Annotated in this window: 34 protein-coding genes (1 of these 34 cut by a window edge); 21 read left to right on the forward strand and 13 right to left on the reverse strand. The window is 71.4% G+C overall.

From position 1 onward, the window contains the following. The 3 genes in view from ABZ444_RS32545 to ABZ444_RS32555 are tightly spaced (at most 12 nt apart) and all read left to right on the forward strand, a layout consistent with a single transcriptional unit that may run on beyond the window. Nucleotides 1-702, forward strand: the 3' portion of a protein-coding gene (locus ABZ444_RS32545; RefSeq protein WP_358005192.1) for an ABC transporter permease. It extends 261 nt beyond the left edge of the window; only the last 702 of its 963 coding nucleotides appear in the window; its start codon lies off the left edge, out of view; the stop codon is at nt 700-702. Beyond that, nucleotides 699-1,604 carry an ABC transporter permease gene (locus ABZ444_RS32550; protein WP_357983670.1) on the forward strand — a complete coding sequence of 302 codons (906 nt, stop codon included), beginning with the start codon at nt 699-701 and terminating at the stop codon, nt 1,602-1,604. The genes ABZ444_RS32545 and ABZ444_RS32550 overlap by 4 nt, the downstream gene beginning before the upstream one ends. Before the next feature lie 12 nt (nt 1,605-1,616). Continuing rightward, nucleotides 1,617-3,608 carry an ABC transporter ATP-binding protein gene (locus ABZ444_RS32555; RefSeq protein ID WP_358005195.1) on the forward strand — a complete coding sequence of 664 codons (1,992 nt, stop codon included), beginning with the start codon at nt 1,617-1,619 and terminating at the stop codon, nt 3,606-3,608. 25 nt (nt 3,609-3,633) lie between these two features. Here the strand turns inward: ABZ444_RS32555 and ABZ444_RS32560 are convergent, their stop codons facing one another. Then, nucleotides 3,634-4,590: a LysR family transcriptional regulator gene (locus tag ABZ444_RS32560; RefSeq protein ID WP_358005198.1), complete on the reverse strand. Its 957-nt coding sequence runs from the start codon at nt 4,588-4,590 to the stop codon at nt 3,634-3,636. 153 nt (nt 4,591-4,743) lie between these two features. Here ABZ444_RS32560 and ABZ444_RS32565 point away from each other — a divergent pair, with 153 nt between their 5' ends. From ABZ444_RS32565 to ABZ444_RS32615, 11 genes are all read left to right on the forward strand, one after another. Further along, entirely contained in the window at nt 4,744-7,257 is a 2,514-nt protein-coding gene (locus tag ABZ444_RS32565; RefSeq protein ID WP_358005201.1) for a collagenase, read from the forward strand. Nucleotides 7,258-7,334: 77 nt separating this feature from the next. Next, on the forward strand, nt 7,335-8,972 hold the full coding sequence (locus tag ABZ444_RS32570; RefSeq protein ID WP_358005204.1) for an ABC transporter substrate-binding protein: 1,638 nt from the start codon (nt 7,335-7,337) through the stop codon (nt 8,970-8,972). Nucleotides 8,973-9,006: 34 nt separating this feature from the next. Beyond that, nucleotides 9,007-9,924 (forward strand): ABC transporter permease, encoded by a 918-nt coding sequence (locus ABZ444_RS32575; RefSeq protein WP_358005207.1) that lies wholly within the window; start codon nt 9,007-9,009, stop codon nt 9,922-9,924. Beyond that, nucleotides 9,921-10,886, forward strand: coding sequence for an ABC transporter permease (locus ABZ444_RS32580; RefSeq protein ID WP_358005210.1), 966 nt, complete (start codon nt 9,921-9,923; stop codon nt 10,884-10,886). Before ABZ444_RS32575 ends, ABZ444_RS32580 begins: the two co-directional genes overlap by 4 nt. Then, nucleotides 10,883-11,851, forward strand: a complete 969-nt coding sequence (locus ABZ444_RS32585) for an ABC transporter ATP-binding protein (protein WP_358005214.1) — start codon at nt 10,883-10,885, stop codon at nt 11,849-11,851. The genes ABZ444_RS32580 and ABZ444_RS32585 overlap by 4 nt, the downstream gene beginning before the upstream one ends. Next, nucleotides 11,851-12,774: an ABC transporter ATP-binding protein gene (locus tag ABZ444_RS32590; protein ID WP_358005217.1), complete on the forward strand. Its 924-nt coding sequence runs from the start codon at nt 11,851-11,853 to the stop codon at nt 12,772-12,774. Before ABZ444_RS32585 ends, ABZ444_RS32590 begins: the two co-directional genes overlap by 1 nt. A gap of 134 nt (nt 12,775-12,908) precedes the next feature. Continuing rightward, nucleotides 12,909-13,433 (forward strand): RNA polymerase sigma factor, encoded by a 525-nt coding sequence (locus ABZ444_RS32595; RefSeq protein ID WP_358005220.1) that lies wholly within the window; start codon nt 12,909-12,911, stop codon nt 13,431-13,433. Further along, nucleotides 13,430-14,233: a zf-HC2 domain-containing protein gene (locus ABZ444_RS32600; protein ID WP_358005223.1), complete on the forward strand. Its 804-nt coding sequence runs from the start codon at nt 13,430-13,432 to the stop codon at nt 14,231-14,233. The genes ABZ444_RS32595 and ABZ444_RS32600 overlap by 4 nt, the downstream gene beginning before the upstream one ends. Beyond that, nucleotides 14,230-15,069 (forward strand): ATP-binding cassette domain-containing protein, encoded by an 840-nt coding sequence (locus tag ABZ444_RS32605; RefSeq protein WP_358005226.1) that lies wholly within the window; start codon nt 14,230-14,232, stop codon nt 15,067-15,069. Before ABZ444_RS32600 ends, ABZ444_RS32605 begins: the two co-directional genes overlap by 4 nt. Continuing rightward, the gene (locus tag ABZ444_RS32610) at nt 15,066-15,899 is read left to right on the forward strand and encodes a hypothetical protein (protein WP_358005229.1); all 834 of its coding nucleotides are present in this window, start codon (nt 15,066-15,068) and stop codon (nt 15,897-15,899) included. Before ABZ444_RS32605 ends, ABZ444_RS32610 begins: the two co-directional genes overlap by 4 nt. A gap of 32 nt (nt 15,900-15,931) precedes the next feature. Next, entirely contained in the window at nt 15,932-16,603 is a 672-nt protein-coding gene (locus tag ABZ444_RS32615) for a hypothetical protein (RefSeq protein ID WP_358005232.1), read from the forward strand. Here ABZ444_RS32615 and ABZ444_RS32620 read toward each other — a convergent pair. Then, nucleotides 16,576-17,484, reverse strand: coding sequence for a cation transporter (locus ABZ444_RS32620; RefSeq protein WP_358005235.1), 909 nt, complete (start codon nt 17,482-17,484; stop codon nt 16,576-16,578). The genes ABZ444_RS32615 and ABZ444_RS32620 overlap by 28 nt on opposite strands. Nucleotides 17,485-17,509: 25 nt before the next feature. Continuing rightward, entirely contained in the window at nt 17,510-18,007 is a 498-nt protein-coding gene (locus ABZ444_RS32625) for a hypothetical protein (RefSeq protein WP_358005238.1), read from the reverse strand. Nucleotides 18,008-18,193: 186 nt separating this feature from the next. On the opposite strand from ABZ444_RS32625, the gene ABZ444_RS32630 reads away from it, so the two are divergent. From ABZ444_RS32630 to ABZ444_RS32640, 3 genes are all read left to right on the forward strand, one after another. Beyond that, nucleotides 18,194-19,483: an MFS transporter gene (locus tag ABZ444_RS32630; RefSeq protein WP_358005241.1), complete on the forward strand. Its 1,290-nt coding sequence runs from the start codon at nt 18,194-18,196 to the stop codon at nt 19,481-19,483. Nucleotides 19,484-19,635: 152 nt separating this feature from the next. Next, nucleotides 19,636-20,802 carry a ThiF family adenylyltransferase gene (locus ABZ444_RS32635; RefSeq protein ID WP_358005244.1) on the forward strand — a complete coding sequence of 389 codons (1,167 nt, stop codon included), beginning with the start codon at nt 19,636-19,638 and terminating at the stop codon, nt 20,800-20,802. Further along, nucleotides 20,803-21,789, forward strand: a complete 987-nt coding sequence (locus ABZ444_RS32640; protein WP_358005247.1) for a S66 peptidase family protein — start codon at nt 20,803-20,805, stop codon at nt 21,787-21,789. Nucleotides 21,790-21,816: 27 nt separating this feature from the next. On the opposite strand, the gene glpD is transcribed toward ABZ444_RS32640, so the two are convergent. Then, complete coding sequence (gene glpD, locus ABZ444_RS32645) at nt 21,817-23,499, reverse strand: glycerol-3-phosphate dehydrogenase (protein WP_358005250.1); 1,683 nt, start codon at nt 23,497-23,499, stop codon at nt 21,817-21,819. 110 nt (nt 23,500-23,609) lie between these two features. Here glpD and ABZ444_RS32650 point away from each other — a divergent pair, with 110 nt between their 5' ends. Continuing rightward, a complete protein-coding gene (locus ABZ444_RS32650) occupies nt 23,610-24,416 on the forward strand; it encodes an MIP/aquaporin family protein (protein WP_358005253.1) in 807 nt (268 codons plus the stop codon). 21 nt (nt 24,417-24,437) lie between these two features. Next, the gene (glpK, locus tag ABZ444_RS32655; RefSeq protein ID WP_358005256.1) at nt 24,438-25,949 is read left to right on the forward strand and encodes a glycerol kinase GlpK; all 1,512 of its coding nucleotides are present in this window, start codon (nt 24,438-24,440) and stop codon (nt 25,947-25,949) included. Between the two features lie 101 nt (nt 25,950-26,050). On the opposite strand, the gene ABZ444_RS32660 is transcribed toward glpK, so the two are convergent. Both ABZ444_RS32660 and ABZ444_RS32665 read right to left on the reverse strand, forming a co-directional pair. Then, nucleotides 26,051-26,707 carry a hypothetical protein gene (locus tag ABZ444_RS32660; RefSeq protein WP_358005259.1) on the reverse strand — a complete coding sequence of 219 codons (657 nt, stop codon included), beginning with the start codon at nt 26,705-26,707 and terminating at the stop codon, nt 26,051-26,053. 20 nt (nt 26,708-26,727) lie between these two features. Next, the gene (locus ABZ444_RS32665; RefSeq protein ID WP_358005262.1) at nt 26,728-27,288 is read right to left on the reverse strand and encodes an RNA polymerase sigma factor; all 561 of its coding nucleotides are present in this window, start codon (nt 27,286-27,288) and stop codon (nt 26,728-26,730) included. A gap of 130 nt (nt 27,289-27,418) precedes the next feature. Between ABZ444_RS32665 and ABZ444_RS32670 the strand changes: the two genes are divergently transcribed. After that, nucleotides 27,419-27,994: a hypothetical protein gene (locus tag ABZ444_RS32670; protein ID WP_358005265.1), complete on the forward strand. Its 576-nt coding sequence runs from the start codon at nt 27,419-27,421 to the stop codon at nt 27,992-27,994. Between the two features lie 12 nt (nt 27,995-28,006). Here ABZ444_RS32670 and ABZ444_RS32675 read toward each other — a convergent pair whose 3' ends face one another. Together ABZ444_RS32675 and ABZ444_RS32680 are read right to left on the reverse strand one after the other, a co-directional pair. Beyond that, on the reverse strand, nt 28,007-28,675 hold the full coding sequence (locus ABZ444_RS32675) for a DUF6198 family protein (protein ID WP_358005268.1): 669 nt from the start codon (nt 28,673-28,675) through the stop codon (nt 28,007-28,009). A 75-nt stretch (nt 28,676-28,750) separates the two neighbouring features. Continuing rightward, nucleotides 28,751-30,511: an adenine deaminase C-terminal domain-containing protein gene (locus ABZ444_RS32680; RefSeq protein WP_358005271.1), complete on the reverse strand. Its 1,761-nt coding sequence runs from the start codon at nt 30,509-30,511 to the stop codon at nt 28,751-28,753. A gap of 228 nt (nt 30,512-30,739) precedes the next feature. Between ABZ444_RS32680 and ABZ444_RS32685 the strand changes: the two genes are divergently transcribed. After that, nucleotides 30,740-31,651, forward strand: a complete 912-nt coding sequence (locus tag ABZ444_RS32685) for a LysR substrate-binding domain-containing protein (RefSeq protein WP_358005274.1) — start codon at nt 30,740-30,742, stop codon at nt 31,649-31,651. A gap of 42 nt (nt 31,652-31,693) precedes the next feature. Here ABZ444_RS32685 and ABZ444_RS32690 read toward each other — a convergent pair whose 3' ends face one another. The 5 genes from ABZ444_RS32690 to ABZ444_RS32710 all read right to left on the reverse strand — a co-directional run bounded on the left by ABZ444_RS32690 (nt 31,694) and on the right by ABZ444_RS32710 (nt 40,336). Then, nucleotides 31,694-37,420 carry a hypothetical protein gene (locus tag ABZ444_RS32690; protein ID WP_358005277.1) on the reverse strand — a complete coding sequence of 1,909 codons (5,727 nt, stop codon included), beginning with the start codon at nt 37,418-37,420 and terminating at the stop codon, nt 31,694-31,696. A gap of 6 nt (nt 37,421-37,426) precedes the next feature. Then, nucleotides 37,427-37,729, reverse strand: coding sequence for a hypothetical protein (locus ABZ444_RS32695; RefSeq protein ID WP_358005280.1), 303 nt, complete (start codon nt 37,727-37,729; stop codon nt 37,427-37,429). After that, a complete protein-coding gene (locus ABZ444_RS32700) occupies nt 37,726-38,109 on the reverse strand; it encodes a YbaB/EbfC family nucleoid-associated protein (RefSeq protein ID WP_358005283.1) in 384 nt (127 codons plus the stop codon). Before ABZ444_RS32700 ends, ABZ444_RS32695 begins: the two co-directional genes overlap by 4 nt. 412 nt (nt 38,110-38,521) lie before the next feature. Then, nucleotides 38,522-38,776 (reverse strand): MerR family transcriptional regulator, encoded by a 255-nt coding sequence (locus ABZ444_RS32705; protein WP_358005295.1) that lies wholly within the window; start codon nt 38,774-38,776, stop codon nt 38,522-38,524. 1,239 nt (nt 38,777-40,015) lie between these two features. After that, nucleotides 40,016-40,336, reverse strand: a complete 321-nt coding sequence (locus tag ABZ444_RS32710; RefSeq protein WP_358005286.1) for an STAS domain-containing protein — start codon at nt 40,334-40,336, stop codon at nt 40,016-40,018. Between the last annotated feature and the right edge of the window lie 1,178 nt (nt 40,337-41,514).

Below are 41,514 nucleotides of genomic sequence, written 5' to 3' on the forward strand. Positions count from 1 at the left end.
GCCGAGGCCATCGGCCAGCGGCTGCCCAAGACCATGGTGTTGTCGTTGTTCTCGACGATGCTGGCCGTCGTCGTCGCCATCCCGCTCGGCGTCGTCCAGGCGATGCGGCGCAACCGGTGGCCCGACTACACGATCACCACCCTGTCGCTGCTGGCCTACGCCACGCCGATCTTCTTCATGGGTCTCATGATGATCATTCTCTTCTCGCAGGTCTGGCCGATCCTGCCGCCGGAGGCCTCGCAGGGGTTCACCCTGGGCGAGGTGCTGGCCGACCCGGCCGGGCTCGTGCTGCCCACCGTCACGCTCGCCATCGTGACCGTCGCCGTCTACTCGCGGTACGTGCGCTCCTCGATGGTCGACAACCTCAACGAGAACTACGTGCGCACCGCCCGTAGCAAGGGCCTGTCGGAGGCGCGCGTCGTCGCCCGGCACACGCTGCGCAACGGCCTGTTCCCGGTCATCACCCTGCTCGGGATGTACCTGCCCGCGCTGTTCAGCGGCGCCCTGGTCGTCGAGGCCCTGTTCAACTACCCCGGCATGGGCCAGCTCTTCTGGCAGGCGGCGCTGAAGCGGGACTTCCCGATCCTGTTCGGCGTCACCCTGATCATCGCGATCGCGACCGTGCTCGGCGCCCTGCTCGCCGACCTGCTGTACGCCGCCGTGGATCCGCGCGTACGGCTCAGGACGGCGGCCCGCTCATGACCGCGCCCGCCGAGGCGACCGGCACGCCGGTCCCCGCCGACGAGGCGCCCGTACGCGGCCAGTGGCGCCAGGCGCTGACCGTCTTCGCCGAGAACCGCCTCGCCCTGCTGGGCCTGGTCATCTTCATCGTGCTGGGCGGCCTGTGCTTCCTCGGCCCGCTGTTCTACCGGACCGACCAGGTGCACACCGACCTCGCCTCGGTCTACCTGGCCCCCGGCACCCCGGGCCACCCGCTGGGCACCGACGGCGTCGGCTACGACCAGCTCGGCCGCCTGCTGCTCGGCGGGCAGACGTCCATCGTGGTCGGGCTGGCCGCCGGCGTGCTGGCCACGGTCGTGGGCACGATCTGGGGCGCCATCGCCGGCTTCACCAGCGGCTGGGTGGACGCGGCCATGATGCGGGTGGTCGACGCGATGATGTCGATCCCCTCGCTGTTCCTGTTCATGCTGATGGCGACCATCGTCACGCCGACCGTGCCGATGCTCATCCTGATCATCGGTGCCTTCGCCTGGCTGGGCCCGGCCCGGCTGGTCCGCGGCGAGGCGCTGACCCTGCGCTCGCGCGAGTACGTCCAGGCCATGCGGTCGATGGGCGGCACCGGCGGCCGGGCCGTACGGCGGCACATCATCCCCAACGCCATCGGCACCGTGATCGTCAACGCCACCTTCCAGGTCGCCGACGCCATCCTGTACGTCGCCTACCTGTCCTTCCTCGGCCTCGGCGTGCCGCCACCCGCGGCGAACTGGGGCGGGATGCTCTCCGACGGCCTCGCCAACACCTACAGCGGCTACTGGTGGCTGCTGTACCCGCCCGGGATCGCCATCATCCTCATCGTCCTCGCCTTCAACTTCATCGGCGACGGGCTGAGGGACGTCTTCGAGGTCCGCCTCCGGCGGCGCTAGGAGGAACGGAACATGAGCCCTTTGCTGCGCCTGCGCGACGTCAGCACCGACATCCCGCTGCGTCAGGGCGTCGTGCACGCCCTCGACCACGTCAACCTGGAGGTGCGGCAGGGCGAGACGCTCGGCATCGTCGGCGAGTCGGGCAGCGGCAAGACCATGACCGCCCTGTCGGTCATGGGCCTGCTGCCGTCCGGCGGCCGCGTCGTCGGCGGCGAGATCCTGTTCGAGGGCCGCGACCTGCTGTCCCTGCCGCCCGCCGAGATGCGCAGGATCCGCGGCGTCGAGATGGGCATGGTGTTCCAGGACCCGCTCACCTCGCTCAACCCCACCATGCGCATCGGCGCCCAGGTCGCCGAGCCGCTCCGGGTCCACCAGGGCGTCGGCAAGGCCGAGGCGCGCGAGCGGGCCGTGGAGATCCTGCGCCGGGTCGGCATGCCGCGTCCCGACAAGATCGCCGACGCCTACCCCCACCAGCTCTCCGGCGGCATGCGCCAGCGTGTGGTCATCGCCATGGCCCTGGTCTGCTCGCCCCGGCTGCTCATCGCCGACGAGCCGACCACCGCCCTCGACGTCACCACCCAGCGCCAGATCCTGGAACTCATCGACGACCTGCGCGAGGAGTTCCAGATGGCGGTCATCCTGGTCACCCACGACCTGGGCGTGATCGCCAGCCGCGCCGACCGGGTCGCCGTCATGTACGCCGGCCGCGTGGTGGAGGCCACGACCACCGCCGAGCTGTTCCGGCAGCCGCGCCACCGCTACACCGAGGCCCTCATGGAGTCGCTGCCCGGCGCGGCCGAGCACGACAACGGCGCGCTCTACAGCATCCCCGGCCTGCCGCCGGACCTGTCCCGGCCGATGACCGGCTGCCGGTTCGCGCCCCGCTGCCGCTTCGCGACCGAGGAGTGCCGGACCACCGACGTGACCCTGTCGGACGGCGAGCACCAGCACGCCTGCCTGCACCCGGTGCTCCAGCCGCGGGTGCGCGCCGAGGCCGCCGCGCCGCGGCCCGACCGGGCCGGGCCGCAGGCCGAGGCCGCGCCGATCCTGTCCGTCCGCGACCTGGTCAAGAACTACGACGGCACGGGCTCGATGGGCCGCAAGGCGCCGCAGGTCAGCGCGGTCGCGGGGGTCGGCTTCGACGTGCGCCCCGGCGAGACGTTCGGGCTCGTGGGCGAGTCGGGCTGCGGCAAGTCGACCGTGGGCCGGCTGATCGTCGGCCTGGAGGAGCCCACCTCCGGGCAGATCGTGGTGGACGGCGCCGACATCGCCACGCTCGACCGGCGCGCCCGCCGCGCCATGCACCGGCGGGTCCAGCTCATGTTCCAGGACAGCTACGCGGCGATGAACCCGCGCATGCGCATCGACTCCATCCTGGCCGAACCCCTGGAGATCCAGCAGGCCGGCGACCGGGCCGGCCGCCGCTCCCGCATCGGCACCCTGCTGGACCAGGTGGGCCTGCCGCGACGGGTGCTCGACCGCTACCCGCACGAGTTCTCCGGCGGCCAGCTCCAGCGCATCGGGCTGGCCAGGTCGCTGGCCCTGGAGCCGCGGCTGATCGTGTGCGACGAGCCGGTGAGCGCGCTCGACGTCTCCATCCAGGCCCAGGTGCTCAACCTCATGCGCGACCTCCAGCGCGAGCTGGGCCTGTCGTACGTGTTCATCAGCCACGACCTGTCCGTCGTGGACTACATGTCGGACCGGATCGGCGTCATGTACCTGGGCAAGCTCGTCGAGGTCGGGCCCGCTCGCGACGTCGTCAGAGCCGCCCGGCACCCGTACACGCAGGCGCTGATCGAGGCCGTGCCGTCCGCCGAGCCGGGCGTGGCGCCGCGCACGAGCGTCGCCATCAAGGGCGAGCTGCCCAGCGCGCAGAACCCGCCCTCGGGATGCCGGTTCAGGACGCGCTGCCCGCTCGCCCAGGAGATCTGCGAGACCGAGCCGCCGCTGGCGGGCGGCGAGCACCAGGTGGCCTGCCACTTCCCGCTGCGCACGGCGGAGTGAGGCCCAGGCTCGCAGGTCGCGGCCGTCAGCGGAGGGGATGGGCGCCCGGGTGCTCGTCCCACCACTGGCGGAAGGTGGGGTTGTCGTCGATGTGGTCCTCGAAGGCGGCGGCGAGCCCGCGGTAGATGGCCGCCGCCGCGTCCGCGCCGATCAGGTCCCTGCGCCAGGCCATGACCAGGTGCCCGACCTGCGGCTCGCCCACCAGCGGCCGGACGGCGGTGCCCTCGGGCACCGGCCAGGTCGGGTCCACCAGGCGCACGCCCAGCCCGGCGGCGACCAGCGGACGGCCGGCGCCGCTCGGGGCGTCGTAGCGCACGTCCGGCTCGAAGCCGGCGGCCCGGCAGGAGGCGCGCAGGGCGGCGAGCGAGCCGTCGTCGGCGCCGGGCGGGCTGATCCAGCGCTCGTTCCTGAGGTCGGACAGGTGCACCTCGGCCTGCTCGGCCAGCGGGTGCCCGGCGGCCATGGCCACGAAGATGGGATACCTGGGCACCAGCGTGCGGGTGACGACCGGCGGCGTGAGGGTGACGTCGAACCCCTCGATCATGCCCATGAGCGCGGCGTCGAGCTGGCCGTGGGTGAGCGCGTCGGCGAGCTGCACGCTGGACGGCTCGATGCGCAGGGAGATCGACCGGCCGGGTAACGCCTCGCCGACCCGGTCCACCACGCTGGCCACGCACGCCAGGTGGCTGCACCCGAGCCGCAGCCCGGTGACGGCCGGGTTCGCATCGTGCAGGTCGCCGAAGAGCGAGTCGATCTCCGACAGGACGATCCGGGCGCGGGCGACGACCTGACGTCCGAGCTGGGTGGGTTCGACGCCGTTGCGGCTGCGGGTGAACAGCTCACCGCCCACCATCTCCTCGATCCTGCGGAGCTGGGTGGTGATCGCCGGTTGGGACAGCCCGAGGCGCGCGGCCGCTTTGGTGACGCTGCCGGCCTCGGCGATCGTACAGACCATTCGGAGATGCCGGAGATCCAGGTCCATAGCTCAGGATTATGTGACATGTGATGGCTCTTGGCGACGTATTGGGAACGCCCATAGGCAACACTTATGCGGCGTCGTATGACCACGCCCTCCGGACGGACCGCACACTCGTACCCGACCTCGCATCCATGCGGATACCCCCCGGAGGTTCTTGTGCGCAAGGTCCTGCACGGCTGGCGGCTGATCGTTCCCCTGGCCGCGTTAGCCCTACTCCCACCGTTCGCCGCGACACCGGCGAGCGCGGCGGCCGAACCGCCCCCGGCCGCCCGCCTCGCGGTCCCGGCCGACGACACCCCGCACGTCGCCAAGTCCCGGCTCGACACCCGTGACCGGGCGCCCCAGCCCGCGGCCAAGGACGCCCTGCGCCGCGACTACGACGAACCCGCCACCCGGCCGGAGCACGCCAGACCGTCGGCGCGCAAGGGCGTCGCCGCGGCCGCCGCGTGCAACGTCTCCGACTTCACCAGCCGCACCGGCAGCGCCCTGGTCCAGCAGATCAAGGCCAGCGCCACCGACTGCGTCAACACCCTGTTCAACCTGACCGGCACGGACGCCTACAACGCCTTCCGCGAGGCGCAGATGACGACCGTCGCCTACGCCCTGCGCGACAACTCGGCGAACTACCCGGGCGACAACAGCACCGCCACGGCCCAGCTCGTCCTCTACCTGCGGGCCGGCTACTACGTCCACTGGTACAACTCCGGCGACGTCGGCTCGTACGGCCAGGCGCTCACCACCGCGATCCGGTCCGGCCTGGACGCCTTCTTCGGCAGCTCCCGGTCCTCGACCGTCAGCGACGCCAACGGCGAGGTGCTGGGCGAGGCCGTCACCCTCATCGACAGCGCCGAGCAGAACGACCGCTACCTGTACGTGGTCAAGCGCCTGCTCGACGGCTACAACAGCTCCTACGACGCGTCGTGGTGGATGCTCAACGCGGTCAACAACGTCTACACCGTGCTGTTCCGCGGCCACCAGGTGCCCGCGTTCGTCAGCGCCGTGCAGGCCGACCGCAGCGTCCTCGACTCCCTGAACTCCTTCGCCACGAACCACCTGAACCTGCTCGGCACCGACCGCGGCTACCTCGCCTCCAACGCCGGGCGCGAGCTGGGCCGCTTCCTGCAGCACACGGCGTTGCAGGCCACCGTCCGGCCGCTGGCCAAGAACCTGCTCGGCCGCAGCTCCATGACCGGTGCCACCGCGCCGCTGTGGGTGGGCGTGGCCGAGATGACCGACTCCTACGACAAGGCCAACTGCTCCTACTACGGCACCTGCGACCTGGCGGCCCGCCTGGCGGCCAGCGTGCTGCCGATCACCCACACCTGCAGCGCCAGCATCAGGATCCGGGCCCAGGAGGTCACCGCCGGCCAGCTCGCCGCCACCTGCGCCAGCCTGGCCAACCAGGACGCCTTCTTCCACAACCTGGTCAAGGACAACGGCCCGGTCGCCGGCGACAACAACACCACGCTGGAGGTGGTGGTCTTCGACTCCAGCACCGACTACCAGACCTACGCCGGCGCGATGTTCGGCATCGACACCAACAACGGGGGCATGTACCTGGAGGGCAACCCCGCCGCCGCGGGCAACCAGCCCAGGTTCATCGCCTACGAGGCCGAGTGGCTGCGCCCCGACTTCCAGATCTGGAACCTCAACCACGAGTACACCCACTACCTCGACGGCCGGTTCGACATGTACGGCGACTTCACCGCCGGGGTGAGCACGCCGACCATCTGGTGGATCGAGGGCTTCGCCGAGTACGTCTCCTACTCCTACCGCAAGGTCGTCTACGACGCGGCGATCACCGAGGCGGGCAACCGCACGTACGCGCTGAGCACGCTGTGGAACACCACCTACGACCATGACACCACCCGCATCTACCGGTGGGGCTACCTGGCCGTCCGCTACATGTTCGAGAAGCACCCGGCCGACGTCGCGACGCTGCTCGGCTCGTACCGGACCGGCGCGTGGAGCACCGCCAGGTCGTTCCTGACCAGCACGATCGGCAGCCGCTACGACTCCGACTGGTACACCTGGCTCGCCGCCTGCGCGGCCGGGGCGTGCTCCGGGGGCGGCACCGGCAACCAGGCGCCCACCGCCAACTTCACCTCCACGGCCAGCGGGCTGACGGCCGCCTTCACCGACACCTCCACCGACTCCGACGGCACCATCGCCGCCCGCCGCTGGGACTTCGGCGACGGCGCCACCTCCACCGCGGCCAACCCGTCGCACGCCTACGCGGCGCAGGGCACGTACACCGTCACGCTGACCGTCACCGACAACGGCGGTGCCACCGCGACGGCGTCGAAGCAGGTCACGGTGTCGACCGGCGGCGGCTCGACGCCGGAGTGCACCGCCTCCGACACCCGCAAGCTCGACAAGAACTGCAAGCGCAGCAACCTGTCGGCCACCCAGGGCAACTACGCCTACCTCTACATCTACCTGCCCGCGGGCACGGCCAGGCTGACCATCACCGCCTCCGGCGGCACCGGGAACGCCGACCTCTACTACAACGCCGCCACCTGGGCCACCACCTCGGCCTACACCCAGCGCTCCACCGCGTCGGGCAACGCCGAGACCCTGGTGATCAACAACCCGCCCGCCGGCTACAACTACATCAGCCTCCACGCCGCGCAGACCTTCTCGGGCGCGAGCGTCAAGACCGAGTACTAGACCGTCCGGGCGCCGGGGCCGGCGAACCCTCTCCCGCCGGTCCCGGTCCGGGCCCTCTCACCTCACTGGAGTGATCCGTGACTCTCCGTAACGTGCTGACCGCGGGGCTCCTGCTCGGCGTGGCGGCCTGCGGCGGCGGCAAGGCCGCCACCCCGGCGACGGCGGCCGGGGGCGGGACCCTGACGATCCTGTCCAACCAGGACTTCTCCCACCTGGACCCGGCCCGCAACTGGACGATGCCCCAGATGGACTTCGGCATCCGGCTGCTCTACCGCACCCTCACCACCTTCAAGGCGGGCAGCCACGAGATCGTCCCGGATCTGGCCACCGACCTGGGGACCGCCTCCGAAGGCGGCAAGGTGTGGACCTTCACCCTCAAGGACGGCGTGAAGTACGAGGACGGCACCCCCGTCACCGCGAAGGACATCAAGTACAACGTGGAGCGTTCCTTCGCCCCCGAGCTGCCCGGCGGCCCCAACTACGCCCAGCTCTACCTGGCCGGCGCCGACGGCTACAAGGGCCCGCTGAAGGGCAGGCACCTGGACTCGATCGAGACCCCCGACGACCGGACCATCGTCTTCCGCCTCAAGCGGCCGGTCGCCGAGTTCTCCTCCACGGTGACGCTGCCGACGTTCGCGCCGGTGCCGGCCGCGAAGGAGACCGGCGCGCAGTACGACAACCGGCCCTTCTCCTCCGGGCCGTACAAGATCGAGCGCTACGACCGGGGCAAGGAGATGGTCCTGGTGCGCAACCCGCACTGGTCGGCGGCCACCGACCCGGTGCGCAAGGCCGCGCCCGACCGCATCGTGGTCAAGCAGGGCCTGCGGCAGGGCGTGATCGACGACCGGCTCATCGAGAGCAGGGGCGAGGACGCCACCTCGATCGCCTACACCGACGTCAGCGCCGCCAGCCTGGCCAAGATCCTGCCCCGGCCGGACGTGAAGTCCCGGCTGGTCAACGCCATGTCGGGATGCACCGACATGATCGGCTTCAACACCTCCAAGCCGCCCTTCGACGACCTGAAGGCCCGGCAGGCGGTGCACTTCGCCCTGGACAAGCAGGCACTCCAGACCGCCGCCGGCGGCCCGGCCATGACCTCGATCGCCACCTCCTACCTGCCGCCGGCCCTGTCGGGCGGCACGCCGCAGGACGTGTTCCACCTCCCGCCGGCCGGGGACGTCGAGAAGGCCAAGGCCCTGCTGGGCGGCAGGACGCTGAACGTCCGGATGACGATCTCGACCGGCGACAAGGCGCTCGGCGAGGCCGTGCAGGCGTCGCTGAAGCGGGCGGGCGTCGAGGTCGTGCTCACGCCCGTCGATCCCTCGGTCTACTACGACACCGTCGGCGACACCGCCAAGACGCCCGACCTGTTCACCTACGGCTGGTGCCCCGACTACCCGTCCGGGGCGACGTTCCTGCCGCTGCTGTTCGACGGGCGCACGATCGTCGAGAAGGGCAACTCCGGCAACGTCTGGCAGTTCCGCGACGAGGCGGTGCAGAAGCGCATCGACGAGATCCAGGCCATGAGCGATCCGAAGGCCGCCGAAGCCGCCTGGGTCGACCTCGACCGGCAGGTCATGCAGTCCTCGCCGGCGGTGCCGTACGCGTGGGACCGCAAGCCGATCCTGGTCGGCAAGGACGTCTCCGGCGCGGTGGGCCATCCCGTCTGGTCCGGGCAGCTCGACTTCGCCGTCCTGGGGGTGCGGCAGAAGTGAGGAACGGCTACCCCGGATACCGGCGGAGCCGGACATGACGGCGACGGTCGTCACGGCGAGCCCGCCCGCCCGGCTGGTCAGGAAGCGCCTGCTGGGCGGTGCCGCCGCCCGGTTCGCGCTGGTCGTGGTGACGGTCCTGGTGCTGGTCGCGCTCGCCGCGCCGCTGCTCACCAAGGTGAACGGCTGGCCGCCGGACGCCTTCGACCCTTCCGCGATCGACCAGGAGCTGGCGGGCGTGCCCAAGGGGATGCTGGGCGGCGTCAGCGGCGAGCACTGGCTCGGCGTCGAGCCCGTCAACGGCCGCGACGTGTTCAGCCGCATCGTGTACGGCGCCCGCGTCTCGCTGATGGTCTCCACCCTGGCGACGCTGGTGTCGGTGCTGCTCGGCACCGTGTTCGGGCTGCTGGCCGGCTACCTCGGCGGCTGGGCGGACGCGTTGATCAGCCGGACCATGGACCTGCTCATGTCGTTCCCGAGCCTGATCTTCATGATCGCCCTCATCTCGGTCATGCCCGACGGCGACCGGATGGTCCTGCTCGTGTGTGTGATGGGCGGGTTCGGCTGGCCGTACATCGGGCGGATCGTGCGCGGGCAGGCGATCTCCGTCAAGCACCGCGAGTACGTGGACGCCGCCCGGGTCGGCGGCGCGCTGAACGGCGTCATCGTCTTCCGCGAGATCATGCCCAACATCACCGCGCCGATCCTCGTGTACGCGACGCTCGCGGTGCCCGCCAACATCGGCACCGAGGCGGCGCTGTCGTTCCTCGGGGTCGGGGTGCGCCCGCCGACCGCCTCCTGGGGGCAGATGATCCAGGAGGCGATGCTCTGGTACGAGGTCGACCCGATGTACCTGCTCGTCCCCGGCACCTGCCTGTTCCTGACGGTGCTCGCCTTCACCCTCCTCGGCGACGCCCTGCGCGACGCCATCGACCCCAAGGGGGCGGCACAGTGACGTCGTACCTGGCCAGAAGGGCCCTCGCGGTCGCCGGCGTGCTGCTGGTGATCTGCGCGGTGACCTTCGTGATCTTCTACGTGCTGCCGTCCGACCCGGCGGTCCAGGCGTGCGGCAAGACCTGCACGCCCGAGCGGGTCGCCGAGGTGCGCGCGCAGATGGGGCTGGACCGGCCGTTGTGGGAGCAGTTCGGCGGCTACGTCGCGGGCATCGTCGCCGGACGCCCCGGCTGCCACGTGCCCTGCCTCGGGTTCTCCTACCAGAACGCCCTGCCGGTCTGGGACCTGCTGATCGACCGGCTCGGCGCCAGCGCGTCCCTGGCGGTCGGCGCGGCCCTGCTGTGGCTGGCCGTGGGCGTCACGGTCGGGGTGGTGTCGGCGCTGCGCCGGGGGAGCGCCCTGGACCGGACGCTGATGATCGCCACGCTGACCAGCGCGTCCCTGCCGGTCTACTTCGTGGCGATGGTGCTGCTCCTGCTGGTGGTACGGGTGACCGGGCTGCTGCCCTACCCGGCGTACGTGCCGCTCACGGACGACCCCGCCGCCTGGGCCGGCAACCTGATCCTGCCCTGGGTCACGCTGGCCGCCCTCTACGCCGCCATGTACGCCCGGCTCACCCGGGCACAGATGATCGAGACGATGGCCGAGCCGTACATCAGGACGGCCCGCGCCAAGGGCCTGCACGAGCGGACGGTCGTCGCCAAGCACGGCATGCGCGCGGCCATGACCCCGGTCGTCACCGTCTTCGGCATGGACCTGGGCGGCCTGCTGGCCGGCGCGATGATCACCGAGACCGTGTACGGCCTGCCCGGCGTCGGTCGGCTCGCCTACGACGGCATCGTCAAGTCCGACCAGCCGGTGATCCTCGGCACGACGCTGCTCGCGGCCTTCTTCATCGTGCTGGCCAACCTGCTCGTGGACCTGGTCTACGCGGTCATCGACCCCAGGGTGAGGTATTCGTGATCCTTTCCGTGCGCGACCTGTCCGTGAGCTTCGGCGACGTCCGGATCGTGGACGGCGTGTCGTTCGGCGTCGAGCGGGGGCGGACCCTGGGCGTCGTCGGCGAGTCCGGGTCCGGCAAGTCCGTGACCGCGCTGTCGCTGCTGGGGCTGCACCGCCGGGCGACCGTCGCGGGGTCGATCGAGCTCGACGGGGAGGAGCTCGTCGGAGCCCCGGCCGAACGCCTGCGCCGGCTGCGCGGCAGCGCGGTGTCGATGATCTTCCAGGATCCGCTGTCGTCGCTGCATCCCTTCTTCACCGTGGGGGAGCAGATCGCCGAGGCGTACCGGCTGCACCGCCGGGCCGGCCGGCGGGCGGCCCGCGAGCGGGCGGTTGACATGCTGGCCGAGGTGGGCATCCCGGAGCCGCGGCGGCGCGCCGGGGAGCATCCGCACCGTTTCTCGGGCGGCATGCAGCAGCGGGTGATGATCGCGATGGCGCTGGCCTGCGAGCCGGGCGTGCTGATCGCCGACGAGCCGACGACGGCGCTCGACGTGACCGTCCAGGCGCAGATCCTCGACCTGATCGCGCGCATCCAGCGCGAGCGGGGGCTCGCGGTCGTCCTGATCACCCATGACCTGGGCGTGGTGGCGCGCATGGCCGACGACGTCCTGGTCATGTACGGCGGCCGGACCGTGGAGCACGCCCCGGCCAGGGAGATCTTCAAACGGCCGCTGCACCCGTACACGCGGGCCCTGCTGGACTCGGTGCCGGGCGCGGCGCCGCCGGACGTGCCGGCGGGTGCGGCCGCGGGCCGGGCGCGGCTGCGGGCGATCGCGGGGGCGCCGCCCTCGCTGCTCGCGCCGCCGCCGGGCTGCCGGTTCCACCCGCGCTGCCCGGCCGCCGTGGACGTCTGCGCGACCACGCGCCCGCCGCTCGCCGGCGACCCCCACCGGGTCGCGTGCCACCTGGAAGGAGCCGACCACTGATGCTCTCCGTGCGCGACCTGCGGATGACCTTCTCCGGACGCCGCGGGCAACGGGTCCGGGCGGTGGACGGCGTGAGCTTCGACGTGCCGGAAGGCCAGGCGCTCGGCCTGGTCGGCGAGTCGGGCTGCGGCAAGTCCACCACCGGGCGCATGATCGTGCGGCTGCTGGAGCCCACCGGCGGGACCGTCACCTTCGACGGCCACGACATCACCCACCTGGGCCCCCGGGCCCTGCTGCCGATGCGCGGCCGGCTCCAGATGATCTTCCAGGACCCGTTCGCGTCGCTCAACCCGCGCCACACCGTGCGGCAGATCGTCGCCGGGCCGCGCCGGACGGTCGACCGGGACGGCGTCGTCGAGCTGCTCCGGCTCGTCGGCCTGGACGCCGAGCACGCCGACCGCTATCCCCACGAGTTCTCCGGCGGCCAGGCGCAGCGGATCGGCATCGCCCGCGCGCTCGCCTCCCGGCCCCGTCTGGTCGTCTGCGACGAGCCGGTCTCGGCGCTGGACGTGTCCATCCAGGCCCAGATCGTCAACCTGCTCGCCGACCTGCGGGCCGACCTCGGGCTCGGCTACCTGTTCATCGCGCACGACCTGTCGGTGGTGCGGCACATGTGCGAGACGGTCGCCGTCATGTACCTGGGCCGGATCGTGGAGACCGGCTCGTCGGACACCGTCTACTCCGATCCCGCCCATCCCTACACGCGCACGCTCCTGTCGGCCGTGCCGGTGCCCGATCCGGAGGTGGAGGCCACCCGGGAGCGCATCGTCCTGCACGGCGACCCGCCCAGCCCGCTCGCGCCCCCGCCCGGCTGCACCTTCCATCCCCGCTGCCCGAAGGCGCAGCCGTTGTGCCGGACCGAGCCGCCCGTGCTCACGACGGTGAGGGGACGGCAGGTGAGCTGCCACTTCCCCGAGGAGTGAGCAGGCCCGCGTAGGGGCCCTGTGCAGGCGGCGACGGCCGGAGCGGTCGTCGCCGCCAGTACTTTTCCTCTCATCGTGAACCGCCGGAGCCGAGGGATGCGACAGAGAGGCATGACACCGATGAACGGGCTCCCGTGAGCGAGCACGAGACGTGGCAGGACGCCCGGCTGCTGGAGGCCGTGGCCGACGGCGACCGGCGTGCGCTGGAAGTCCTCTATGCCCGGCACGCGCCCTGGCTGCTCCTCCGGCTCACCCGCCGCTGCGCCGACCCGGCCGTGGTGGACGAGGCGGTCCAGGACACCTTCGTCGCGGTCTGGCGTACCGCGCGCAAATGGAACGGGCGGGGCGAGGTCGCGGCCTGGATCTGGGGGATCGGCGTGCGCCGCCTGCTCGACCAGCTGCGCCGCCGCCCCGCGGCGCTGCCCGCCCACCAGCAGGTCATGGTCTCCGCCGAGGAGCAGGTGCTGCTCGGCATCGAGTACGGCGAGCTCGGCCGGGCGCTCAACCAGCTCTCCCCGGAGCTGCGCGCCGTGGTCCAGGCGACCGTGCTGGACGGCCTGACCACCCGCGAGGCCGGACGCCTGCTCGGCATCCCGGCCGGCACGGTCAAGACCCGGATGATGCGCGCCCGCGCGCTGCTGAGGGAGGAACTGGCGTGAGCGCCTGGCACATGGACGACGGCATGGCCGCGGCGTACGCGGCGGGCGAGCTGCCCGCGACGCCCGCCGCCTCCGTCGAGGCCCACCTGCTGGCCTGCGAGCAGTGCCGGCTCCTGCTGGCCTCGCGGGTGCCGCGGGCCCGCCTGGACCGGGTCTGGGACGACATCGCCGACTCCGTCGACGCGCCCGCGCCCCGCCCGGTCGAACGGCTGCTGCGGGCCGCCGGGGTACGCGAGCACACCGCCCGCCTGCTGGGCGCCACGACCTCGCTGCGGCTGCCGTGGCTGGCCGCGAGCGCCGTGGCGCTGTTCTTCGCCGCGCTGGCCTCGGGGGAGACGACCCGGTGGGGGCTGCTGACGTTCCTCACGCTGGCGCCGGTCGTGCCGGTGGCCGGGGTCGCCGTGGCCTTCGGGCGGGACGGCGATCCGGCGCACGAGATCGGGCTGGCCGCGCCGTACTCGACGTTCCGGCTGATGCTGATGCGGGCCGCCGCCGTGGTGGCGTCGTCGTCGGCGCTGGCGCTGGCGGCCGGGCTGACCCTGCCGGGCGGCGGCTGGGCGACGGCCGCGTGGCTGCTGCCCTCGCTCGCCCTGACCTCGCTGACCCTGGCGCTGTCCAGCCGGTACGACCCGCGCCGCTGCGCCGTCGCGGTGACCGTGCCCTGGGTGGCCGCGGTCGTCGCCACGAACGTGCGCGAGCCGGACCTGGCCATGTTCGGGGCCGCCGGGCAGGCCGGCTACCTGGCCGTCATCGTGGTGTCCGTCGTCCTGCTCGTCGTCCGCCGCGGGGAGTTCTCATGATCGAGGCAGTCGGCCTGGTGAAGACCTACGGCCGCAGCCGGGCCCTGGACGGGCTCACCCTGAGCGCGGGCAAGGGCGTCACCGGCCTGCTCGGCCCGAACGGCGCGGGCAAGAGCACCCTCGTCCGGGTCCTCGCGACCGTCCTCGCGCCGGACGGGGGCGAGCTGCGGCTGCTCGGCCGCGACCCGGGCGCGGGCCGGCTGGAGATCCGGCGGCGGCTCGGCTACCTGCCGCAGGACCTGGGCTTCCAGCGCGGCCTCACCGCCTTCGAGTTCGTCGACTACGTGGCGGTCCTGAAGGAGATGACACACCGCCGGTCCAGGCACGACGAGGTGCGCCGGGTGATCGAGGAGGTCGGGCTCACGTCCGTGAGCGGCAGGCGCGTCCGCACGCTGTCGGGCGGCATGCGGCGGCGCCTCGGCATCGCCCAGGCCCTGCTCGGCGAGCCCGAGCTGATCCTCCTGGACGAGCCCGCCGCCGGTCTCGACCCGGAGCAGCGGCTGCTGTTCGGCGAGCTGGTCGCGCGCCTCGGCCAGGACCGCGCGGTCGTGCTGTCCACCCACCAGACGGAGGACGTCGCCGCACTCTGCGACCGCCTGGTCGTGCTCAAGGGCGGCCGGTGCGCGTTCACCGGCACCCCGGCGGAGCTCCGGGCGCTGGCCGAGGGGCAGGTCTGGGTGTCGGCGGAGAAGGCGGGCGGCCGCTCCCGGCGGACCGGCGACGGCCTGTACCGCGGCCTCGGCCCCGCCCCCACGGACGCCCGTCCCGCCGACCCGACCCTGGAGGACGGCTACCTGCTGCTCCTCACCGGCGCGACCACGGAGACGACGGCATGACGCGCCACGTGAGCCCCATCGCGCCGGGCAAATCCGACGAGCTGGAGAACGGCGGAGGACCCGCGCACCTGCTGCCCTCGCTCGCGCTGGCCGAGACCCGGCGGCTGATGCTGCACCCGCTCGCGATCACGGGCCTGGTCCTGTACCTGATCGGCCTGGCCACCACGGAATGGGCGCCCCGGCCCGCCTACAGCGCGCTCACCAACGAACTCGTCCTCCCGCTGGGCGTGCCGCTGTTCTTCGCCGCGACGCTCACGGCCTCGGCCACCAGACGCGCGGGCACCGACGAGCTGCTGGCCGCGACCCCCGCCGGACGCGACCTGCGCACCGCGGCCTCCTGCCTGGCCGCGCTGGGGCCGTTCCTGCTGGCCTGCGCGATGCAGGCCGTCCTGGTGACGGTCTACGCGGTCGCCGACGTCGAGCTGGAGCGGTTCCCGAGCGTCCACGAGATCGGCGCCGGGCCGTTGTGCGTGCTCGGGGCCGGCACGCTGGGGGTCGCGGTGGCCCGGTGGCTGCCGTGGCCGGGGGCTTCCGTCCTGGTGATGCTCGTGCTGATCGCCGTCAACGGGGTCGTGGAGCCGCTGCACTCGACGCTGACCATGCTGGGCTTCTACGTCGAGTTCGCGCGGTGGGGGCCGCCGCCGTACCTGGACGGCGTGGGCTTCGTGGCCGGCTCGCCCGACTGGCACGCCCTCTACCTGCTGGCGCTGGGCCTGGGGGCCGGGGCGCTGGCGATGACCCGCGACTCCGCTCGGCGCGGGCTCTGGCTCGGCATCGGCGCCGCCCTGGTCGCGATCGCGGCCGTGGCCGCCACCCGGCAACTGCCGTGACCCCGCCCACCTCGCGACACCCGCTCGTGCGGGTGCCGGGTGTGCGTGGCCGGGCGCGTGCGCTGCTGGTCCGGGTGCCCGGTGTGCGTGGCTGGGCGAGGGCGTCGCTCGTCCGGCGGCTGCGGCGGGCCGTCGCCGCCACCGGGCCGCAGGCCGCGCTGGCCGCCGTGGTCGAGCTGGTACGGGACGGGCTGCCGGCCGCCGGGGTCGCCGTGGAGCTGGCCGGCGTCCGGATCGTGTCGGGCGAGCCCTGGCCGGTGGCCCACGACGTGCCGCTCGTGTGGCACGGACGGGCGGTGGGCCGCCTGCTGATCACCCCGTCCGCCGACCCGCGGGCGGTCGCCGCGATCACCCCGTACGTCGCCGGCGCCGCCCACACCATGGCCGTCACCGCGGACCTGCGCCGGGCCAGGGAACGCGTGCTCGCCATCCGCGAGGAGGAACGTCGCCGCCTCCACCACGACCTGCGAGAAGGGCTCGGCCGGGCACTGCGCGACCTGGCCGGGACGGTCGACGCCGCCGCCACCGGCCACCGCACCGACCCGGCCGCTGCCGACCTGCTCCTGCACGACCTGAGCGCCGCCATGAACACGATCAGCCAGGAGATCAGAGCCCTGCTCCAGGACCCGCGCCCGCGTCCTCGCGTGCCGTCGCCGCGGCTCGACCGGGCGCGGGCTCATTCGGGGGCGACAGGCGTGACGTAGACCTCCCGGATCTCCGGACGCCGCCGCAGGCGTTCCTCGACCGCGGCCATGGCCCGCTCGGCCCGGGGCAGGTCGGTGGCCGAGGCGAGGGTCACCCGGGCGGCCACCATGACCTGGTGGGGCCCGACGATCACCGCGATCACCCCGCGCACCCCCGTGACACCCGGCACCTCGACGATCGCGCGGCGGATGCGGGCCAGGTCGGCGGCGTCCACGCTGGGCGCGGCGATGAGGTTCTGGTTGAGCCGCAGCAGCAGGCCCGAGACCGCGACCAGCAGGATCCCGATCAGCACGCTGCCCAGCGAGTCGAAGACCTCGTTCCCGGTCGCCTGGTGCAGCGCGAGGCCGGCCACCGCGATCGGGCCGCTGACCACGGCCGCCGCGTTGGCCAGGGTCACGGTCTTGGCCGCCGGGTCGCTGCCGGCCAGCAGCTCCGCCCACAATGACCGGCCGGTCACCGTGGCCCGCGCGCCGAGCGCCCGTACCGAGACGGCCAGGGCCCACCCGTCGCTGACCGTGATCAGCACGATCACCAGGTAGCCCAGCGCGTACGAACCGCCCGAGGCCGACGGCTCGCCCAGACCCTCCACGATCGAGGCGACGCCCCCGCCCACGAACAGCCCCACGGCGGCGAACAGCGACCAGAAGAAGATCTCCTGCCCGTAGCCGAGCGGGTGCCGCTCGTCGGCCGGGCGCGCCACCCGCGCCAGCCCGATCAGCAGGAACACCTCCACCCCGAAGTCGGCCACGCTGAACATGGCCTCGGCGTACAGGATGGCCGAGCCGGTGACCGCCGTCAGGACCCCGAGGACGACGGCCTGCGCCCCCACGACCACCATCGTGACGATCACGCTGGTCCGGCTGCTGGGCCGCGCGCTCATGCCCGCACGACCTCCCGGCCGGCGGTCATCGCTTGGGTGTCACCCGTACGACGGCGCGGCCGCGGTCGAAGGAGAGGAAGCGCAGGACGACGTCGTTCAGGGTGAGCGTGGTGACGCCCCGAATGTAGCCCGAGCAGCCCCCGCCCTCGTCGAACTTGCAGGTGGACGCGCCGCCCTGCTCGCCCTGGGAGCTCATGTCCCCGCCCCCGGTGAAGTCCGCCTCCCACGTGACCTTGTCGCCCTGGACGCTCGCGACGGCGAACCGGGAGACCCCGTGACGCTGCCCGAACCGCAGGACGTCGCCCGCCCTGAGGGTGACCTCGCACCGGGCGTCCGCGCACCCGCCGACCTCCCGCCCGCCCTCGCCCTCGGCGGCATCGGGAGACGACCCGCCCGGCGCGGACCCCGACGCGGCGGATCCGGACGGCGCGGGCGCGGACGGCGACGTGCCCCCGGCCGTCCCGACGGGACCGGCGCATCCGGTCAGCGAGCAAGCCAGCAGAAGTACAAGCCACTTGACCATGGCAAACACCCTAGGCTCCGGGACCGACCCGGCCCCGGAGCCTCGCCCGGCGCGCCGCCGCACGTGCTCAACGAGTGACGCGCAAGGCCCACTCGACGCACAGCCGCCGGGCCGGCCGGAGGCGCAGCCGTGCAGGGCGGTCGCGAATGGAACGGGTCCGGAACGGGATGGAACGCCCTGCATTACGTGAGTCATTCGTCGAAGTCCTCGATACCCGCCGGCCACACCGGCCACGTCACCGGGCGGCGCCGTTCTCCGGCGTCGTCGTTGGCGTTGCTCATCGCCGGTCAGGGGTTCTCCGGTTTCGGCGACCAGTTCTTCGTCGTCGCCCTTCCGGGGATCGTGCTGCTGCGGCACGGCACCGCGACCCTCGGCACGGTGCTGACCGTCTACGGGGTCTTCCGGCTGGTCGGGCTCGTGCTCGGCGGCCCGCTCGCGGACCGCTGGACGCCCAGGCCGGTCATGCTGGCGGCCGACGTCGTCCGGGCCCCGGCCGCCGGGCTGCTGTGCGCCCTGGCCTGGGACGGCGCCGACCGGCTCTGGGCACTGGCGGCCGGCACGGCGGTGCTCGGCCTGGCCGGGGGCGCCTTCCTGCCGGCCAACTTCGCCGTCATCCCCGACATCGTCGAGGAGTCGCGGGTCCAGAGCGCCAACAGCCGCAACTACGCGACCGCGCAGGCCGTCGCGCTGACCGGGCCGGTGGTCGCGGGCCTGTTCGTCGCCCGTCTGGGCCCGGGGCCGGCGCTCGCCGTGGACGCGGCCTCGTTCGCGGTGTCGGTGGCGACCCTGTGGTTCGTCCGGCCGCACCCCGGCCGGGTGCGTCCGGAGCGGGGCAGCGGCGGGCCCGGCATGTGGGCCGTCGTGCGCGGGTTCCCGCTGTTCAGGATCATCCTGACGCTGGCCGCCGTCGGCAATCTTGGGTTCGCCGGGATCCTGGAGGTCGGGCTGCCCGCACTGCTGCACGAGAGCGCGCCGGCCACGTTCTCCACCGCGTACGGGGTCGTGCTGGGGGCCTTCGGGCTCGGCGCGCTCGCGGGCAGCGTCGCGGCGGGCCTGCTGCGCGCCCCGCGCAACCCGGTACGGGTGGCGGTCCTGCTGATGCTCCCGCAGGCCGCGCTGCTCGGCGCGGTCGGCCTGATCGAGGGCCAGTTCTGGCCCGCGGCGCTCTTCCTCGGCGCGGGCGCGGCGAACGCGGCGGGCAACGTGCTGCTGATCACCGTCGTGCACACCGCGCTGCCCGCGGCGGTCCGCGGGCGCGTGTCCGGGGCGCTGCTGGTGGCCTCGTTCGGGCTCTTCCCCGTGGGCGCGCTGCTCGCGGGACTCCTGGCTTCCGCGGCCGGTCCGAGGGCGGTGTTCCTTCTCGGGGCCGCCCTCGTGGCCGCGGCAGGTGTGGCCGGTCTCGTCTCCGGGCCGGTCCGGGCATTCGCGAGAGGGGGTGAATCGCATGACGTACGAGATGAACGACCTGGGCACTGAGGCGCCGGTCGAGGTGAGCTGGATCATTTTCTGATCCCGGCGATAGACCCGCAGAAAGCGGCAGTCAGCAAGTGGGCATCCGGGGGGAACGGCCGCCCCCCGGATGCCCGTTCGGCCATTTCCGACCCGACGGCGCAGAAGGACGAAGGAAGATGCCCGTTTCGCTCGACAGACTCATCCGTGTCAAACCCATCTACCCGGTGTACCGGCTGGACGGCACCCGGTTCCGGATCGGCGCCCAGGCAGGCGTCACCGTCGACTTCACCGACCCGTACGGACAACTGTGGACCCTCGTCGAAGCGCTCGACGGCACCCGGACGCTCGGCGAGGTCGCCGCTGCGGTGGGCCGGGCGCACCCGGGCATCGGCGTCGAGGACGTGCTCGATGCGGTACGCGACCTGGACGGCCGCGGCTTCCTGGAGGACGCCCGCCCCAGCCCGTACGACGGCGGCGACGCGCGCCGCTACCAGGGCAACGTCAACTACTTCAGCCACTACGCCGGCCTGTCCGCCGCCCGCGAGCAGCCGCAGGACCGGCTGCGCGGCGCCCACTGCGTGCTGCTCGGCCTGGGCGGCGGCGGCTCGTACATCCTGCCCATGCTGCTGGCGGCCGGGTTCGGCCGGATCACGGCCGTCGACTACGACCGGGTCGAGCTGAGCAACCTGAACCGGCAGTTCCTCTACCGGGAGAGCGACCTCGGCGCGTACAAGACCGCGGTGGCCGCGCGGATGGCCAAGGAGGTGAACCCGGACGTCGAGTTCGCCGCCGTCCAGCGCAGGATCGAGTCGGCCGCGGACGTCGCCCGGCTCGTCCGGGGCGCCGACGTCGCGATCTGCGCGATCGACGAGCCGCCGTTCGTCGCGCAGCGGCGGGTGAACGCGGGCTGCGTGCAGGAGGGGGTGCCGTACGTGTGCGGCGGCTCGTTCGTCACCCGGGGCCGGCTGTTCTCGGTGCGTCCGCACGAGACGGGCTGCATGGACTGCCTGCACCTGTACTACTCGCGCGCCGACCCCAGCTACCTCGCCCAGCTCGCCGGGGCGCTGCGGGCCGAGCACGGCCGGGTGACCCTCGCCTTCGCCCCGCACATCGCGCTGGTCGCGTCGCTGATCACCGGAGAGGCGATCCGGCTGGTCACCGGCCACGCCGAGCCGATCGCCCTGGGCCGCCAGCTCGACGTGCACTTCGAGACCGGCGAGCTGGAGGTCATGTCCCAGTGGCCGCGCGACCCGGCCGGCTGCCCGGTCTGCGGCGACGGCGCCGACGCGGCCTCGTTCGCGGTGTGGGCGGAGGCGGAGAGCGGCTCGCCTATGCTTCGCTAGATGGACGTCATCCATCCCCCCAAACTCAAAGCGGGCGACGTCGTCCGCGTGGTCGCGCCGGCCTGCTCGCGCGCGATGGTCATGGAGCACGACCACAGCGCGATCATCGACGCCCGCTTCGCCGAGCTCGGCCTGACGCTCACCTACGGCCGCCACGTCGACGAGCGGGACGCCTTCAACTCCAGCAGCGTCGCCTCCCGCGTCGCCGACCTGCACGACGCCTTCGCCGACCCGTCGGTGGCGGCGATCCTGACCGTCATCGGCGGCTACAACTGCAACGAGCTCCTGCCGCACCTCGACTGGGAGCTGATCCGGGCCAACCCCAAGATCCTGTGCGGCTACTCCGACATCACCGCCCTGCAGAACGCCGTCCTCGCCCGCGCCGGGCTGGTCACGTACTCGGGCCCCCACTGGTCGACGTTCGGGATGCGCGACCACTTCGAGCAGACCCTGGAGTGGTTCGCCTCCGTCCTGTTCGGCGACGCGCCGGTCGAGCTGGGGGCGTCGAAGTACTGGACCGACGACCTGTGGTTCCTCGACCAGGACGGGCGCGAGCCGATGCCCAACGAGGGCTGGTGGCCGCTGCGGCCCGGCGTCGCCGAGGGGCGCGTCGTCGGCGGCAACCTCTGCACCCTGAACCTGCTGCAGGGCACGCCGTACATGCCGTCACTCGACGGCGCGCTGCTGATCGTGGAGGACGACCTGGAGTCCCACCCGGCGACCTTCGCCCGCAACCTCACCTCGCTGCTCCAGCTCCCGGGCGCCGAGACCGTCCGCGGCCTGGTGATCGGGCGGTTCCAGCAGGCCAGCCGGATGACCCGGGCCCTTCTCGAGCAGATCGTCGAGACGCAGCCGGGTTTGCGGGACGTTCCCGTCCTGGCCAACGTCGACGTCGGCCACACCAACCCGCTGGCCACCTTCCCGGTCGGCGGCCGGGCCCGCCTGGCGGTCACCCCCGAACCGTCGCTGACCCTCATCAGCCACTGACCCTCGCCGACCGGTGACCCGCCGCCGCTAGGACGCGGCGGCGGGCTCGCGGCGCGGGGCCGTGGCCTCGGCCAGGGCCTCGCGCTCGGCCTCGACCAGGGTGCGGCAGCGCGCCGCCTCGGCCTCCACCCGGGCCTCGTCCCAGCCGAGCAGCCCCGCCATCAGCCGCGCCACCACGGGGGCCGCGTCGAGCGCGGCGGGGATCGCCTCGATGAGCATCCGGGTCCGGCGCGACAGGACGTCCTCGGCGTGCAGCGCGCCCTCGTGCGTGACGGCGTACACGGCCTCGGCCCTGATCCACGGGCACCCCGCCACCAGCGGCTCGCCGAGCGAGCGGTCGTCGTCGACCAGGGCGAGCACCTCGGTCGCGAGCGTGCCGTAACGCTGGACGAGGTGCTCCACGACGTCGGCGTCCACGTCGTGGTCCTCGGCCAGCCGCCGTACGGACGCGCGCACCGCCGGCAGCCCGTCCGCGCCGATCAGCGGCAGCCGGTCGGTCACCGACTCCGGCACGTCGAAGCCCTCCAGCGCCGCGTCGACCACGTCCTTGGCCATGACCCGGTACGTGGTGAACTTGCCCCCGGCGATCGTGGCCAGGCCCGGCGCCGGCACGTCCACGACGTGCTCGCGGGACAGCTTCGTGGTCGCCGAGTTCTCGTCGGCCGCCACCAGCGGGCGCAGGCCCACGTAGACGCCCACCACGTCGTCGCGGGTCAGTGGCCGGGCCAGCACGGCGTTGGCGTGGTCGAGGATGTAGTCGATGTCCTCGCCGGTGGCGGCCGGCTCCTCGCGGTCGCCGTCGTACTCGGTGTCGGTGGTGCCGACGATCCACCGCCGTCGCGTCCAGGGGATGATGAACAGCACGCTCTTCTCGGTCGGGATGATCATGCCGGTGGACGAGGCGATGGCCTCGCCCGGCACCATCACGTGCACGCCCTTCGACATCCTGACCTTGAAACCGGCCGGCGCCGAGCCGGGCAGCCCGTTGATCGGGTCGGTCCACACGCCCGCGCACACCACCACGGCGTCGGCCCTGACGTCGAGGTCGCGGCCGGTCTCCTCGTCATGCACGCGGGCGCCGACGATGCGCTCGCTGCCCTGGTCGCGGAGCATCTCGACGACCCGCGTCCGGGTGGCGATCACGGCGCCGTGCGCGGCGGCCGTCCTGGCCAGGGTGAGGGTGAAACGCGCGTCGTCCACCTGGGCGTCGAAGTAGATCATGCTGCCCGACACCGCGTCCGCGCGGAGGCCGGGCGCCATCCGGCGCGACTCCTTGACCGACAGGTACCGGTGCCGGGGCATCGGCCGGCGCATGCCCTCCAGCGTGTCGTACAGGGTGAGCCCGGCCCCGACGTACGGCCGCTCGATGAGCCCGTGCTGCAGCGGATACAGGAACGTGACCGGCTTGACCAGGTGCGGGGCCAGCCGCGAGACCAGCAGGTCGCGCTCCTTCAGCGCCTCGCGGACCAGCTTGAAGTCGAACTGCTCCAGGTAGCGCAGCCCGCCGTGGATGAGCTTGCTCGACCTGCTGGACGTGCCGGCGGCCAGGTCGCGGCTCTCCACCAGCGCGACCCGCAGCCCGCGGGAGGCGGCGTCCAGCGCGGCGCCCGCGCCGGTCACGCCGCCGCCGACCACCAGCACGTCGAAGGACTGCTCCGCCAGCCGGTCGATGGCTGCCTGACGGTTCCTGGCGTCCATCGCCCCGGTCATGTTCATTGATCCCCCGAACAACACTTTGTGCTCAAACGCTCACGATCCGTATACGTTTCCCCGATCGGGGAATGGCACACAACGCCGACACCACGAAAGCGGGGACAGCGGTGGTCGAACGTGTAAAACGCCTGGAACTGGCCGGTGAGCTCATCGCCGAGTTCGCCGGCACGATGGTGCTCATCCTGTTCGGGGTGGGCGTCGTCGCCCAGGTGGTCGCGGCCGGCATCGGCGATCACGACAGCATCGCCTGGGCGTGGGGGATCGGCGTCGCGCTCGGCGTCTACGTCGCGGGCCGCATCACCGGCGCCCATCTCAACCCCGCCGTCACGCTGGCGTTCGCGACCTTCCGCGGGTTCCCGTGGGCCAAGGTGGTGCCGTACTCGCTGGCGCAGACCGCGGGGGCGTTCGTCGGGGCGCTGCTGGTGCGCTGGAACTACACCGAGGTGCTGAACAAGGTGGACCCCGGGCACACGCTGAAGACCCAGACCGTCTTCTCCACCCTGCCCGGCAACGGCTCGCTCCCGGTCGGCGCCTGGGGCGGGTTCCGCGACCAGATCATCGGCACCGCCATCCTGATGTTCGTCCTGTACGCCCTGTCCGACTCGCACAACCTCGCGCCCAGCGCCAACCTCAGCCCGGTGGTCATCGGCCTGCTCATCGTCGGCATCGGCATGGCGTGGGGCGCCGACGCCGGCTACGCGATCAACCCGGCGCGCGACTTCGGGCCGCGCCTGGCCAGCTTCCTCACCGGCTACGACGGCGCCTGGCGCGACCAGTACGGCGACCTGTACTTCTGGGTGCCCATCGTCGGCCCCCTGCTCGGCGGCCTGGCCGGCGCCGGGCTCTACCAGCTCATGATCGCCCGGTTCCTCCCAGAGCCCGAGCCCGACATCGAGGACGCGGGCCGCGTCTGACCCGAACGGAGGAGAACGACCATGCCCGATTTCGTGGGGGCCGTCGACCAGGGCACCACCAGCACCAGGTTCATGATCTTCAATCACGGCGGCCTGGAGGTGTGCAAGTTCCAGCTCGAACACGACCAGATCCTCCCCAGGGCGGGCTGGGTGGAGCACAACCCGATCGAGATCTCGACCAGGACGTCCGCGGTGATCGAGACCGCGCTCCAGCGCACCGGGCTGCACGACACCGACCTGGCCGCCGTGGGCATCACCAACCAGCGCGAGACCACGGTCGTGTGGAACCCGCGCACCGGCCGCCCGTACTGCAACGCCATCGTGTGGCAGGACACCAGGAGCGCCAGGATCGCCGCGCAGCTCGAACGGGACGGCCGCGGCGAGGTCATCCGCAGGAAGACGGGCCTGCGGCCGGACGCCTACTTCTCCGGCGGCAAGATCCAGTGGATCCTGGAGAACGTCGAGGGCGTACGCCAGGCGGCCGAGCGGGGCGAGGCGGTCTTCGGCAACACCGACACCTGGACCCTGTGGAACCTCACCGGCGGCGCCCGCGGCGGCGTGCACGTCACCGACGTGACCAACGCCAGCCGCACCATGCTGATGGACCTGGAGACGCTGGAGTGGGACGACGAGCTGCTGTCCTTCTTCGGCATCCCGCGCGAGATGCTGCCGGAGATCCGCCCGTCCTCGGAGCCCGCCTCCTACGGCACCACCAGCAGGTACGGCCCGTTCGGCGGCGAGGTGCCGATCACCGGCATCCTGGGCGACCAGCAGGCGGCCACCGTCGGCCAGGTGTGCTTCTCGCCGGGCGAGGCCAAGAACACCTACGGCACCGGCAACTTCATGCTCCTCAACACCGGCACCGACCTCGTACGCTCCGAGCGCGGCCTGCTCACCACCGTCGCCTACAAGTTCGCCGGCCAGCCGGCCGTGTTCGCGCTGGAGGGCTCGATCGCGGTGACCGGGTCGGCCGTGCAGTGGCTGCGCGACCAGTTGCACATCATCCGTTCCTCCGCGCAGAGCGAGGACCTGGCCCGGCAGGTGACCGACAACGGCGGGATCTACTTCGTCCCGGCGTTCTCGGGGTTGTTCGCGCCGTACTGGCGGCCCGACGCGCGCGGCGCGATCGTCGGCCTGTCCCGGTACAACAGGGACGCCCACCTGGCGCGCGCCACGCTGGAGGCCATCTGCTACCAGAGCAGGGACGTCGTGGAGGCCATGCAGCAGGACTCCGGCGTGGTGCTGGACGTGCTGAAGGTCGACGGCGGCGTCACCGCGAACAACCTGTGCATGCAGCTCCAGTCCGACATCCTGGGCGTGCCGGTCAGCCGCCCGGTGGTGGCCGAGACGACGGCGCTGGGCGCCGCGTACGCCGCCGGGCTGGCCGTCGGCTACTGGAAGGACACCGACGAACTGCGCGCCAACTGGGCCGAGGACCGGCGCTGGAACCCGGAGTGGAGCGACGAGCAGCGCGAGAAGGGCTACGAGGGCTGGAAACGAGCGGTGAGCCGCACCCTCGACTGGGAGTCCTGACCGCCGGCCGGACCCCGGACGGCCGCGCCCCGGCAAGGCCGCGACCGGGCGGCCCGGCCCGGCCCCCGATCCGGGCGCGGGCCGCCTTTCGGGCGGGTCGCTCACATGCCGGGCGGCGGGTACGCCTCCGGGTTCTTCTTCGGGTCGGGCATCTGGTCCCAGGACGGGTCGTCGATCACCTTGCACGGCTTGGCCGGCCCGTCGATCAGGAAGCCGCTGAACTGCCACAGCGCCCTGGGCTTCTCGGGGCCGGAGGTCTGGTCGCCGTTCTCGGTGAACTCCAGAACGGCGGTCTGCCCAGCCTTGATGCGCTTGGGGTCGATCCGTACCTGGCCGCCGCCCATCCGGAACGTCTTCGCGTTGGGGCTGTTCTCGATCGCCTCCCTGATCCTCTTGTGGACCGCGGGGTCCTTGCTCTGAAGCTCTTCCTTGGTGAAGGAGGGGCCGGCGTCGGCGGGGGCGCGGTCGGGGGCGCAGCGGGTGCCGGGCTTGAGGTAGGAGACGTCGGAGGGCACGCCGAGCGCCGCCAGGTCCTTCTCCACCTGGGCGGGGTCGCGGAACTCGTTGATCCGCAGCGTGATCGTGCCGTCGGTGTTCTTGGTGACCGCGTAGGCGGGGGCGTCCGAACCGTTGAGGAACGGCGTCACGACCGCTGCGGCGGCCGCGACGGCGGCCACCGCAGCGCCGGTGAGCAGGCGCCGCCTGGTGCGCCGGCGCCGGACCCCGTTGCGGGCCTCGATCTCGGCTTTCAGTTCCATCAGTACGTGCTCCTTGAAGTTCATCGGATTCCTTCCATGACGAAGGGAGCCATCTCCGGCACGTCCATGAGCGCGTGGCGGGCGCGATGCAACCTGGCCCGGGCGGCTCCCTGCCGGATGCCCAGTGCGGTGGCCGCCTCGCCGATCGTGAGCTGGTCGATGACGACCAGTTCGAGCATCGCGCGGTCACCGTCGGGCAGTCCGGCCATGGCCTGGAAGGCCCGCCTGGCCAGGTTCTCGGCGTCTATCCGCGCCACGAGCTCGGCCACGTCGTCGGTGTCGAGGTGCCTTCGCCCGCCGACGCGACCGGCCAGCTTCGTCTCCTTGTACGCCCGCCGCCGCTCGGCCGAGAGCGTGTTGCGCGCGACGCCGTACAGCCAGGCGATCTCACTGCCACGGCCGGGCCGGTAGGTGTGGGCGGAGTCGAGCACCGCCATGAACACCTCCGCCACCAGGTCGGCGGCCGTGTGGGGATCATCGACCCGGCGCGCGAGGAACGAGGTGACCGCATCGACGTGGCGCCGGTAGAAGGCTTCGAAAGCGTCCGGATCTGTAGCGATATCCGGCTGTTTGCGACGCACCGGCCGTGCTCCCTTCGTCGATTACACCCCTTCTTGGTCAGTAGCCGAGAAAACGTTATGAGAGCCAACAGAACAGACGTCTCGCGCCGGCTCTGACAATGCCGGGCGCGGCCTTGCTACGTTGCCCGGCATGGGCCACGGAGCGAGATCACTGAGCCGGACCGACGTCACCACGGCGCTGGTCATGACCCTCGACGCCGCGGGCGCCGCCGTCCCCTACCGGCTGTGCGGCACGGGCGCGGCGCTGCTGCAAGGCGTCCCCCTGCCGGCCGGGGACATCGACCTCCTGATGCCCGGCCGGGCGGAGCTGCACGCGTTCGCCGCGGCCCTGTCGCCGTTCCGCTGCCTCCACGCCCCCGCCTGGATCCCCGAGAGCGACCAGTACTTCGCCAGATTCGCGGTGAACGGGGTGGAGGTCGAGCTCAGCACAGTCGAGCGGAAGGCCGAGTCGGACGCCCTGGAGTGCGTCGGCGAAGGGCCGTGGCGGCATCACGTCCTGGTCACGTGCGGCCCGCACCAGGTGCCGGCGATCCGGCTGGAGATCCGGCTGGCCACCGAGCTCCTGCGCGACCGCGCCGACCGGTACGGGCCGCTCGTCGCCCACCTGCGCACCCACGGCTTCGACCCCGGCCTGCTGCGGCGCGCGATGGACGCCGCCGGCGTCCCGGCCGCCCGCCGGCGCCCGATCCTGGAGGATCTCCGGTGACGAACGCCGGGCTCAGGACCGCGAGAACTTCTTGAACAGGAAGAAGTAGAGCTTGATGTACTGCCCGACGAGGATGCCGTTGATGATGGTCCCCTCGCGGATGAACTGCGGGCCGCCCAGGAAGATCAGCCCGATCGCCGCGGAGACCACCAGCAACGTGCAGTCGAAGCCGGTCTTGAGGTTGCCCCATTTGAAGCCGGTCCGCCGGAAGACCGTGTTGACGAACATGTCGACCGGCATGAGCACCAGGTTGGCCCGGATCATCAGGAACAGGCCGAACGCCAACGTCGCGTCCGCGACCACCAGGAGGACGAACTTGGCGGCGTAGGCGTCCAGCGCGATCCAGTTCGTCAGCATCAGGTTCAGATCGAGGAACGTGGCCAGGACGAGGGCCGGGATCAACGCCAGGAAGTTCCTGAGCTTGAAGTCCTTCGGCAGGACGAGATAGGTCAGCAGCAACATCAGCAGCTCAAGGGCGAAGTTGAAGGTCCCCTGGCTGATCGAGGGAAAGACCAGGGTCATCGTCCGGGTGAGGCTGCTCTGCGGCGAGATGCCGATCCCCGCCCTGATGGCCAGGCTGACCCCCAGGGTCAGCAGGTAGATGCCGGCGCCGTAGGTGATCCAACGCCGCACCAGACTTCCGGTGTCGACGACTCCGGCCTCTTTTTCATGCTGTAGCACAGTTGCCTCCTTGGCTGTTGGCTGTTCCGGCCGGAGCCTGCCGGACGACGTGGTGTCCGTTCCTCAGAGCACGACTCAGACCATGAACCCGAAGCGGTCGAGTGAGATGAAGAGGGTCAGGAGCTTGTTGACGACCGGCTCGCCCTCGTTGTGGTTGCCCAGCTTCTCCAGGGCGGCGTCGATCGACCGGGTCGCGTCCACCAGCTCGGCCAGGCTCATGTCCGCCATCACGCCGTAGATGTCGAGGGGCAGCACGGCCTTCGCCTGCCCGTCCTCGGTCACGAGGCAGCCGCCGACGAAGGCGTCGAGCTGCCGGAGGTTGTCGCACATCTCGGCGCTGTCGCTGCCGACCACCACGAAGTAGGCGAAGGGCGCGGGCCAGAACGTCGACACGGCGCCCCGGTCGATCGAGACCCCCTTGAACAGCCCGTTGACGACGTGCCGGGCGCCGTCCGTGTAACGCTGGACGACGGAGATGCGGTTCAGCCTGACACCGTCCACCTCGGGCACGACGGCGCCGTCCGCGAACGGCACCCAGACCTCCTGGGCGAACTTGAGGTGGCCGCGTCCGTAGACGTCGAAGAGCAGGACCTTCGCCCGGCTCCCGTCGTCGGAGAGCTCGATCGGCGTGAGGTCGAGCTGTTCGGTAGCCAGGTCGGCGAGGCCGGGCCGGGGCTCCTGCACCATGACCGAATAGTCAAGATCGACTGGCTTGAGAAGCTTGCGGTCCCTGGCGACCAGCTCGCCGCCCTTGAACACGTACAGCGGGTTGATCTTCGACAGGCTGTCGGTCAGCACGATGTCGGCGAAGCGGCCCGGGGCGAGGGAGCCGAAGTCGTGGTCCATGCCGAAGGAGCGCGCGGCGTACAGCGTGCCCATCTTGATCGCCTGGATCGGGTTGAGGCCCATCTCGACGGCCAGGGAGATCACCCAGTCGATGTGCCCCTTGGTCAGCACGCGGTCGACCGAGATGTTGTCGGCGCACATCTGGAAGTTCTCGGCCGGCCAGCGGCGCTTGACGATGGCACGCAGCATGGTCCTGATCACCTCGGGGCTGCCGACGCCGAACTTGATCTGGGTCTGGAAGCCGTACCGGATGCTCTTCTCGATGTCGTCCTCGTTCCAGACATCGTGGTTGTTGTGCGCGCCGATCGCGGGCATGTAGTTCAGCAACATGTCGGGCAGCGCCGTCACGCCCCAGTGGCTGTTCACGAAGCCGCCGTTGGCGCGGCCCAGGGCGGACTTGCGGAAGTCGTCCTCGTTGCCCGTCATGTAGGAGAGGTGGGCCAGCTCGCCCAGCCCGATCACCGGGTCCATCTTCAGCATGGCGTCGGTGACCTCGACCGACGTCTTCTTGCCCGGCGCGAAGGCGTAGATCCGGTAGGGCAGCTTCTGGTAGTCCTTGAACAACGCCGCGGCGGCCTCGACGGCCTCCTCACCGGCCGCGCTGGCGAAGTCCAGGGTCTCGGCGAAGATGGTGGTCGTGCCGCTCGGCACGATCGCCTCCCCGAACGCCGCCGGATGGGCAAGCTGGGCGTCGAAATGCAGGTGCGCGTCGATCAGCCCCGGGATCGCGTAAAGGCCCTGGCCGTCGAACACCTCGCGGACCCGCACGATCGACTCGTCGGGGTTCAACGCGATGATCCGCTCGTTGTAGACGAGGATCGAACCCTGGAAGACGCTCTCGCTGTGCACATCCAGCACGCTGAGGTTCCGCAGCAGCAGGTCTGCCTCCCTCTCCCCGCTCAGGATGTCGAAGACCGCCCGCACGTGGTCGTAGTGGACCGAGACCCGGTCCGTCCCACCGGCCTGGCCCGTCTTCTCCTGTTGGAGCATGATTTCCTCGCTTCGTTGCTCGGCTGTTGGATTCCGCTCGCGGAACGAGACCCGCGGACGCGGCTCCGGGATGCCGGCGGCCGGTCGCGGAGTTTCATCAGAGGGCCGCCGGGGCCGTGTCGCTCGTACGCGCTGTGGCTATGAAATGGCACGGCACCGTTGCTGACAAGCAGCCGTTTTCGCACGGACTGTACTCTTTTTGCGCACGGTCCAGCCCAGGGAGGCCCCATGCTCCACTCACGCATGCTGCACTACATCGACGAGGTGGCGCGGTACGGCTCCATCCGGGCCGCCGGCGCGCGGCTGCACGTCGCCCCGTCGGCCATCAACCGGCAGATCCTGCTCCTAGAGGAAGAGCTCGGCGAGCCCCTGTTCGAACGCCTGCCGCGCGGCATGCGGCCCACACCGGCGGGCGAGGTCCTCCTCGCCCACGTACGCAGGACCCTGCTGGAATACCGCGAGGCCGTCACCGAGATACGCGACCTGCAGTCACTGCCGAGCGGCGAGGTGGTGATCGCCACGATGACCGGCCTGGCCAGCAGCATCGTCTCCACCGCCACCGTGAACTTCCACGCCCGCCACCCCGAGGTGCGCATCTCCATCCGCGCCCTGTCCACCCACGAGATCCTCCGCGCGGTGGCCGACAGCGAGGCCGACCTGGGCCTCGGATTCAACGTCCCCTCTTCGGCGCAGCTCGAACTGTGCTGGCAGATGGACACCCGGCTCGGCGCGGTCATCGCCCCCGCCCACCCGCTGGCCCGCCTGGAATCCATCCCCCTGGCCCAGTGCGCGGCCTACCCCCTCATCTTCGCCGACCGCTCGATGGTGATCCACGGCATCATCGCCGACACCTTCGCCGAGGCCGGCCTGAAGGTCGAGCCCGCCTTCCACACCAATTCGATCGAGACGATGAAACGCCTGGCCGCCGCGGGCGAGGCCATCGCCTTTCTCAGCAAATTCGACATGGCCGAGGACCAGCACAACGGAACTCTCGCCTTCCGGCCGGTGCGCGACCGCGCCTTCAGCAACAACATCCTCTCGCTCGTCCGCCGCGAGAAACACGGCCCCGGCCCCGCCGCCCTGCTGTTCGCCGAAGAAATCATCCAAACCCTGGAATCCGTGGCCCACCCACCCCTCTGACGAACGCGTCAGGGACATTCACCGCTGCGCGGAAGGACGGCGTCAGCGTGTGATCACGCCGGGGTGCGCGGCCTCGAAGGCGGCGAGTCCGTCGGCGGTGAGCCGGAGATGAAGGCCGCCGGCGACGTCCACCGTCAGGGGCTTGTCCGCGCCGTAGACCACCAGGGAGACGTCCAGCTCAAGGTAGGTGTTGTCGTGCTGCTCCTCCAGGAAGTTGCGTTCGACGATGTTGGCGTTCCGCGACGCGGCCTCGTCCGCCGTCTTCACGTTGCCGCCGACGCCGCCGAAGCCGAGGCTCCCGTCCTGCGACCCGGCGGACCCGCCCGCTCGGGCCGCCACGCCCCGGCCCTGCTCCTGGCCGTGCCCGGCCGTGCTCATGGTCTGGGCGTAGACACGCTGCTTGACCAGCGCGGTGGTGATCTCGCGGGCTCCGGTGACGTCGATGCCCACCCTGCCGATCCCTGGGATCTCGTAGTCGTGCGCGAGCAACTGCTCCAGGTGGGCGCGCATGGTCCGTTCCTTGGTGGCCTCGGCGAGTGACATGCCGGCCGGACGGGAGAGCTCGAACCCGTCGGGCCGGTCGGCTAGGGACGGGACCTCGCCTCGGAGTTTCGGCGGCACCGTGCTCATCGGCGCCCACTGCTCGAACAGCGTGGCGGCCGGGAACGCGACCTGGCTGACGTCCCCCTTGGGCACGCCGTCGCCCAGGGTGGCGGACATGGGGTTGGGCCCCGCCGCGTCCGCCCAGCGCGGATCCGCGGCGACGACCGGCGTACGCCCCGCGACCGGCGTGCCCTGCGGCACCTCCGTGGTGAGGTGTCCCGGTACCAGGAGGTCGACCCCGCCGTCCGCGACCGCCCTGGACGTCGAGGTGACCCCGGCGTGCCGGTCGAACAGCCTTCCCGCGCCGTCGTGCCCGGTCACCTCGCCCACCTTGAGCAGCACGTTGCGGGCCACGTTCCGCACGGGCTCCAGGAGCGGGCGGACCGGGACGTGTTCGAGCGTGATCTCGTACCTGACCGGATGCCTGAACTCCTGCGGGGCCTCGCGCGTCTGGTAGCGGTTGATCTCCTTCGCGATCGTCCCCTGCCCGTCCACGGTGTGGGAGTCGCGGTAGTTCGCGAACCCCGCCTCGCCGCCCCTGAGCTCGCCGTCCGAGGACTCCATGTAACGCGCGAGCGCCTCCGCGCCGCGGTCCGTCCCCGCCTCGCGCACGCTCAGGTCGCCGCTCAGGCGCTCGTTGCGCAGCATGAGGCTGGTGTCAGGACGCTCGCCGACGTGTACGCCTTCGCCGACCGCGGCCGTGACCCGGATGCCCACGCGTTCGGTGACCCGGTCGTGCTCGTCCGTGATGAACAACCAGGAGGACACGCCGTTCCCGCGAAGCTCGCCCAGTTTGGTGCCGAGCGCGCTCTGGCCGTAGTTGCCACGCAGGTGTTCGGCCACCGGGTGGTTCGTGAGCTCCTGGCCGGGGAGGAGGAGGCCGTCGCGGCGCAGCAGCTCCAGGAGCGCCGGTAGCACGGCCTCCGCGTCGAGGTGCTGGACGTGGGCGGTGTTCAACGCCGCCTCGGGCGCCGCATAGGCCCGCGTCGTGTCCCCGGCCGGCTTCGCCGGCTCCACGGCCTCCGGGCCGTCGAGCCCGTGCCGGCGGGCCACCTCGTCGGGAAGCACGAGGTCCATGATGTCCTCAACCCGGACGTACGTGGTCGGGCCCTGCTCGACCGTGCCTTCGCTGGTCCTGCTGGGGGTGACCTCCAGGACCAGGTCCGCGCGGTACCAGTGGGAGGTGCTGCCGTCGGAGTAGGTGACCCGGGAGACGTCGCTGCTGCCCAGGTAGGAGCTCTCCACGGCACTACGCTTGGCGGCGCCGTGCACCCCCGCTCGCGCCACGACCTTGCGCTCGGTCCCGCCGGCTTCCCCGGCTCCGTGCGCGGCCCCCGAGGCCTCGCCGTCGCTGAGGGTGACGCGCAGTCCGGTCCTGGCGTGCCCGCCGACCGTACGCCTGCCGCGTTCGCCGTCCAGCGCCCTGGAGTTGCTGCTGGAGTAGCTCTCGTGCTCCACCCCGGTCTCCGACTTGGCGTGCCGCACCCCGGCCACGTGGGCCTTCACGTGCACGTCGTGCCGCGATCCCGCACGGTCCGACACGGTGTAGTGCAGGCCGTCCGGATGCGACGTGATCATGGTCTCCAGGTTGATCACGTCGGTGGCGGTCTCGAACACCGGCGGCACGTCCAGCCGCTCCGCGGGCGCCGGCAGCCCCGCCCATCGGTGGTAGGCCCCCGCCAGCGTCGCGGGAAGGTCGGGCATGGCCCCCATCCGGACGATGGCCGACAACTCGTCGGCGCCGGGCCGCCACAGGTCGGCGGGCCGCTCGGCCGACGACTCGACCCGCCCCAGCTGCGCGACGTCCTGCGCGAGCACCGGCCGCTGCGGCAGGTGGACGTCCGGCACCAGGATCTCCGCCCGGCTGCCGCGCACCTCCCACGAGGTGTTCAGCCTCTCCGTGCCGTCCCGCGAGATCCTCATCCTGACGTCGAAGGACAGGTCCCGCGTGATGGTGAAGCCGCCGCTGGTCTCCGTGCGGTCGTACCTCGTGTGACCCGAGGAGAAGCCGGTGCTCTCCGACTTCGTGCCGCTCCCGGTGAGTGACAGGTTCAGCGGGTCGATCTTGAGCCGTTCGTGCACGTCGACGCGCGCGACCCCGCGCACCTCCGCACGGCCCGTGCGGGAGCTCTCCCGCTGGCTGGTGTCGGTGCGCGAGGTGATCCGGCGTTCGTTGACCGTCAGGTCGGACGCGCCGACCTCGTGCCGCCGGCCCAGCGTGCCCTCGGCCAGGATCTCGACGGTGTAGCCGCCGATCGTCCTGTCGTACCTGATGCCGTGGAGGGCGTGCGTCAGGTCGGCTTCCAGCGCCACGACGCCGAAGCGGCTGTCGACGTCCCGCATGATCTGCCGTCCGATCTCCGGCGGGAGGTCGGGCAGCGCCCGGTCGACGGCCTGGTGGATCTCCGTGCTGAGCAGCGTCTCCCCATGGACCCGGACGCCGCTGCCGAGCCCCGTGCCCCGGCCGGCCGCGAGCGTCTCCGGCTCCAGGACGTGCGGGTCGTAGCCGCGGTTCGGGTGCTCGCCCCTGGCCGGGTACTCGCCGACCGGTTCGCTCCGTGCGAACTCCGCCCGCACCTCGTCCATCTCCCGGTGGAGATCGGCGAGCTTGCGCTGGATGTCGTTGAACTCGCCCAGCGGGCGCAGATCGTGCCCGAAGACGTCCTGCTCCATCCGGGACGCGTCGCGGGTCGGGACGATCAGCTCGGCGTTCACCTCCACCTCGAAGGCGCCGAGCCTCTCGGTCTCGACCTGCAGCCGCATCCGGGCGTCGTACATGGTGACGTCGCCGAGCCTGGTCAGGACGGTGTGGTTGCCGTGCGCCCGATTGGTGGAGGTCACGTGGTCCGTGCCGTAACCGACCCCGCCGACGGCCCGCGCGACGACCTCGGCGCGGTCACCCAGCGGCAACCCGATCTTGCCGCCCGCGTGCACGCCGACGCTCGCGCCCTGCCGGTGCGACGTGCCCTCGCTCTCGCGCCGCCCCAGGTCGTCCCGGAACATCGTCTCGACCGGCGATCGCCCGCTTCCGTCGATCGGCTCGACCCGCGTGACCTCGCTGGTGATCCGGACGGAGTCCTCCTCCGACCGCAGCAGGGAGGTCTTGTACCGGATCGCCTCCGACGAGACCCCGCTCGACGACATCGACTGGCTGCGGTTCTTCATCCCCTGCTCGCTGAGCAGGCTGGAGGTGAGATGGTCGGTGATCCTGACCACCTCGCCCGCCGGCAGCCCCGCCGCTAGCCCCCTGCGCTGCATCTCCAGCACGAGAGGCGTGACGTCCAGTCCGGTGATGGCGATCCCGTGGTCACGGAACTTGTGCCCCGCTCCCTCCGGCACCTCGTGGCGGGGCAGCGGCGACGGATGGTCGGTGCTCAGCAGCGGCCCTTCCCGGGTGAACTGCTTGGGGAAGGGGATGGTCAGCGAGAGATCGGGCACCGCCGCCGTTTCGGTGACCTTCTCGCCGTCGCGGTAGATGTCGAGGGCGATGTCCGTGGCGAAGTAGTCATGGGCGGGGGAGATGGCCTTGTGCCCGCTGATGACCTCGACGCCGTTCGTGTGGGTCGTCCGTGCCGTGCTGCTGACGCCCGAACGGGGCAGGGCGTTCGCCTCGGCCTCGTCCGGCGAGTGGTAGAGGCCCTTCATCAGCCCCGCGGTCCGGTCCAGCGAGGAGCCCCGCGAGGACTTGCCCTCCACGCCGTCCCCGCCGAAGGCGACCGGCTTCTCCGGGGCCAGGCTCGGCTGCTCCACGTGCGTGAACTCGCTCGGCCGTAGCTTGAGGTAGATCACCTTGTCCCCGACGCCCAGCGCCACGCCCCTTTGGAGGTGGTTGGTCCAGACATCGCGGTCGCTGCTGGCCAGCGCCTCCGACAGCCAGAGGCGGATCACCGCTCGTTCCCGCGGGACGATCCCCGTGATCCCGGCGGTCATGGCGTGCGCCGTCGCCCTCGGGTCCACCGGCACCCTGACGTCGTGCACGGCCGTTTCGCCCAGGGCTCCCATCTCGACGACGCGAGGCGGATGGATCTCCGGCTTCGGCAGCCCCGGGTCGGCCGACGCCAGCTGGGACGTCAGACCTTGGAGCACGTCGGACGGCAGGTCGGGGCTGTGCCAGGCGGGCGACTCGATGGTCCGCTGGTTGTGGTTCACCGCCGCCAGGACCGAGTCGGCACCGTCCTTGGGCCCGTGCCCCGGCCCGCCGTCCGGACCGGCCGGCGGACGTCCGGACGAAGAGGACGAGTGAGGCGCGGACGGGCCGTCGGCGCCGTGCGGCAGGGGCGAGGCCAGGTGTTGCCCGTCCGCGCCGAGCGCGCTGGAGGTGATGCCCTTGGCCAGCAGGTCCCAGCTGAAGTTGCCATGGGCCAGCAGGCTGCCGGCCGTCGTGATGCCGCCGGTCAAGGCGAACTGCCCGGCCTGGCCGTACAACGAGGAGTGGGCCGCGGCCAGCAGCTTCTCGGCCGTGGACATCTCGGCCCTGGTCAGCCCGGCCCGCAGCGTGGGCGTCGCCAGGCGGCTCAGCCCGCCCGAGACCAGCCCCATGAGCCCGCCCATGGCGCCGCCGCTCACCGCCGAGATCGCGAGCTGCCAGGCATCGACGTCGTCCCTGCGGCCCTGCACCATCTGGGTGCCCTGGATGCCCAGGTCCATGCCGGCCACGATCCCGGCGAACAGCAGCATGTTGCGCCGGCACTGCCGGGCGATCTGATCGACCGCCAGCCGGGCGAGCTGCAGCCGCGGTGGCACCAGCGCCAGACTCGCCCCGCCGGTGGCCAGGGCCGCGGCCAGCAGATATCCCAGTTGCACGATCAGCAGCCAGACGGTGACCTCGATCATGTACTTGGCGTACTGGATCTGCACGCCCACGCCGTTGAGCGCCACCGCGGCGTCCACGAGCCGCTTGACCGCGAGGGCGACCTGACCGCCCGCCACCTTGCCGACGTGGGCGGCGAAGGCGAGATGGGCCTCCCCGTCCCAGTCCTTGCCGATCCTGCGCGCGCTGCCCGGCAGATCGGCGCCGGTGCCCTCGACGAGCCGGTGCGCGGCGATCACGCAGGCGTCGGCCAGCCGGAAGCAGCCGGTCTCGTCCCCCTCCGGCCAGTCCATGCCGACCACCCAGCCGACGTACGGCTTGGCGAACTCGGGCACCAGGAACCCGTCGAACCCCATGGACGATCAGTTCCGCGTGACGGGGGGAGGGGGCTCGGCCGCCTTGTAGTTACGGGCGCTCGTGTTCAGCCCCAGGGCGACGTCCTCGAGCTCGTCGATGAACTTCGTCAGGACGTCGAAGATGCCACGTTCCATCTCGGGCAGCTTCTTGGCCAGCTCCGCGCCGTACTCGTCGTCGCCGAGCGTGTTCCTGTCCCGGTTGAAGGCCGCGCGGAGGTCGTCGCGCACCTGCTCCACGTTCCCCGCGAACAGCTCGTACGCCCTGGCCTCCCGGTACAGCGCCTCCCGCTGCACGTAGTAGCCGCTCACTGAGCCGGCTCCACGGGGCCGGGGAAGAACGCGTCGAGCGTGACCCGCTCCCCGAAGACGTCCTCGTACGGCAGGCCGTCCGGCATGAGGGGGTCCAGCAGCTGCCTGCTCTGCTCGGAGACGGCGGCGGTGGCCGCGTTGGCCTGCCGCATGATGGCGTCGGCCAGTTGGGTGGGGGACAGGTTGCGATAGGCCCGGGGGTTCAGCTCGACGCCGCGCAACTGACCGTGGCGGCCGACGGTCACGGTCACCATTCCGTCCGCCGACCGTGCCGTGTGCTCCAGGGCGGAGAGCTCTCCGAATGCTTCGCGGACGCGGGCCACCTGCTGGTTGATCTCGCCCGCGAGGGCGCTGACCTCCGCCTCGAACGCGTCCGTCACAGAAGCACCTTTCACCCGCCTATTACCACCCGGCATCATACGACACCCTTTTTTACAGGATTCAGGGTGTCCGTATCGTTTACCTTCTGTTAACAAGAGTGTCACGAGTTGTCTGACCAGCGTCCGGCGCGTCGAACAAAGGTGGCCATTCATGCCTGCAGCTCGGATGCTTTAGCGCCGCCCGGACAGAGGAGTGCGGATCGCTTGCGCCGTCCCACAGCCGGCAGTACGGCACCGGAGATCATCGGGGCATCCGGCGGCCGCCACAGACGCAGGACCCGCACCGCGCGTACGCCGCGACCGACCAGCCGACGGACGCGATCCCGTCCCCGTGGGAACCACTGTTGTGGTGACTTGGTGGCCCGGGGGCCCACCGCTGGGCCCCGGCATGGCCGGGGCCGGAATGAGCCGGTCAGTCGCGCTGACGCAGTTCTTCGTTGATCCGCAGGGCCTCGGCGAGCTGGTCTTCCAGGATGATGATGCGACACGCCGCCTCCAGCTGGGTGCCCGCGTCGACGAGTTCGCGGGCGCGGGCGGCCAGGCGTAGCTGGTAGCGGGAGAAGCGGCGGTGGCCGCCTTCGGAACGCAGCGGCTCGATCAGTTTCGCGGTGCCGAGGCTGCGCAGGAACGCCGGGGTGACGCCGAGGATCTCCGCGGCCCGCCCCATGCTGTAGGCGGGGTAGTCGTCGTCGTCGAGCCGTTGCTCAGGGCTCTGGCCGGATGCGGCGGGTGCGGCGGTGGGGGGTGGTGAGACGTGATGCGGCTGGTGTCGGATGACGGTACCGGCGGCCTGAGCCTGGTCTGTTTGATCCATGCAACCTTCCTGAATGCGAACAGGGGCCCCGGCGCCATGATGCGCCGGGGCCCGAATGAGGTTTAACACCATCGATCGGCCTGCTGGCCGATTCACATGTTCCGCATTTGCTGGCCCAATGGGGCGAGATGCGGGGATCGCATAAGCGTGACCGTAGACCACCGTCCTGTTCGTGGAACTGCGGTACCCGTGCGGCGATACGCCGGCGACGGGCGATCCTGATGGCGTTCAACACTCCTTTCCGGTTTATCCGTACGCCGGCACCTCGATCTCTGTGCCGACTTCATGCAATGACAGCGCGTCCACCGCCACGGCCCCGTGTTCGATCATTCTGGCCGCGGCAGTCCGACCTTCTGTCCTTTCTTTCCTTGTTCTGTACTGCTGTGTTCTGTACTGCTGTCCACGTCGTCCGGGCGGCCCCGTCGTGGTGCTCGTCCTGCGCCGCCCTCGTGGATCCGGTCCTTGCGATGTCAGAAACTCTAGCTGCTCTCGACTGGAATGTCTACTGTGATGACTACAGATTTTCTCCTGTGCCACTGCCGTGGACGACTTCGACGCGGCGGCCGCCGGTTTTGGACTGGCACTCCATCTCGCTGCCCGCCGGTCGGGAAGGCGGTGCTTGCGGGTGGATGCCGGAGGTGTCCGGGGCCGGGGCGGCCCGGTCCGGGCCGCCTCTACGGCGTCGGCGCCCGGGGCAGGTGGGCGGGGCCGTGGGTGACATCAGCCGCCTTGCCCCGCCGGCGCAGACAGGCGGTAGGAACGCCGGATCCCCCTGCCCGGGCCGTGGAAACCGGCAGGAGCGGATCGACCGGAAGGTGTCATCGTCGGCGTTCGAACGGGCCAATGCCCACCTGCGGCGGGCCCGGACGCCGATGGCGTCAGGATCGGCGAGCCGCCTCCTGGAAGCTGGGAGGCGCCGGCGTCAGCCTCGTCCGTCGCCGTGGTCCTGATGGGCGTGACGATCACGAGTGGCGCCGGAGACGCGCTGTCCCCTCCTCGCCAAGCCGGTGTCGGTACGCGCCTCGTTCTCGGGGCCGGCGTATTGACGTCATTCGGCCCAGGGATCGTTGCGGACGATGGCCGGCACGCCGGTCACAGCACCGGGAAGCGGTGCTCCAGGCCGGTGATGCGCAGCAGCCGGGTCAGGCGCGGTGGAACGCCGGTCAGGGCCAGCGTGATGCCGCGCGCGTTCGCGCGGCCCTGCACACCGATGATCACGCCCAGTCCGCCGGCACCGCAGAAGGTGACCCGGGACAGGTCCAGGATGAGCAGGTCGGCGCTGTTGTCGAGGGTGCTGATCAATTGCCGGCGCAGCCGAGCTGTGGTGAAGATGTCGATGTCCCCCGACAGGTGCACGACGGTCGGCGCCGAGGCGCTCGCCCCGGCGAGCGGGGCGGTGTCGATGAAGCTCATGGAAGTCTCCTCACGGGAGATGTTGAAATTTCGTGGGATGCCTGACGACCGAAGATCGATCTGCCGCCAGCACGGGCGATACATGCGCTGTTCGATCTGGCCGGGCAGGCGGCACGCGGGCAACTCAGGAGTCGTGGGCCGTCGGCGAAGGGCTACGCCTGTTACCTGGCGGCCCGGAACGGCCGGCCATCGCACGTGGAGCGGGATCGGCCTGTTCGCGCACGAAGGGGAGGATCGCGCCGATGCTGAAACCGGACCGTGTCCTGGGCGCTGTTCTGAACCCTGTGCGGGGCGTTGCCCGGGGGGGCGTTGTCCGGGGCGGTGAGCTTGAGCGTGGCCTCGGAGGCGGCGGCGAGGCTGTCCGGCAGGACGATCGGTTCGCCGGTGGCGAAGGTGCCAGCGATCACGTGCGGGTCGGCGTGGCGGAAACCATCCGATGGCCGCCGATTCGCCCCCGGGCGGAGACTGGGCTGTAGCGCGGAATCGCCCCGAGGGATCGCGGGCGAGGCGGAGTTGAGCGATATGGGTTGAGAAAAAAGTGTCGACATCATGGTCGCCGGGCCTGTCCGGGCCCCTTCGAGGGGCCGGTGGTGGTTCGCCGGGGGCGACGCAGACCTGAGTGCCAACGCTCGAAAAGTCCTCGGTCTCTTTACTCTACCTCAAGAATTCTGGATGGCGTGGTTCCGGAAACAGGGTGGGCCTGTGATCTCCGGAGACGCGTCTCATGGATGCCGCAATCGTGTGGCCGCCGGAAACTCGACCACCGGCCGTGATCTCCGGAAGTGATGCCGCGATCACCACGGTTCGGATCTGATTCGCTGCTCCGTAGACCGGAGGCCGCCGCAAGATCGGCCTGGTCCGGATTTTCGGCCGTCCGACCTGCCGTAGCATCGCTGCGCCGGACACGTTCCGAAGAGTTGGGGCGAGCATGAATTCGGCGGAATTCATGTCGGACCCTACCGTGCGAAATGCAATGCATTATTCCGTCCGGGAATGCCGTCTTGGCAAAAAAGTCCAGGTATGCCACCCGTGCTGTGCCGAATGAGTGTCGACGAGCAGTCCGGGGGGCATCCCTTGACGTTCCTAGTGGCCCGTCTCTGAACGTTGACCCGGTAATTGATCTCGGCTGGTGAACCCGGAAAGCTGGCTGCCTCTGGAACCTGGGAGGTAGCCGTGGC

Source organism: Nonomuraea sp. NPDC005730, assembly GCF_040630865.1.
Taxonomy (GTDB): domain Bacteria; phylum Actinomycetota; class Actinomycetes; order Streptosporangiales; family Streptosporangiaceae; genus Nonomuraea.

Bases quoted from the DNA above. Each gene is read 5' to 3' on its own strand.
- ABZ444_RS32625 (WP_358005238.1), bottom strand. From the start codon at position 18,007: ATGGTCAAGTGGCTTGTACTTCTGCTGGCTTGCTCGCTGACCGGATGC.
- ABZ444_RS32555 (WP_358005195.1), top strand. From the start codon at position 1,617: ATGAGCCCTTTGCTGCGCCTGCGCGACGTCAGCACCGACATCCCGCTG.
- glpK (WP_358005256.1), top strand. From the start codon at position 24,438: ATGCCCGATTTCGTGGGGGCCGTCGACCAGGGCACCACCAGCACCAGG.
- ABZ444_RS32620 (WP_358005235.1), bottom strand. From the start codon at position 17,484: ATGAGCGCGCGGCCCAGCAGCCGGACCAGCGTGATCGTCACGATGGTG.
- ABZ444_RS32575 (WP_358005207.1), top strand. From the start codon at position 9,007: ATGACGGCGACGGTCGTCACGGCGAGCCCGCCCGCCCGGCTGGTCAGG.
- ABZ444_RS32685 (WP_358005274.1), top strand. From the start codon at position 30,740: ATGCTCCACTCACGCATGCTGCACTACATCGACGAGGTGGCGCGGTAC.
- ABZ444_RS32705 (WP_358005295.1), bottom strand. From the start codon at position 38,776: ATGGGGCGGGCCGCGGAGATCCTCGGCGTCACCCCGGCGTTCCTGCGC.
- ABZ444_RS32550 (WP_357983670.1), top strand. From the start codon at position 699: ATGACCGCGCCCGCCGAGGCGACCGGCACGCCGGTCCCCGCCGACGAG.
- ABZ444_RS32635 (WP_358005244.1), top strand. From the start codon at position 19,636: ATGCCCGTTTCGCTCGACAGACTCATCCGTGTCAAACCCATCTACCCG.
- ABZ444_RS32660 (WP_358005259.1), bottom strand. From the start codon at position 26,707: ATGGAACTGAAAGCCGAGATCGAGGCCCGCAACGGGGTCCGGCGCCGG.
- ABZ444_RS32710 (WP_358005286.1), bottom strand. From the start codon at position 40,336: ATGAGCTTCATCGACACCGCCCCGCTCGCCGGGGCGAGCGCCTCGGCG.
- ABZ444_RS32680 (WP_358005271.1), bottom strand. From the start codon at position 30,511: ATGCTCCAACAGGAGAAGACGGGCCAGGCCGGTGGGACGGACCGGGTC.
- ABZ444_RS32690 (WP_358005277.1), bottom strand. From the start codon at position 37,420: ATGGGGTTCGACGGGTTCCTGGTGCCCGAGTTCGCCAAGCCGTACGTC.
- glpD (WP_358005250.1), bottom strand. From the start codon at position 23,499: ATGACCGGGGCGATGGACGCCAGGAACCGTCAGGCAGCCATCGACCGG.
- ABZ444_RS32610 (WP_358005229.1), top strand. From the start codon at position 15,066: ATGACGCGCCACGTGAGCCCCATCGCGCCGGGCAAATCCGACGAGCTG.
- ABZ444_RS32560 (WP_358005198.1), bottom strand. From the start codon at position 4,590: ATGGACCTGGATCTCCGGCATCTCCGAATGGTCTGTACGATCGCCGAG.
- ABZ444_RS32605 (WP_358005226.1), top strand. From the start codon at position 14,230: ATGATCGAGGCAGTCGGCCTGGTGAAGACCTACGGCCGCAGCCGGGCC.
- ABZ444_RS32590 (WP_358005217.1), top strand. From the start codon at position 11,851: ATGCTCTCCGTGCGCGACCTGCGGATGACCTTCTCCGGACGCCGCGGG.
- ABZ444_RS32670 (WP_358005265.1), top strand. From the start codon at position 27,419: ATGGGCCACGGAGCGAGATCACTGAGCCGGACCGACGTCACCACGGCG.
- ABZ444_RS32640 (WP_358005247.1), top strand. From the start codon at position 20,803: ATGGACGTCATCCATCCCCCCAAACTCAAAGCGGGCGACGTCGTCCGC.